The sequence below is a fragment of the Campylobacter sp. CNRCH_2014_2452 genome, from assembly GCF_025772865.1.
GTDB lineage: Bacteria > Campylobacterota > Campylobacteria > Campylobacterales > Campylobacteraceae > Campylobacter_D > Campylobacter_D lari_D.
This window is the reverse complement of record NZ_JAKMSX010000008.1, coordinates 1-57,671: the sequence shown is the minus strand read 5'-3', so window position 1 is coordinate 57,671 and position 57,671 is coordinate 1. Positions and strand designations below refer to the sequence as shown.

The following is a 57,671-nucleotide window of genomic DNA, read 5'->3' as shown; positions in this document are numbered from 1 at the left end:
TTCAAATTTTTTTACAAAACGATCAAGCTTGCTTTTTTGATCTTTGCTTGCAAAAAACCGCCATATATAATGTGAGCTAGCAACGATAAAAATCAAAGCCGTCAAAACAATAAGACCGAACAAAGGATCGCGGTATTCTACAAAGAAAAAATCCATAATCTTGCAACTTAACTTTCAAATTTATAACAATTATAGCTAAATGCTTATATAATTTTCTTTAAGGTTTAAATATGATAGAACAAGCAAGTATAGAACAACTTTTACAAAAAACAGATATTGTTGATATTATAGCTCATTATGTTGAAGTAAAAAAACAAGGTTCAGGCTATGTATGCGTTTGTCCTTTCCATGATGATAAAAATCCTAGCATGCATATTAATTCTATTAAAGGATTTTATCATTGTTTTGCATGTAAAGCTGGGGGCAATGTTTTTAAATTTGTAATGGATTATGAGAAATTAAACTTTGTTGAAGCGGTAGAAAAGGTTGCTTCGTGGAGTAATTTTTCACTTACTTACACCTCACAAAAACAGGATAATAAAAAATCTATCACTCACATCTTACCTACTCTTAATGCTTTTTATAAGCAAAACTTAGCTAAAAACAAAGAAGCTTTAACTTATCTTTATAAAAGAGGTTTAAATGATGAGGATATTAGAACCTTTGAGCTAGGCTTTGCACCAAGTTCTAATGAAACACTAAGACTTTTACAAAATGAGCAAATCACTCAAGAAGAAGCCTTAGAGGTTGGCGCAATAAAACAAAATGAAAATGGTGCTTATGCAAGTTTTATCAACCGCATTACTTTTAGTATTTATGATCATAAAAATTTACTCATAGGCTTTGGTGGTAGAACTTTAGATGAAGCAAATATGGCAAAATATGTTAATTCACCTCAAAGCAAACTTTTTGATAAATCACGCGTTTTTTATGCACTCAATTTAGCAAAAGATACCATTTACAAACAAAAAGAAATGATAATTTGTGAAGGCTATATGGACGCCATAGCCTTTCATAAGGCAGGATTTAAAAATGCTGTAGCAGTTTTAGGAACAGCTTTAGGTGAAAATCACATACCTTTGATAAAAAGATTAGAGGCGAGAGTGATTTTGTGCTTTGATAATGATAATGCAGGACTTAATGCTGCCGTGCGTTCAGCACATTTACTAAGTTTAGCAAAAATTGATGGAAAAGTAGTTTTAATAGAAGGCGGGAAAGATCCGGCTGAACTAGTGGCCGCTCATCAAGAAAAATTGCTTTTTAATATTTTAGAAAAAGGTATAGAACTTGGAGAATTTTATATAAGAAATTTGATCACAAATTTTGATTTAAGCTCAGCACTTAGTAAGCAAAAGGCTTTAGAAGAGGTACAAAAATACACTTTTAACCTTGAACCTTTAATAGCAAATTCCTACACTACCTTAGTAGCAAATCTTTTGGGTGTAAATGTTAATGATATAAAACTTTCTAAAAATACTAGACAAAATATAAATTTTTTTACTCCTACAAAACAAAATAAAATCAACAACATAAGCGAGTTGGAGCTTTTGAAATTTTTATATGAAAATCAAAAAGCCATAGGACTTTTTAAACTTTTAAGTGCAAAAGAATATTTCTTACATCAAGATATTGCTAAGGCTATTTTAGAACAAAAAGACTTTAATGATCCTAGCATAAGAGAACTTTATGAGATCGAAAATATTAAAATTTTAAACAATTTAGAAGAATTTTTATATGCTATTTGCAAAATTAATTTTGCTCATTTTAACAAATTAAAAAACTTAAATTTAAAACAAGCCTTTAAAAAGCAAATTTATAATTTGCTCAATCAAAATTTAGAAAAAATCAAAAAAAACTATCAAAATGATGAAAATTTTTTTAATCATTTAATGGAAGTTTTAAAAAATGTCCAATTTTTAGATGATGAGGGAAGTTTAGAATTATTTTTAAGTAGATTACAAAAAAATATAAAAGATAAAAAAGCAATTCATTATAACTTTGAAGAAGAAGTTTTTTAAATAAAAACTTACATAAAAATTAAAAAATATTCACTACAATATGCCAAAAATTTCGAAAGGAAAAAATGAAAGCATTAGCACTTTTTAGTGGTGGTCTTGATTCTATGCTTGCTATAAAACTTATAAGCTCTCAAGGCATAGAGGTAAAAGCTTTAAATATCAATATAGGCTTTGGTAGCACAAGCGATAAAAGCGAACTCATGGCAAAACGCGCTGCTATGGCAGGGGCTAGTTTTGAAATGATAGATGTAAGAAATGCATATTTGCAAGAAGTTTTATTTAATCCTCAATATGGTTATGGAAAACATTTTAACCCTTGTATAGATTGTCATGCTTTTATGTTTAAAACCGCTCTTTCTATGTTAAAAGATGAAAACGCAAGTTTTATCATCACAGGAGAAGTAGTTGGTCAACGCCCTATGAGTCAAAGAAATGATGCTATGGCTAAGGTTAAAAAACTAGCACTTGATGAAGAAGATTTAATCTTGCGTCCAATGTGTGCTAAAAATTTACCTTTAACCAAACCTGAGCGTGAAGGTTGGGTTGATAGAGAAAAGTTAGAAAACATCAGCGGAAGAAGTAGAAAAAGACAACTTGAACTAGCTGCCAAATTTGGTTTTGAAGATTTTGAAAGTCCGGGTGGTGGATGTTTACTCACACTTGAGAGTTTTTCAAATAAAATCAAAGATTTTATTAAATTTGATAAAAATATGCAAGTTAATGATGCACAACTTTTAAAATATGGACGCCACTTAAGACTTCCAAATGGCTCTAAAATGATAGTAGGTAGAAATGAGCTAGAAAATCAATTTTTAAAAGAATTAAAAACTCAAAAATATGAAGAATTAAAACTCTTTGATTTAATCGGTGCTTATTCTTTGGTAGATGAAAATATCAATCCACAAGATCTTGAACTTGCTCTAAGCATAGCACTAACTTATGCTAAAACTCAAAATAATACAAAATACAAAATAGGTTTTAAAGATAAAATTTTCCAAAGTATGGCTTTTGAAGATAAAAATAAAATTCAAGAGTATTTTATAAATTAAACTACCCTTAAAAAGGGTAGTTTTTTTAGAATTTCTTTCTTCTAACTTCTGCTACAATATCAGCCGACATAGAATCAACTTCATTTGCTACAGAATTAGTTGCATGTGCAATTTGTGAGTTTTCTTTAGTTAAACCATCTATTACTGAAACAGATTGATTAATTTGTGAAATTCCTAAAGCTTGTTCTTTAATACTCTCACCCATTTCATTAATAGATTGAACTAAGATATTAGTATTAGCTTCAATCTCACCTAAAGACTTTTGAGTTCTTTCTGCTAAGTTTCTAACTTCATCAGCAACAACAGCAAAGCCACGACCATGTTCTCCTGCACGAGCTGCTTCAATAGCTGCATTTAATGCAAGTAGGTTAATTTGATCAGCAATATCTCTAATAACATCAGTTACATCTTTAATATCGCTACTTTGTTTAATAACCTCTTCAGTTCTTGCTGCTACTGCGTTCATAGAAGCACTCATTTCTTCAACAGCAGCTGCGCTTTCTTGTAAAGAATCAGCTTGTTTTTGTGCGCCATCATTAAGCTTTAAAACACTCTCTTTTAAAGCATCAGCTTTAGTTTGAAGCATTTCCCCTTGTTTTAATGAAGCTTGAAGCATTTTTCTTATTTCTTCTCCGACTGCATTAAGCGATTTTTCTATCTCACCATCAGCATACTCAAGCTTATCTGAAAAATCAAGATTTTTAAAACTTTTAAAAACTCTTTCTATTTCATTTAAATCTTTACCAATTTTCATTTGCATATCATCAAGCATTTTATTTAATACTTCTTTTAATTCCACAAGTTTTGGATTAACAGGATTTGCTTTTATTCTTTGAGTAAAATGTCCTTTTTCTATATCACAAGATACTTCTAAGATATTTTGCACAGTTATGTCATCTTTTTCTAAACAAGTATGTATATATTGAACATTATCATTAATCATTAATGCCATTTTTCCAAGTTCATCATTATATCTAGGAATTAAAACCTCAACGGTTGGAAGCTCATGATTTAAGTATCTAAAAAATTTCATTAAATGATCTTGAAGTCTTTGCACTCTTATAGAAACTATTCTTTTTACCGAAGTACCAATCACAACTACTATAACAATTATCGCTATAATAGAATTAATCAAAATAATATTTCTTAAATCCACAATAGAAGCATATACAGATTCATTTGGGACAATAGCCAACATAGCCCAATAAATTCCTGTATTTGGCCATATTTCAAATACTCTTATAGCACCATGATATTCACTACCATCATCTGCTTTATAATCAATAGCTCCTGCATGGATAGTTTTTTGTGCTTCTATTATATGAGCTGTATTTTTATTAACCTCTGTAATCTTTTTTGTAACAAATTCAGCATTTGGATGCGTAGCTATAACACCATTACTTGCTATTAAAATCCTTCTTGCTCCTTGATAAATAGATCTTGAAGAATCATTTAAAAAATCAGCCGTAGGTTTAAGATCAAAAAGCATACCAACAACACCTATAGCCTTTCCTTTTTTATCTGCAATAGGTGCGGCTACATGAACACCTAGAAATTTATTTCCATGTATGTTATACCATCTTGGTTCTCCAAAATATAACTTACCCCCCCCCATCAAATTTTTTATAGCATTAGTTTTAGCAATCTCTTCACTTGCTGCTAAAGTTTGCATACCGCCAGCATTGTTAATATCTACATCTCTCATTAACACCATAAATTCATTATTATTTGAAAAATATTTTACATCAACACCCAAATTTTTATATGCAGTTCCGTCTTTTAAATAATAATAACCATAAGCTATATCTCCATTTGCATCAATGGCTTCTCCGAGGATATTTTCTATCCTTTTTGGGTTTATAGCACCTTCTGAAATAAGATTGTTTAAAGTTCTTTGTGTACCAATAGTACTGACGAATAAAGACCTAATACTCGCTTCAGCTTGATTTCCATAACGATGCACAGAAGCTGTGAGTGTATTTTCTATTTGTGTATTTAAAATAGCTGTGGATCTGTTTATAATCAAAAAAGATAAAATACTTAAGATTAAAACAACCGTTATAATAGCTATTGCAACTATTTTAGCACCAAGACTCCAATTACGCATTTTTTCTCCTTTAGTTAATAAATTATAAATTTTTATAATTATAAAAACTTTTCATTAAATAAAAATTAAAATTTATTAAAATATTAAATATTTTATAAACAATAAAAATTATCAAGTTAAAGCTAAAGAATTGAGTAGTTTTTACAAAGAAAAGAAGTTGAAGATTTATTTAAATGGATGAATGAAAATACCAAATCACCTCGTTGGCTGAGCGTAAATGGAATAGATTATGATGAAGCTTATGTTAAAATTTTTCACACAAGCAAAAGCATAGATGAGTTTAAAGAAAAATACCTTGAGCTTCAAAATACATACTTTGTTGATTTTAGTAAAAAGATTAATGAACCTCAGGAAACTTTAGAAAAAGACAAAGAAAAATCTTTCAAACCTATACAAGGTGAAAGTAAAAATAAAGAAACCTACAAAGATGATAATACAAAAAATGAACTTATAAAAAACTTTTAAAAAATAAATTTAGCACAAGAGAAGAATTAGAAATTCTTTTTGGTATGAACTTTAATGATGATGTGGGAGAATTTAATCAATTTCTTTCTCAAAATATCACTCCAAAAATTATAGATATTAAAGTTTAAAAATATTTTTATAATATTAAAATATATTAAATTTTATAAAATCATTAGAGCCATTTTCACTAATAACATTAATAACATATTTACCTTTTTTTAAATCCAAAAATAAACTTTCTTCTTTTCCTTCAAAAATCAATTCTTGATTTAAATACCAAAAAAGTTTTTCTTTTTTAGGGTTTATAAGTTTAATTAACAATTTTTGCTTACTTTTTAAATCTTTTGGCAAAATGATATTAAGATTATTTAGCGGATATATGATTTTTAAATTTTGATTAGAGCTTTGTAAATTTTGCTTTTCTTTTGCAAAAAATGCTTGTGCATTGGAAGGTAAATTTAATATAATCTTTTTCTTTGCATGGATGAAATTTTCATCTAAAGAATCAACTTCTTTATTTTTATACATAAAAACTTCTTTTAAAAATGGTGAAGTTCTTAAGACATTTGCACTTTGCGGGTAAAGCACTTCTTTAAAGTCAAATTTATAATCATATCTATATCCTGTTTGATTTTCAATTTTGATAGAAACTAAATCATTAGGCTTTTCAAATTCTAAATTAACTCTCTCAAGTAAGGCTAAAAGTTCAAAAAACAATTCCCCTGCTATGCTTACACCATATAAATTTGCATTTGCCTCGCCATTAAAATTTCCAACCCACACTCCTAAAGTGTATTTTGGAGAAGTTCCTATAGCCCAGGCATCTTTTCTACCATAACTTGTGCCTGTTTTCCAAGAAATAATAGTATTAAAATCATATTGTCTTAAACCTGCTCTATCTAAATCCTTTAAGGTTTGTAAGGTTAAAAAGCTTGCTCCATCACTAATAAGCTTTTTATTTTCTTTAGTAAATGCATTTTCTTCATATAAAAGCTCTTTAAAATTTCCATAATTTCCAAGTCCTAGATAGATTTTTACCATATCTTCTAAACTAAATTCTTTTGTGCCCAAAATCAAAGAAAGTCCGTATTTTTTAAAATTTTCATCTTCAAAATCTAAAATATCTTTGAGCTTATAAAAAAACTTCTCATACCCATATTCTGCAAGTAAGCTTACAAAAGGAACATTAAGTGATTTTTGCAAAGATTCTTTTGCGCTAATAAAACCATGGTATTTTTTATTTGCATTTTGTGGAGCAAAGTTAGAAAAAAATGTAGGTACATCAAGCATTAAAGATTCAGGCACTATAAGTCCCTCATCTATGGCAAAAGCAAAAAGCAAAGGTTTTAAGGTTGAGCCCACACTACGCTTTGCTATCACCCCATCAACTTGACCAAAACTTGCAAAATCATAAAAATCATTAGAGCCTACATAAGCTAAAACTTTATTTGTTTTGGTATCTGCTAACAATATAGCTAGATTTTTTATGCCTTTTTGTTGTAGTTTATAAGAATATTCTTTAGCTTTTTCTTCAAATTTAATTTGAATTTTTTTATCTATACTAGAAACGATTTTTTCTTTATCCGCTAAAAGCCTACGCGCTAAATGTGGAGCTAAGTTTTTCCTTGTTTTAAAGCTAGGAAGTTTTTCAGCCTTTGCAAGAGTTAAAATATCTTTAGAAAAATATCCCTTTTCAAAAAGCCTATCAAGCAAAGCATTGCGTTTTTTTAAAAGTCTATCTTTGTTTTTTTCAAGATTAATTAAACCTGGATTATTAGGAAGCACAGCAAGCAAGGCTGCTTCACTCCAAGTAAGATCTTTTAAATCTTTTTCAAAATAAAATAAACCCGCACTTGCAACACCTACTAAATTTCCTCCATAAGGAGCATTATTTAAATAAAGTCTTAAAATTTCTTCCTTATCATAAGCGCTTTCTAAAGCAAAAGCTTTGATGATTTCATTAAATTTATTAAAATATGTGCGTTTGTTTTGCTCTAGAAGTTTGATTGTTTGCATAGAAATTGTACTTGCGCCACTTCTTTTACTTGAAAAAATATTATTTTTAAAAGCCCTTATAATCGCTAAAAAATCTACTCCATAATGAGAATAAAAATTTTTGTCTTCATATAAAAGAACTGCGCTTTTTAATTTTTGCGGTATAAACTCACTCTCTAAATGCCATTGTTCGTTAGAATCTAAAAATACACTAAGAATTTCTTTATTTTTATCAAACAAAACCTTACTATAAGTGCATTTAAATAAATCCTTACTATCAAAGCTAAAATAAATTAAGCCTATGTAAAGACATAGACTTAAAAAGCATATTGCAAGGCTTATTTTGATTTTCACTGCACTACTTTAACTCTTTTACTCTCACTTAAAGCTCTATAAGCATTATCATACATTGCTTCAGCATAAGCTCCACTCAAAGTATAAACACCTGGAGTAACAGCACTTAATTTCACAAAAAATTCTCTTGACTCATCAGAGTATAAAGGAAAGAAATACATGATTTTATCATCTCTTATATCTACAAAATCATAATAAGAATTTTTCACAAAATCAGGAGTTTCATCATCTAAAAGATCATGTACTATCTCCCATCCACTTGGTAAAATTTGAGTTAAAGCTATATTAGAAGTGCCCGGATAATTTTTATTTGATATTTTTAATTTCATATAAAAAATTTGAGAGCTTTTTATAGCACTTTCATCTATTTCATTTCCATTTTCATCATAAAAACTTCTTTCTATATACATACGCTGCGCAAAAGGTTCGACAATACCTTTTTTAATTCCCTCTACTCCAAAATGCACATAAGTATCTTCTTTAGCTTCTATCAAAGCGCTGCCTTGATTAAACTCAAATTTAGAAAAACTTGTATTGAGCTTTTTACTCTCACCATTAATTTTTACACTTGCATTGATAGTTTTAGGATTTTCATTACTAAAGCTATTTGCCAAAGCATATAAAGCATAGCCTGTGCTTTGAGTGCTAAGCCAAGCTTGGCTTTCTAAAGTTTTTTTAATATCATCTAATAATTCATCATTATTTTTACCATAAATTATTTTATACGCATTTGCAATAATAGCTTCATCTCTTAGAAAAGATCCATAAGTATGAGTATAATTAGCTTTTTCATCAGGCTTTGTGCTTAAATTTTTAGCTATATTTAAAGCTACCTCATCAAAACCTGCTAATTTATAAGCTGCACTAAGTTGCCAAAGACTTACATTGTTTAAGCTTTGCAAATAAGTACTATCTTCATAAATAGCATTCATTATGCTTAAATTTGGCTCTTTGGCTAAAGCTAAAAGATATAAAGAATTTATTCTAATTTCTTTATTTGTTTGAGCTTTTAAAACATAGCGTTTTTGATAATCAAGCCATGCTTTAAACATTCCCTCGCTCACATAATAACCTCTTTCTTTGGCTAAAATCATAAACATACCCGCATAATTACTTCCCCAAGCATCAGAATCTTTAAGTCCTTGCCAATAAGCAAAGCCACCATTGGAAGTTTGAAAATTTGCGTATTTACTTAACAATGCATTGATATTGTTAATATTTTTTTGTTCATTTGCTCCTTGATCAAGTTTTTGTAAAAAGAGTTGCGGTAAAACTGCTGAAGTACTTTGCTCTATACATCCATAAGGATAATTTTGCAAGTATTTTAATCTATGATTTATATTTAAAATAGGCTTAGAACTCACACTTAAAAACGCCACTGGGTTGATATAATCTTGTGTGATTTTAAACTCCATAGAAGTATTTGCAGGAATTTTAAAAGATTTTCCCTCATAAGTAATCGTATTTAGTGCTTTTATGTCAATTTGAGTATTTTGAGTATAGGTGTAATCTTTTGCATTTAAACTTAACTCTATTTCTTCCACCCCAAGCTTGCTTGAATTTACTCTTGTGTTAATATAAATATCTTTTGTTTTTTCATTACCAAAATCAATTAAAATTTCATCTTTTTCAAAATTTATGAGTGAATTTTTTGTTTTTAGTTTAAGTTTTGCATTTTTTACATCATCATCTACTTTAAATACCTGCACCAAAAGCTTAAACTCATCATCAAGTCTTAAAACCCTTGGCAAAGTTTCAAGCATTACAGCAGGTGCGCTAACTTGGATATCTTTAGAAGCACTGCCAAAACCCGCTAAGTTGTTCGCCACTACCATAACTCTAACCGAACCTAGATACGAAGGCATATTAAATTTTAATTTTGCATAACCATTTTCATCACTTTGCACTGGCTCTTGAAACAACACAACAGGTTTAAATCGTCTTGCTTTTTCATCGTTTTTACTTTTATTTGCCCTACTTTCTAAGAAAACATCACCGCCTGTAGTTAATACCTTGGAAGCATTAGAAATATTTTTAGCAATGATTTTATCATAGGTATCATATATGCTCATATTAAAGCGAATTTTTTGATAAAAATATCCCCAAATATCTGGAGTTTTAAAAGCATTTACATCAAGCAAACCCTCATCTACAATAGCTATGGTATAAGTATAACTTTGCTTGTTTTTACTTTGAATTTCTACTTCAAAATCTTGTTTTGGCATGATTTTATCCGGTACTTTTAAATCAAGCTCGATTTTACTTTGTTCATCTACTACATTCAAAGGCACTACACCAAAAAGTCTTAAGGCTCTATCGTTAGTGTATTGATTATAATCTTGAAGCAAAATCACACTCACATACACATTTGGCTTATATTCTTTAAGAATAGGAATTTCAACCTTTGTAATATCTTCATGCGTATCTATCACAAAGCGTTTTAAAACCTTTACATTATCATTTAAAGTAACGATGGCTTTTGCACCCTTAACACTTTCAAATTCAATAAAAGCTGTTTCGTTTGGTTTGTATTCTTTTTTATCGCTTTTTATTTTTAAAGAACTCACTATATCAGCATTACTTGGCGCACCAAAACTACTAATATAAAAAAACTCTCCTGCGCTTGTTTTACTTTGTGTATCTTCAAGCTCTATAAACATTTCACCATGGTATTCTTTGGGATCAAATTCTATTTTAACCGGTTTACCCTTACTTAAAATAGTTCCTTGGGTAATGATTTGTGTGTTTTTATCTTTTTTGAGTGATTTTAAAAAATCATCATAATTATCATAATCCCACCACCAAGAATAATCATTTGCATAAATAGTATATTTAATCTCCCTATTTGCTATCAAATTCTCATCTAAATCACTCACAATAGCTTCAAAATTAATTGTAGAACCCGAGCTTAAATAGTGATTTTTTAAACGCTTAATACCCACAAAATACTCATGTAATATCACTTGTGAATTCACAAGCGCTTCAACCGATCTTGAACCTTTTTCAAAAACCCTAGCCCTTATGTTAGCTTCAAGATTATATGGAGTATTTTTAAAAAAATCTTTTAAAGCAAATTCTTGCTTTACAAAGCCACTTTCATCTAAAATACCTTTTAAATTATCTTGATATTTTTGCACTAAAACACTAGGATTTGAAAAAATATATTCTGGATATTTTGAATTTTTATATTCTTTTTTACTTACAAATAAATCAGCTTGATATTGTAAATTACTTGCTGGTGTTCCAAAAAGATATTTTGAGCTAATATTAAAATCTAATTTTTCATTTTCTTTTATACTTTTTGGAGCTTGTATAGATACTTTTATACGATTTGGCACTATATTTTGCACTAAAATTTCTTTATCAAAAATAGCATTTGCAAATTCTACTCTAGCTAAATACACTCCACTTAAAGCTTGTTGATCAAGTGAAATTTTTTTATAAAAAGTTCCATTACTCAAAGGATCAAGTTTAATTTTATCTAAAAACTTTTTATTGCGTGGATCAAAAAAACTCAAAAATATAGGGTGATTAACAGCTCCTTTATCATTTCTTGCAACCATAGTTAAATGTATATCATCACCTGGTCTATAAACCCCTCTTTCTGTGTAAATAAACACTTTGTTTTGAGAATTTTGCTCTAAACCATCTACATCAAAACCATCATATAATAAAGGCGAACTTAAGCGTAAAATAGAAGCTTGCTTATCTTTTGAAGCAATGATAAATAAAGCTCTTGACTCATCAATATCATCAAAAACAGCCAAACCATTATCATCGCTTGTCTTAGAAGCTAAAATTTGATTGCTTTTGCTAATTATATCAACCCTAACCCCACCTAAAGCCTTTTGTGTGGTAAAATCTCTTACATCAACAAAAAGTTTTTTATTTAAATTTTGAGCAATTAAAGCTATATCTGAAAAAATCAAATTTTTACTAATCTTTGCTTTTTGATCGAAAAATCTTTGCTTTTTCCAACTCTCCATACCCTCATCAAAAACATAATCAATATCTTCTTCTTTAAAATAAAGCTTAACTATAAACACACCACTTAAATCTTTTAAACCATCTAAAGCTATCTCATTTTCTTGCCATTGATTTTTAACATTTTTAATATCAAAGTCTTTTTTTAATACTACTTCACTAGTATAATCACTCTCTGAAAAAATATCGCTATCATAATCACTTAAATTTTTAGCACCTTGAAGATTTTTATATCTTAAATATTCACTTAAATTATTTGAAAATACCTGATGAACTTCTAAATGGATCTTTTTAATATTTAAACTTTTAAAAGCTATTTTTTTACTCGCTTTGCTAGATAAAAATACCCCTTGATTTGTAAAACTTATAGCAGGCTCATAGTCTTTTAAGCTCACTTGAGTTTTATAGCTTTCTTTTGTACTAATTCCATCAGCGCTTTTAATCCCTTGAGCAAGTTGAATTTCATAAGTTTTATTTGGAGTAAAATTTCCTGTGAGCTTGATTTTATTCCCAAATACCAATGCTTTAAAATCTACTTTGGGTGTAATAAAAATCAACTCTTTTAAATTTTGATCTTGCGAAATACTTTGAGAAAAAAGTAATTCTATGTTTTTATTGATTATATTTGCATTTTGAAATACAAATTCGTTCTTTGCAAGTAAAATATATTCTAAATCTATATTTTTCTCTAAACCTAAAATTTCTTTATCAAAAACTACTTTTATATTAGTGTTTGTATTTTTAATTTTTAATGGCTTAGAATACACACTTGCTATATCATCTTGGATGATAATTTTATCTATTTGAATTTCTTTTTCTTGTGCATTAATTTTTACAGCTTTTAACAACTCATCTTTATCAAAAGCATAAAAACTTTGAACATTTAAAATCAACACACTCTCATCATTTGATATATTTTGAAAATATCCTTTGACATCTAGTTTTTCAAAAGGAGTTTTTACTTTTAATTGTATTTTTTCATCAGCTACAATATCACTTAAGTCTATAAAAATATCATAATTTTGATTTGCTTTTAAAGAAGTGTATATGTTTAATCTTGTGGAAGTTTCAAGTTCATACTTTGCTTTTATTTTTTGATTATTAATAACAATTTCTCTTTCTTTTACAACACCTATGTTTTCTGTAATGATATTGGTATTAAATTCTATAAAAATACTATGCGTATTTTCATTAAAACCATAAGATCTTATAATAGAACTCTTATCTTCATTTTTAGAACATGCAAACAACAAACTTGCAAGCAAAACAATAAAAAAATAATGTAAAAATCCTTTCATGGGTTATCCTCTTTTTGGTAAATTTTTCAAATTATATCTAAATTCACTCTTGCTTCACTCAAAAAATTATATAATTCTTACATAAAAATAAAGGAGAAAAAATGAAAAAGAAAATCGCTGCATTATTAACAACTTTAAGTCTTTCAAGTCTTGCTTATGCAGATGGAATTTATGGTGTGATAGTAGATGTAAATGATGGTGCAAAGACTATTTTAATCGATACTACCTATGGAGAAAAAATGAATATAAAAATTCTACCAAATACAGAAATTGACATGGATGATTGTGGTATTTTTGGTATGGATAAATATGGCACTTTTAGAGATTTAAAAGTAGGAACTTTTATAGAAGCTGAAGTTTTTCATGGCTATACTCAAACAACACCAAACCCACAAACACCAAATCAAATTCAAAATATAACCGCTAAAGAAATTAAAATAGAATGCAAAAAAAGAGCTTATTAAGTAAAATAACTCCTAAAAAGGAGTTATTTTAATGCGTTTTTTTCTTATATTAATTTGCATTAGCACTTTTGTATTTGCTTATAAAATTCAAGGTATTTTAAAAAACACTACTACACATACAATAAGTATTCAAACAAGTTTTGATAATAACTTAATTATTACCATTTTACCCCAAACACATATAGATATTTATAACTGCGGAATTTTTGGTAGCAATAAAAAACAAGCCAATGTACAAGATCTAAAAAAAGGAAGTCTTGTTAAAGTTAAAGGCAGTAAAAATGGAAGCATTATCATTGCTGAAAAAATTATAGTAGAGTGTGATGATCAAAGAAGAGCTTATTAAGATAATAACTCTTCTTTATCGTCTTTATTGATTTTTTCTATATAAAGACTTTGTGAAGGAAATGCAAAACTTAGTTTATTTCTTTCGACAATCTTCATTAATTCAAGTAAAATACTTTGTCGTGCTTCTCTAAAACCTGCAGCATCAACTGCTTTAGTATAAAAATATACTTCTATATCAATAGAACTTGCGCTAAAGCCACTCACAGCCACATAAGTATTATTTTTATATCCTTCTAAATCATTCACTGAAACTAAATTTTGTCTATATCTAGCGCGGGTTCCACCATGATTTAGCGCACTATCATCAACTTGGGCTATTAAAGGACTAGTAGCTAATAAATATCTTATATCTTCTACACATTGCTCAAGTTGTTCAGGTCTTGCATCATAAGTTACACCTATAAATAATTTTACATGGCGTCCTATTTTTCTTTTACTCCAATTTTTTATATTAGTTCCCATAATAGTTGAATTTGGTAAAAATACCAAAGAATTATCAAAAGTTCTAATAGTAGTTTTTCTAAGCCCAATTTCTACTATAGTTCCTTCTATACCTGAAATTTCAACCCAATCGCCTTGATTAAAGCTGTTATCAAAAAGCAAAAGCACAGAAGCAAAGAAATTTGCAATAATATCCTTAGCTGCCAATGCCACAGCCAAACCACCAATACCTAAAGATGCAATCAATGCTGAAATATTAAATCCTAAATGTGATAAAACAAATAAAACAGCTATTACTATAATAATAAAATATAAAATTTTAATAATTAAATTAACCACTTCGCGTTTGCCACTTTTTTCAGCAAGCTTTGCCACAATTACCATACCATAACTATCAAAAATATTTATCACAAGCCAAGCAGTTAAAATAACATAAACAATTGATAAAATATTACTAATTCTTATATCTACAGGTGCAGGATAGTAAAAAATAGTAAAACAAATTCCAATAGCATAAGCAAACAAAAACCAACCCACTGGTCCTTGGAGCTTTTCTAAAAAGTGAGTTTTTATTTCTACATTTTCTGAATTTTTTCCAAATAAATGTATCAATACAAAATACAAAATTTTTGCAAGATAAAATTTCAAAGAATAAAACAAAACAATGACAATAATAGAAATAACTATTTTTCCAACATTTACACTACTAATAGAGGTTTGTTTATTAATATAATTAATGGCATTTTGCAAGCCCAAGCCCGTAAATAAAAAATTAGTTTCAAGCAAATTTGCATTATTTCTTAGATATACCAAAATTTCATTATATGACTTGATGGTATTTCTTAAATTATTTTCACTAAGCTCTAAAGTTCTAAGTTGAGTAATATCATTAATTTTCTCTTTATCTAAAGCAAAATTAAAAACTATATCTTCTTTTAATGAGTCAATGCTTTCATCAATAATTTTTTTTATTTTTTGACTTTGAGCGCCTTCTATAAAAACTTTTTCTAATTCAAATATACAAAGATAAAAATGTTCTGCAGAGGTTAAATTTAAAAGTTTGATTTTATTATCCACATAATCATAATATCTTTTTTTAGCTTGAGCATTTTCAACACTTTTTTGTAAAGCATTCTTAGTTTTTAAAAAATCTTTTGCTTCTTTATCATCAATCTTTTGAGATACCATTTTTAAAGGTAAAGTAGTCAAAAGAGCTGTTTTTTGTTTTTCTATTTCTTTGATATTATCTTGAAATTCGGTGCTATTTGTATCACCGGTTTTAAAACTTTCCAAAAGTAAATTAAGCTCTATATAATCTTGTACCAAAGCAAAAATACTATTCTTATCCTCTAAAGCATTTTTTTCCTGTGCATTCAAAGTGCTGATAAATAAAAATAATAAAATAATATTAACAATCTTTTTCATACTTTTTTCACCCTCTCTTGTATTAAAACAAAATTTTCAAAATTAAAATCATACTCATAAATTTCACCCGTTTCTATGATGTAATACCAAGCATGAAGTTCTATTTCTTTTTTATTTAAAGCTTCTTCTATACCTGGATAGGTTAATAAATTTTGCAAAGAATTAACCAAGTTCATTTTTTCAGTCATCCAAGATCGCATGGCTAAATCACTGCCTGCAACTTTTAAAACCTTATTTTTAATAGGCTCGAGCAAGGTAAGCCATTTTCTCACATTCGGCATACTCTTTAGCTCATTTTCATTTGCATATAAAGCCGCACAGCCACCACAATTACTATGTCCACAAACTATGATATTTTTTATATGTAAAGAACTAAAAGCATACTCAATAGCTGAAGTAGTTGCCAAAAAATCATCTCCTACTCTATAAGGTGGAACTATATTGCCTATATTTCTTACAACAAAAAGCTCTCCTGGGCCTGTATTAGTAATTAAATTTGGTATAACTCTTGAATCAGCACATCCTATAAAAAGCGTGTGGGGATTTTGTTTATTTTTTAAACTTTCAAAAAGTTCTGCATGCTCTTTAAAATCTTCTTGCATAAATTTTAAAGCACCCTCGATCAAGTCTTTCAAAAAAAGTCCTTTTTTGCATTTTAATAAAGCATTATACTAAATTATTTTTACTTAAAATAAATCTATAAATTTATTTTTTGTTATATTTTTATACAATTTTAATCTTTTATTTATCTTTTTTTTGTAAATTTTAATTTTTAAAAATTATTGGAGGATTTTAATGAGTCTTTATGATAGAGATTATTCTAACTCTAAAACTCAAGAATTTGAAGGTTATGCTAGAAGTGATTTGAGCATTTTTATAAAACAAACTTATCAGCTTTTTGCTGCTTCATTATTAGCTGCAACAGCAGGTGCTTACATAGGAATTTTTGCCTTAGCACATTTATTTGCACAATCTCAAGCAACTTTTTGGATTTTATTTATCGTAGAAATTGGCTTGTTATTTGCATTACAATGGAAAAAAAGAGAAGCTCCGCTTAATTTAGTTTTACTTTTTGCCTTTACTTTTGTTTCAGGACTTACTTTAACACCGCTTTTATATTCTGTTTTAGCACTTCCTGCAGGAGCTAGCATTATTGCTCAAGCTTTTGCTTTAACAACAGTGGCTTTTGGTGCTTTAAGCGTTTTTGCTATGAATACAAAAAGAGATTTTACTATGATGGGAAAAATGCTTTTTATAGCTTTAATTGTTATCGTAGTAGCTTCTTTAATTAATATCTTTTTTCAAAGTTCACTTTTAAGCTTAGCAATTTCTGGTATTGGTGCAATTTTATTTTCTTTTTACATTCTTTATGATACTCAAAACATCATTAGAGGAAATTATGAAACACCAATCGAAGGTGCAGTTGCGCTTTATCTTGATTTTATCAATCTTTTCATCTCTCTTCTTAATATTTTAAGAAGCTTTAATAGCAGATAAAAATTTGCGAGAAAAATTCTCGCAAATTTTCTTTACCTCTTTCAAGTTTTTATCAAACTTTTTAAGTTAAAATACTCATTTTATTTTCAATAAGGAAAATTCATGACTACTCTTTTAATTATTTTGCAATTTGCAATTGTTGTGATTATTTGTATTGCTGTTTTATTACAAAAAAGCTCAAGCATAGGACTTGGAGCATATAGCGGAAGTAATGAAAGCTTGTTTGGAGCAAAGGGTCCTGCAGGGTTTTTAGCTAAATTTACTTTTGTGATGGGTGTTTTACTTATCGCTAATACAATTGCTCTAAGTTATATGTATAATAATGCTAATTCTAACTCACTTGCTGAAAAAGCAGAACAAATTTTACCAAAGGCACCTGAAACAAACACAACTAGCATTCCAGTTGCACCAAGTGCTCCAATTAGCGAAAGTAATACTAGCAAATAAAAAAAGGAAATACCATGCTAAATGAAATTTATACCAAGCAAAAACAACAATCAGACAAAAGCTTAGAGGCCTTAAAAAAAGATTTTACTACCATAAGAACTGGCAAAGTAAATATAAATATACTTGATCATATTCATGTAGATTATTATGGTAGTGCAACTCCATTAAATCAAGTAGCAACAGTTTTAGCAACTGATGCTTCAACTATTAGCATTACTCCTTGGGAAAAATCAATGCTAAAATCTATAGAAAGTGCTATAGCTGCGGCAAACATTGGAGTAAATCCGAACAATGATGGCGAAAGTGTTAAATTATTTTTTCCTCCTATGACAAGAGAACAAAGAGAAGAAAATACTAAAAATGCTAAAGCTATGGGTGAAAAGGCTAAAGTTGCTATTAGAAATATTAGAAAAGATGCAAATGATGCGGTAAAAAAACTAGAAAAAGATAAAGCAATCTCAGAAGATGAAGCTAAAAAAGCTTATGATGAAGTACAAAAACAAACCGATAATTATACAGCAAAAGTAGATGAGTTAGTTAAAAACAAAGAAGCGGAACTTTTAAAGGTTTAAAAATGAACTTAGAACAAATTTATAAAGATTGTGGAGCATACCTACAAGGACATTTTTTACTTAGCTCAGGGAAACACTCTGAGTTTTACCTTCAAAGTGCTAAAGTTTTAGAAAATCCAAAACTAGCAGGTGAGCTTTGTGATGAGCTTGCAAAAGTTATTGCTAGTTTTAATATTGAATTTGATAGTATTTGCTCGCCTGCCTTGGGTGGAATTTTAGCAGGTTATGAACTTGCTAGAGCTTGCAACAAACGCTTTATTTTTACTGAACGCGTAGAAGGAGTGATGAGTCTTAGACGCGGTTTTGAAGTAAAAAAAGGTGAAAAATTTATCGTTTGTGAAGATATTATTACAACAGGTGGCTCAGCACTTGAGAGTGCAAAAATCATCGAGAATTTAGGTGGAGAAGTAGTAGGTTTTGCAGCTTTAGCAAATCGTGGTTTTTGTGCTGTAAAAAATTTAAACAATCCAAGAAAAGAAAATGCAAAATTACCACAAAATTTACCACTTTTTGCACTAGGAAATTTTGAATTTGATATTTATGATGCAAATACTTGCCCACTTTGTGAAAAAGGCACTAAAGCTATCAAACCTGGTAGTCGTGGTAACTAATGAAAACTAAAGCAAAAATAGCCACTCGCTTTTTAAGATTTAAAGCCTTTTTGATTGATCTATTTTTGCTTTATGTGCCCATTTTGTATTTGTTTTATTTTACTCTTGGCTCTAAAGAAGCTTTTTTAAACAATCAACTTATAATTTTTTTGTGCCCATTGCTTTTTGGATTTTTACAAGCATTATTTTTAGTAAAAAAAGCTCAAAGTCCTGGACTTAAAGCTTATGATTTATACTTGATTGATATTAAAAATGGACACAAACTTAATTTTTTTAGAATAATCCTACGCTATGTAATTTTCATTATAAGCTTTGGCTTGTTGATTGGCTTTTTGGTAAGCTTTTTAAGAAAGGATACCTTAGCCTTGCATGATATTTTAAGCCAAAGCGCTATTGTAACAAAGGTGGAAAAATGAATAGAAAAAGAATTTATAATCCAAAATCAAATGAAACTTTAAATGATAGAAAAGTATTTAACGGCAACCCACATGGTATTTTAAATTTTACTAAAGCAAAATACACATGGGCTTTAAAACTTTGGGATTTAATGGAAGCAAATACTTGGTTTCCAAAAGAAGTAGATACAACAAAAGATGCACTAGATTATCGTTGCAATCTAACCGTAGCAGAAAAAAGAATGTATGATCTAGTTTGGTCTCAACTTATCTCAATGGATAGTTTTCAAACAAACAATCTTGCTGATAATATCAACCCTTATATCACAGCACCTGAAATCAATGCGGTTTTAGCAAGACAAGCTTATGAAGAAGCAAATCACTCAAAATCTTATGCAGTGATGGTTGAAGCAATCTGTGAAAATACAGACTTAATTTATGAAATGGAAAAACATGATGAGACTTTAAGAGAAAAAAATGATTTCATTTCAAGTATTTATGAAGAATTAGCTGGCGAAGTAGATGATAATAAACTTTTACTTGCAATGGTAGCAAATCAAATTCTAGAAGGAGTGTATTTTTATAGTGGTTTTACTGCTATTTATGCTTTAGCGCGTGCAGGAAAAATGCTAGGTTCAGCACAAATGATACGCTTTATACAAAGAGATGAAATTACTCATTTATTATTATTTCAAAATATGATTAATTCTGTGCGTAAAGAAAGACCTGATTTGTTTAATGATATCAATATAAACAAAATTTATGATATGTTTAAAAAAGCAGGTGAACTTGAGATCAAATGGGGTAAATACATCACTCAAAATCAAATCATGGGTTTTACAGACGATATTATAGAAGAGTACATTCACTATCTTGTTGATCAAAGACTAATAGCTATTAATCTTGATAAAATTTATAATGCAAAACATCCTATTAAATGGGTGGATGATTTTTCTAAATTTAATGATCAAAAAAGCAATTTCTTTGAAAGCAAGGTTACAAACTATTCTAAAGGGAGTTTGAGTTTTGATGACTTTTAAGTCACAAAACTACCCATATTTTACATTTTTTTAAACTAAAATTCTCTTTTTATTTAATATTTTATTTTTATTTATTTCATTATTGTAAAATCCGCCATTTTATTTTATTAGTAAAGGGGTAATTATGGAGTTTTTAGAACTTTTGCTAGTCTTTATTGCCATAGTTCTCATGATAATTAAGCCTGAAAAAGAAAAACTAGCTTTTTCTATACTTGTAATTTCATGGGCTATTATGGTATTTGACTATTTAGGTCGCAAATCAGGCGCAATCTTAGGCCTAATGAATCTATAAGGTGGCAAATATGTGTGATATTAACAAAACTAAATTTTTTTATTTTTTAATGTGCTTGGCAGGTTTTTTAATCATTTTAATGCCTGTTGGAATTGCAAATTTGATTTTTGGTTATATGCTAGGTGATAGCCCTTGTACTTCTTGTTGGGGCCAAAGAGAATCAATGATTTTCATTGGTGTTGCAGCTTTATTTATTGTGCGTTATGGTATGAAAGGTAAGTTCTTAGCTTTTCTTTTAATTGCAACTGCATTTGGTTTATGGCAATCATTTAATCATATAAGCGGACATGCACATCGTGATCTTGATCAAGGTTTTGGTTTGCCTATTTTTGGTTTGCATACTTATTTTTGGGCTGAAGTAGTATTTTGGGCTGTAGTTTTATTACTTGGTGTAATTTTTGCTTTTGCTCCAAAATTTGGCTCCTTTGAAAAAGAAATGGAAGGAGTTAGTTTTAGAAAATTAACTAAATTTAACCTAGCTGCTATGGTTATTGTTGCTTTTATCGTAGCTTCAAATGTCTTCCAAGCTTTCGTAAGCACTGGTCCTATCCCATATAGCGGACAAGGTGATCCAGTTCGTTTTAGTTTAAATCCAAAATATATTATTTGGGATGATTCAGGCTGGAATAAAAGTTGGAAAAGCATTTCTTTCTTAGGAAAACGCGATGTTAAAGAACCTGATTTTGCTTTTGCTCCTGCTAATGAAAAACTAGGTATTGAATTTGATAATAATATCAGTAATGCTCCATTTGCAAATATCGATGATAATCTAAAAATCGTAAATGAAACAAAAATTGATTTTCCTAAAGCTATCAATACACTTGATTATATCAATGGAGAGTATGTCGCAAGTTCAAAATGGGAAGTATTTTTCCTAGATGATAATTTTAGCACTAAAACAGATTTTCTATTAGACCCATATTTTTCAGCCACAATTAATCCTATCATAGGAATTATTCCTTATTTGGACAACAAATACATCTTAATGGGCTCTAATAAAACTTTCTTAAGATTTGCTCAAAATCCTAATGCAGATGAAGCTTTACAATATGCTGATTTTATTAGAGGGGCAAATAATTTTGAAGGACAAGGTGAAAACCTTGGTCGTGGTAGAATTGACACAGTTAGAGCTAAATTCCATCATATTTTAAGCACAACTACTGATGGAAAATACATGTATCTTGCTACCGTTCCAAACAATAAGGATGCTAAAACTTTTGTAATTTCTAAAATTTCTTTAGCAGATAGAGTTCTTTCAGCTGAATTTACTCCTAAAGCTGAGTTAAAAGAAGGAAAAACTTTGGGCGATCTTTATATAACTTCAATGGCTTTTAAAAATGGTAAAATTTATGCATTAAGTAAAAAGCATAATGTTATTGCTGTAATTGATCTAGACAAAGAAGAAGTTGTAAAAACTATTTCGTATCCAGAAAATATAACTAACGCAAGAAGCTTATTCTTCAAAGATGGTAAAATGCACATCTTATCTTATCAAGATGGATCAAACATCCTTTATACACTTGATTAATCTTAAGGCGTTTTTACGCCTTAAGGATTTTAAAGCTAGATAAATAAAATTTAAGATAAAATAACACTTTTTATCAAGGAGTGCTTATTGATTCATATATTTGAACAAAAACAATGTCAAACTATGGCAGAAGAAATTCGCAAAAACACTTTCATTAATGAAGAATTATTTGAAGCTTTTTGTTCTACTCCAAGAGAAATTTTTTCACCTTTAAAAATGCATGCTTATAGACTTGATGCACTTCCTTTAATGGGTAATCAATGGATAAGCTCACCTTTAACTGTGGCCAAAATGACTATGGCACTTGATTTTAAAGAAGCTGATAGTGTTTTAGAAATAGGTTGTGGTAGTGGATATCAAGCTGCGATTTTAAGTAAGCTTATTAGAAGAGTTTTTACCATAGAACGCATCGAAAAACTTGCAATTAGTGCTATAGAAAAATTTAAAAAACTAAACTATGCTAATATTCATGTAAAATTTGATGATGGGCAAAATGGTTGGAAAAATTATGCACCTTATGATAGAATTTTACTCTCAGCTTATATAGAACACATTCCAAATGTATTATTTGATCAACTTGAAAACAATGGAATTTTAGTAGCTCCTTTACTCATAGGAAATCAACAATTTATCACTAAATTTACCAAAAAAGATGGTGAGATTAGCAAAGAAGTTTTAGATGAATGCCTTTTTGTGCCTATTAAAGACGGTAAAGAATAATCTTGCTAATTTTTAAGATAAATATTTAATTTTAATATAATTATTTTTAAACATAAGCTTCTTGTAGGATTTATTTTTTTATAATTATATTAAAAAAGGAATATTATGAGTTTTAAAAGAATACTTTTTGGTTTATTTACTACTAGCATGCTTTTTGCCTATGAGCAAATGCCTCAAAATGCCTCACATGGAAATTTCATAGACAAAGACAAATGGAAAAATTTAGATACAAACTGGATTTATTGTGAAAGTGGTTTAAATCAAGATTTTATCAATATAAATAGTAAAAAGGCTACAAACAAAAATCATTCTTTAGAATTTAACTACTCAAATGATTCTTTTGGTTTAATAAATGATGGTTATACCATAAAAATGTATTTTGCAAGCAATGGAAGCCATATCATGCTAGATAATACAGCTTATAATTTATCGCATTTTCACTTTCATAGCCCATCAAAGATTTCTATTGATAAAAAGCCTTATCCTTTAGAAATTCATTTTAGCCATGTAAGTCAAAAAGGCGATATAGTAGTGGTTGTGCTGTTTTTACAAGAAGGCGCGGAAAATCCTTTTATTAAAAAAATCATCCGTGCTTTTCCTAAAAAAGAAGGCGATAAGCTTTATGTTCAAAGCTTAAGCGCTAATGAGTTATTACCAAATAATCTTCAATCTTTTTACATCTTTAAAAACAAACTCAACAAGCCTTGTAGTCAAAAAATCACTTGGATAGTTTTAAAAGATATGAGCTATGCCTCTAAAGAGCAAATTCAAATCATACAAAATTTAATGGGAAAAAATGAGAATTTGAAAATACAAGAAATTAATAATTTAGAACAAAATGATTAAGTAAGCTAAACTTAATCATGTATAAAAGTTTGAATTTTTTCTAAATTAGCTCTAAAAAGTTTAAAATTTAACTCGCTTGAAATTTTTAAATCAGCAAAAAAAGGATTTTTCAAACTAGCTATGAGCAAATAATCATCTTTTTTCAAAACTCTTTGTGTAGAAAATTCTTTATCCTTTAATTTTTCAAAAATACTTTCACTTGAGCTAATATCTTCTTTTAATTTCTTACTATAAAGCAAAATTCCACAAAAGAAATTCCCAAATTCATCTTTAAATTTCACATCATAAAGAATAAAATCATCAAAAATAAAAGAATTTTGAGAATGATAAGTTTTTAAAGAAAAGTTAAAAGCAATTTTTTCAAAATCTTTCTGATAAAAGCCTTGTTTGTCAAATTTAGCATTGTTTTGCTTTAAAAATTCTTCACACATTTTAAATACAAGCTCATTGCGTCCCCACATAAGCTTTCTTCCTAAAATTCTAAAAAACAAAACTCCTGCTAAAACAGCAAAAAACAAAGCTATAATCACATCCTTGCTAAATTGAAAAGCAAGAAAAAATATAACCAAAGCTTCAGCAAATGCTAAAATTTGTAAAGCTTTGAGTCTTTTATTTAAAGCTTGTCTTATGGCTTCAAAATCCATTAAGACTTAGCCTTTTCCATTCTTTTTCTTTGAGTAGGATCAAGATATCTTTTTCTAACTCTAATATTTTGTGGAGTAACCTCTACAAGTTCATCTTCTTCTATCCACTCTAACGCTCTTTCAAGGCTTAATTTTCTAGGTGGTACAAGCTTAATCGCATCATCACTACCACTTGCTCTAACATTAGTTAAATTTTTACCTTTAATAGGATTAACATCTAAATCATTTGGGCGTGAATGCTCACCTATAATCATACCTGTATATACTTTTGTTTGAGGATCAATGAATAATACCCCTCTATCTTGTAAGTTAAATAAAGAATATCCTAGTGCAACACCATTTTCCATAGAAATTAACGCGCCATTATTTCTTTTTTCAACTGCTCCACTAAATGGACGAAACTCTAAAAAGCTATGGTTCATAACACCTTCGCCTTTAGTATCTGTTAAAAATTGTGATCTAAATCCTATAAGCCCACGCGCAGGAATTTCAAACTCAAGTCTTGTTTGACCATCTCCAGTTGGTGTCATAGTTTTCATTTCAGCTTTTCTTTTACCTAGTTTTTCAATCACTACTCCGGTAAAATCATCAGGCACATCAATCACTAAATGCTCAAACGGCTCTGTTTTAACACCATCTTCTACCTTAACGATAACTTCAGGTCTACCCATACAAAACTCAAAACCTTCTCTACGCATATTTTCGGCTAAAATAGTTATTTGAAGTTCACCTCTTCCACTTACTTTAAATTTACCTTCGCCTGTGCTTTCATATTTCATAGCAATATTAGTTTTCATTTCAGCTTCTAAGCGTTCTGCGATTTTATTTGAAGTTACATGTTTACCTTCAGTACCCGCTAAAGGACCATCATTTACTGAAAATACTATACTTAAAGTTGGCTCTTCTATGTGTAAAGGATCAAGCGGCATAGGGTTATTTGGATCTACCACACTATCTCCTACATCTAAAGCTTCAAAACCTGCAATCGCTACAATATCGCCTGTCCCTGCTTCTTCAATGTCCATTTTTTCTAGACCCATAAAACCAATAAGTTTTGAAATTCTTCCATTGATTTTAGAGCCATCTGCTTTAGCAAGCATAACATTTTGATTTTTCTTTACTTTACCATTAAAAATTCTTGCAATCCCTATCTTACCAACGAAATTATCATAACCTAGAGTAAAAACTTGAAGCTGTAAAGGATTTTCATCACTACCACTTGGAGCAGGCACACGCTCAAGTATAGTCTTAAACAATGGTTCCATGTTAGTGCTTTCATCTTCAAGTGCAAGTTTTGCATAACCATTTTTAGCAGCCGCATATACTACTGCAAAATCAAGTTGTTCATCATTTGCCTCTAAAGCCACAAAAAGATCAAAAATTTCATTGATCACTCTTTCAGGATCAGCAGCTGGCTTGTCGATTTTATTAATAACAACAATAGGTTTAAGCCCTAAAGATAAAGCCTTTTTTACCACAAATTTAGTTTGAGGCATAACCCCTTCTTGTGCATCAACTAAAAGCAAAACCCCATCAACCATTTTTAACACACGCTCAACTTCACCACCAAAATCAGCATGGCCTGGAGTGTCTATGATATTTATTTTTGTGCCTTTATAATTAATAGCAGTATTTTTAGAAAGTATAGTGATACCTCTTTCTTTTTCTATATCATTACTATCCATTACACGCTCAGCTATTTGTTCACGCTCATTAAAAGTTCCTGATTGTTTTAAAAGCTCATCTACCATTGTTGTTTTACCATGATCAACATGAGCTATAACAGCTATATTTCTAATATTATCCAAGTTTTTCTCCAAAGTCTTAAATTTAAAATCTAATATTATATAAAAAAAATGCTTAAAAATTAAGATTTAAAAATTGGAACACTTGTTGCTTTTGTCTTGAGTAAGAATTATTTTTAAGGAGAAAAATATGTCAAACCTAAATACTCAAATCTTTAACGCTAACTTAGAAAAACAAGGAACTTCAGTTTTAAATAGTAAGCATTTTATGGAACTTTTAAATTATTTAGAAGTTATAAATTCAAATGAAGAAAAAGAATTAAATTATGCAAAACTTTCAAGTAAAGTAAGTGAAATTTTAGATGATGCTAAAAATGAAAATGCGGTTTTAAATGCTAAAAACATAGAAGAATTATTAGTGATATTTAAAAATTTTAATCTTACTCATGAAAATTTAAAACTTGATTGTGCAGCACAATTACAAAATTTATTTCCAAATTTAGCAAAAAATAATTTTTTAGTAGGTTAATTAATGTCTAATATCCAAGCTAGTGATGCTTTAAACTTACTAAGCATCACTCCACAAAATGAAAACCCAAGTAAAGAAAACACTAGCTCGCAAAGTGATGGCGAGGAATTTTTAAATTCCTTATTGCAAGCAATAAATGAAAAAGATGGAAGTTTACCAAAAGATTTCAAGACTCCGCAAAAAGATGATAAAGTTAATGATAAAATTTTAAAAGATGATGTCAAAGACAAAATACCGCTGGATGAAAAAGATGCTTTGAAGCTTTTTGAGGGTGCAAATTTTATGCAAATTCTTTCTTTATTAGAGGTTTTACAAAGCGATAGCAAGGATATAAAACTAAACAAACTTGTCCAATATAATACTGCTATTTTAGCTCTTGAAAAAAATCTACACAAGCTAAAAAATATAAAAAATATTAATGAGCTTTTTAATGTGGCAAAAGAGCTTGGATTAAACATCAAAAATATAAAATTTGAACAAATTAAAGATTTAAAAGAAGCCTTTCCAAATCTTGATAAAAAAGGTTTTTTTGAAATACCAAAACAAAATAATAATACTAATGTTTTTCAAGATTTAATCAATCAAAAAATTACCAAGCTTTTAAAAGAAGAACCAAATACAAGCAAAAATATAAAAAGCAAAGAAAACGAAGGTGTGTCTTTGCTTTCTTCTGCTTTAAAAAATATAGAACTTCCAAAAAAAGATATAAAAACACAAGCAAAAGAAAACATTCAAAACATAGATTTTAAAGAAAAATTAGTAGAAAAAATTCAAATTCAGGATGAAAAAGAAATAAAAAACGCAAAAAATATCCAAAATACAACAACAAAATTCAATGAAAAACTAAGTGATATTGAGTTAATTAATCTTACTCAAAACACAAACCTAAAAAAAGATATTAAAGAAAAAGAAAAGCTAGATTTTAAAGAAATATTAAAGAATGAAAAACTAACTATTAGCGAAGATAGCTTTAGTAAAAAAATAAGTTCTGTTTTAGAAAATTCAAAAGATTTAAAAGCTGAATTAACAAATATAAAAAATACTCAAAATATACAAAATCAAAATCAAGATTTAAAAATTAACTTAGAAAATCAATTGGCCCCTCAAGATAAACATTTAAAAATAGATAAAAGTAATCAAAATATAGATAATTTTAGTGATATTTTTAAACACACAAAAGAGTTTTCAAAAGATGAAAATGATCATAGTGAAGAAAATTTAAATTCTTATGTAAGGGAAATGAATAGGGTTTCTAATAATTTTATAAAAAATCAAAATATTCCTATGAAAGAAACTTTCAATGATTTTGCCCAAGAATTTAAAGAAAAACTAGAAAGCTACAAAGCACCTATAACTCGCTTTAGTATAACTCTTAATCCACATAATCTTGGAGAAGTAGAAGTAACTTTAGTCCAAAGGGGTTCAAATTTAAATATTAGCTTTAACTCTAATCAGAATACCTTAAATCTTTTCATACAACATCAAGCTGAATTTAAAAATGCTCTTGTAAATATGGGATTTACAAATTTAGAAATGAATTTTAGTAATCAAGAAAGAAAAGAACAAAGCAATCCGCAAAGACAAAAAAACAACAATAGTAAAGAAGATAAGGTGAATTTTGAAAAAGAAATTCAAGAAAAACCGAGCTTAGAAATGGTTTTAGCAAAATATTTTTAAATGGAATATTTTTTGCTTTGAGCTTTAAAAATATATAAAAAAGGATTTTTATGTCAAATATAAACACACAAACCCTTCAAGGTCCTTTAGCAACGCTTAATACTAAAGATATGCCAAATGCTAAAGGAAGCACTAGAGCCGGTGAAGGTGATAGCGGGTTGATTTACAACCCTGGGGCAGAACTTGACAAGGATGCGTTTTTAAAGCTTCTTTTAATAGAACTCCAACATCAAGATCCAACAGATCCTATGGATACTGAAAAAATGCTTACCCAAACGGCACAACTTTCAGCACTTGAAATGCAAGATAATACTAATAAAACCATGACTCAACTTGTAACTGCGATGACAAAACTACAAAATTCTATTGCAGCAAGCACAGGTATGAGCGCACTAGCTGCAGTTGGAAAGCTTGCAACAGTTAAAGATAATTACCTTGTAGTGGCAGATGATGATATACAATTTCAAATTAATATGTATTTACCACAAGAACCACAAAAAGGTAAAAAGACTGATATTGATATTGAAGGTTTTGAACTTAAGAAAAATGGCGAAGATAAACTAGATATAACAGGTAAAGTTGATAAAGAAATAGCTGAACCTGGAGAAACTATACATATAAAATTAAAAGATGACAAAGGTCAAGAAGAAACGGTTCAAGCAGTAGTTGGAGAAGATCAAACATTTAAAATAGTAGGACATACCCCAAGTGTTGATATCAAAACAGCAAAAATTGATTCAGCTTATAAATCAGACAGCACACCTGTAACATTTACTATTTATAATGAAGCAGGAGATCCTGTAAGAACAATGAGTGTTAAAGATATGAGTGCTGGTATGAAACAAATCGTTTGGGATAGAACAGATGATAGTGGAAATCCTGTACCATCTGGAAAATACTATGTAAGAGCAAGCTATATAGGTGAAGATGGCACAACCGTTAATTCAACTTATGGTGCTTATCCTATCACTGGAGTTAAATTTGAAGAAGGTGAAGCTCTAGTTGGTATGGGCGGTAGCTGGGTTAAATGGGAAGATATTAAAGAGATTACAGGATAAAATCATGTTTACAGCATTTTACAATGGAGTAAATGGAGTAAAATCCCAAAGTTATGGTATAGACAATACCGCTCATAATATAAGCAATGTCAATACAGTCGGTTTTAAATACTCTGATGTGGCATTTAAAGATGTATTTTATAGCACCATAACAACACAATCATATAACAAAGGTCAAACTGGTTATGGTAGTGTAGCAGGAGCTACTAATGATATTTTTGAACAAGGTCCGTTAGTTTCTACTGATAATGAATTTGATGTAGCAATTGCTGGAAAAGGCTTTTTTGGTGTAAGTAATGCCAATGGGGTTTATTATACTAGAAATGGTGCTTTTAAACCTGATGCAAATGGATTTTTAGTAGATTCAAATGGAAATTATGTACTTGGAACTATGAATCCATCATTACAAGAAATTCAACTAAGTGATAGAGTTTCTAATATGTTTGGTCAGATTATGGGACAAAAAGTCACTACAGCTTGGAGTGGAACACCTGGACAGAATTTACAAATGGGCGGAGTTAATACTCAAGGACCTATTTCTGTACCTAAAAATCTTTACTTACCACCTCAACCAACTCAAAATATAACTTGGAGTGGAAATTTAGACACAAGCACCAAAACAGAAGCAGTAAATGTAGATGTAGATGCTTCTAAATTTGAATTTAGTAAAAATGAAGATGGTAGTGTAAAAATTTCAGGTAGTGTAAAAGATGAACAAATTTATGGTATAAAACCTGGCGATACTATATATTTTAAAATCACTGATGAAAAGGGTGCTAGTCAAACATTACAAGCTACTTTAGATGAAAATTTAGCTTTTAGTATCGACAATCAAAAACTAGATAAAGTCGATTTAGAAACAGTCAAATTAGAATCATCTCACTTAAGCGTTGAAAAAGAAGTAGCTGATAGCACAGAACTTTCTGCAAAATTAATAAATCCTGATGGATCTATTAGTTGGGTAAAAGTTAAATTAGATAGAGTTTTACCGCAAAATGGTACAGATTTAGAATACAAAGCCGTTGCACAAGTGTATGATAATGATGGCAATAAAATAGGTGGAACAACTGAAGGTTTAATCACTTTTAACGAATCTGGAGCTTTAGTATCTAACACCTTAAATTCGGTAGATAATAATGGCACAAGGGTTAATATAAATCTTGGTTCTTATTATGATCCAAATATACCAAATTCAGGCTATGATGGGCTTCATGCTTTACAAAACAAACAACCTTCAGTGCATACACAAACAGATGGTAAGGGCGAGGGGTTTTTAAATAATTATTCTATTAACACAGATGGCACTATCATCGCCACTTTTACCAATGGAGATCAAATAGCTATGGCAAAACTTGCTTTGTTTAATTTTACAAACGAACAAGGCTTGGAAAAGCTAGGGGAAAATCTTTATGGGCAAACAGGAAATAGCGGTAATCCAACTTTTTTACTTGATGCTAATGGAAATTTCAGCACAGCAACTTTTAAAGGTTCTTATTTAGAGCAATCTAATGTAGATTTATCGGTAGCTTTTACTAACTTAATCACTCTACAAAAAGCTTATGATTCAAGTAGTAAAAGTATCACAACAGCCGATCAAATGATACAAAAAGCAATCAACATGAAACGCTAATTTTAGCTTTTCATGTTTTATTTATATTTTTTTGCTCTAAGATATATTTTACCTCTTGCTCAAAAAATTCATACACCCTAAGCTGAACCAAAGATTCTTCTTCATTTTTATCTATTAAACGCTCAAGTTTATCAAATTTTATCTTTTGTATATATCTTGGATTTTTTTTCAAAAGCAAAGCAATATTTTTAAGTAAAGTATCCAAACTAAGCTCACTTTTTAAAACTCTATCTACATATTCTTTAGAAGTTTGCACCAAAATTGCTTGCCTGCTTTTATCTTTTGGATAAATTTCACTAGCAATATCAGCTAAAACTTGCCAAATTTCTGCTTTTATATTTTTATTTGCCACAATAATAGCCGCAAAAGATTTTGCTCTAAATTCTAAAGACAGATGACTAGGAACAAAAAATTCTCTGAATTTAGATAAAAAATTTGCAAATATACTCAACATACTTCACCTCAATGTTTTTTAAGATATTTTAAGATATTATTTCAACTGCCTTCTCTTAGACCTGTGCAATGCTATTTTTAAGCACCGCTTCAGGGTGGGAACACAGCAGAGCACTTAGACTTAGTGTGTGCCGCAGTCATCTGGGAGAGGGTTTTAAAGTTTAAAATACCCTTTAATATCCTCACAAATTCTAAAGAAATTTACCCCATTAATAGTCGGATTTGTTTTAAAATACTCATACATTCCCACAAAACCGCTTTCAAGCTCTTTAGACTTTACTCCATAGCTAATCGATAAAGCCGCTTCTATAAAAGCTGCTAGCTTATCACAATACTTCAAAGCCTTTCCATCAATAGCCTTAAAACGATCCTCATTGACCGCATCCAAACTACCGCTATAAACACTTGGCTTGTTATTAAAAATACGATTTTCAAATTCATTTTTTACAAAGGCACTTTCTTCATTTTGTCCTTCTCTAATACCAAGTATATAACTAAATTCTTCCCTGAAAGATAGTGGTATAAAAGGTAAAATTTTCTCATTAATAAGTTTCATTTCATACTCATTGATGATTTCATTTAAACCATCTATGCCATATTTTACCGGAGAGATAATATCTCTAGTTAAACTTTCGGGTAAATCATGAAACAAAGCACAATAAAAATTGCTTTCTATCCTACCATCGCATGCTTTTACTTCTAAAGAATAAAAATAAGACAAAATAGCTACCACAAGCATATGTCCTAAAACCGCAGTTTCTGGAATCCTTGGAGTTTGTGCCCATCTTTTTTGAAAACGCAAGCGTCCGCTTAGATCGATTATTTTAGAAATTTTTTGATTAAGAGCTATTTTTCTTGCGCCAATTAACTCATAATAATCTTCTAATTCCTCTTCAACCTTAGCCTTAATCTCATCAATATCACTTAAAAATGAACTAGTTTGATAAACTATATTAAACTCCCACCTTGTCGCAAAATACGAAGCAGCTTTTAAAATAAGCCTTTCTTTTGCACAATCTTTACCTTGCAAAAAAAGCTCATAGCGTTTTAAAAACTCACCATTTTCTATATCTTGAATCATTGGTGCGATTTTACTTAACACCCAAGCACTTACTTGCTCATTTTTTGCACGCGTTATCTCATGATACACATCAGGGCGTATATCAGTCACTACCACCCTACTTAAAAACTCAAAAATTCCTGCTTCTATGATAAAACGCATATTGACATCTTTTTCCATTTTAGCAATGAAATAAGCAATGATAAATTTATGTGCTTGTTTATCAAGCTCGACTAAATTTGTCATTCTAGGATAATCATTCCACCTTGATATAGAAGCAGCTTTAAAAATATGCTCTATCAATTCTACACTAATCATTTATTTCCTTTTTTTGCTGTGATTTTACTTTATTTTATAATCTTTAGCAAATTTTAGATATGTTTGAAAATGAATTAGAGTGATTAAAAGCTTTCTATATCACTTAACTTAAGATAAACCTCATCATTTTTACTAAGCTCTTTGTGATGATAAATACTAAAAATATGTCCTTCCAAACTCACGCTTAACTCATAAAAATCCCCATAAAACACGCATTCTAAAACGCTAGCCTTTAAAGGAGTTTGTGAGGTTGAAATTTGTATATCATTAGGGCGTAAAATGCCATTTTTACTTTGTAAATATGCTTTAAAATTCTCATCTAAAATTGTATTTGGATCTATAAAAAATGCTTCGCCCAAAAAACAAGCACTATCTATATTTTTAGGCTTATAAAAAAGCTCTTTAGCGCTTCCATAGTCTAAAATTTTCCCATCCTTAATCAAAGCGATATTATCTGATAAATAAAAAGCATCGTCTTTATCATGTGTGACAAAAATAGCACTAAGCTTATGTTCTTTCAAGATATTTTTGATTTCTTTGCGCATTTTAACGCTTAAAGTGTGATTTAAATTTGAAAAAGGTTCATCAAAAAGTATGATTTTTGGCCTTGCAATTATGGTTCTTGCTAGTGCTACTCTTTGGGCTTGCCCACCACTTAGCTCATTTGGATAGCGTTTTAAAAGTGTATTTAAATTTAAAATTTCCAAAACCTCATCAAGCCTTTGTTTTTGCTCGTTTTTACCTAAAGAGCTTATACCAAAGCATATATTTTCTTCTACATTTAAGTGCGGAAACAAAGCATAATCTTGAAACAAAACCCCCACATCACGCTCTTGCGGGGCTAAATACACACTCTTAGAAGCAACTAGTTTATCCCCTATATAAATACTACCATCATTGATTTCAAAAAAACCAGCTATACAACCAAGCAAAGAACTCTTACCACAGCCACTTTCTCCCAAAATACTGACAATCTCGCCTTCTTTTAAGCTCAAAGAAATTCCCTTTAAGACCTCTATTTTTCCAAAAGATTTGTAAAGATTGTCAATTTTTAAGATTTCCATTATTGTCCTTTTTGGTTGTTTTTATTTTGCAAATAATGCATTAAAAATGTAGAGATAATCCCAAATAACACTATAATCAAAGATGGCAAAGAAACATTATAAATTAACTCATTTTCACTATAAGCAAACACAAGCGATGAAAGCGTTTGAAAACCTGAAGGTGAAAGTATAGTTGAAATAGGTAATTCTTTTAAAATATCCACACAAATAATCACCACAGCTAAAGCTAAATAATGTTTCATCAAAGGAAAATGAATTTGAGTGAAAATTTTAAGTGGTTTTGATTTTAAGGTTAAATTTGCATAGTCTATATTTTTAGAAATTCTCTCATAGCCTGATTGAGTTGCAAAAATTCCAGAAGCTAAAAATCTCACAAAGTATCCAAAAAACAGCACTAAAAATCCACCACCTATGGCATATTCAAAAGACAAAAGATCAAAAATATAATTTAACACACCCAAAATCACTAAAATTCCCACAGCTACCACAGCTCCAGGTAAAGAATACCCCAAAGTCGTAAGCCAAAGGATGATTTTAGAAGCTTTTGTATCGTTTAAACGCACTATAAAACATAAATAAAATGCCACTCCCACAATAGCAAAAGAACTCACTAAAGACACACTAAGACTATAAAATGCAGGTGTTAAGACATTGCTTAAATTTTGCATAAAATCAAACCCGGCCCAATAAACAAGCCACATAATAGGCACGACAAAAGCTAAAAATGCCACTAAAAAGCACCATAAAAAGGCTAAAAATGCCTTTAAGCCTTTTAACTCATCTTTTGGGGTAGGTAAAAATACATTTTGATTAAAACCTTTTTTACCTCTTTGAATTTTTTCTAAAAGCATTAAAAGCGCGATAAATACAAGTAAAGCCACGCTTAAAGCCACAGCACTGACTTCATCGCCACCACTTCCCCATGTTCTAAAAATTCCTGCACTAAAAGTATCTACGCCAAAATACGCCACCAAGCCATAATCACTCAAAACCTCCATAGCCACCAACAGCAAAGCACCCACTATACCCACACGACAAAATGGTAAAATCACTTTAAAAAATGTTTTTAAATTAGAAGCCTTAAGTGTTTTAGCACTTAAAATGATATTTCCAAGTCCATAAGCAAAGGTATTTTTAGCAAAAAAATACACATAAGGATAAAGAGCAAAAGATAAAATCACAATCACGCCATATGCATTCATGATATCTATACGCTTATCAACACCTAAAAGCGTGGGAATTAAGCCTTGAAATTCAAACAAATCAATCCAAACAAAACCCATTACATAAGAAGGTATAGCCAAAGGTAAAATCAAAAACCATTCAAAAAATTTCGAGCCAAAAAATTTATAAAAAGCTATCAAATAAGCACTAATTAATCCTATAATCAAACACAACACTAAAGTCCCAAACAATATAAAAGCACTACCAAAAATATACCTTGGTAAGACATTTTTACTCAAATGTTTTAAGGTATTAATATCTATAAAAGGAAGGTGTAAGATAATAGCAAGTATAGGCAGTATGATTAAACTACAGAAAAAAAAGGTGGCAAAAGACCACCTTAGACTTAAAAATTTCAAATTTTATTTTTCCTTAAAATTATTTCCATTGAACTTCATCAAAAATCATTAAAGATTCTTTAGCATTACCCCAATAAGCTTCGAAATTTGGCTTTTCTACTTTAAACTCGCCCCAAGATTGTAAAATTTTAGCAGGTTTTACTTCTTTATTTACTGGATACTCATAATTTTGGTTTGTTAAAATTTCTTGTGCTTCTTTTGAAAGCATAAACTCGATAAATTTAACCGCAGCTTCTTTATTTTTAGAAGTTTTTAAAACACCTATACCGCTTACATTGATATGTGTTCCTCTATCATCTTGGTTTGGAAAAATCACTTTTACTGAATTTGCAGCTTCAACATCTTTAGGATTTTTTGAATTTGCTAAATGTCCTAGATAATAACTATTTGATATAGCCACATCGCCTTCTTTTGCATAGATTGCACGAATTTGATCACGGTCCCCACCTTTTGGAGTGCGTGCAAGATTATTTGCTATGCCTTGAGCCCATTCTTTTGCTTTTTCTTTACCCAAAGTGTCAATCATAGCACTTAGTAAAGAGATATTATAAACATTATTTGAACTTCTTACTAAAACTTTACCTTTAAATTTAGGATCAGTTAAATCCTCATAAGTTTTAATCTCTCCATCTTTAATTCTATCTTTAGAAGCGATGATGATTCTTGCTCTTGTTGTAAAAGCATACCATTCGTTATTTTTGCCTCTTAGCTCTTTTGGAGAAAGTTTTTCTAGCTCAGGCGAGCTAACTGAAACAAAAAGATTATTTGTGCGAACTTGTTCTAAATTTCCCGCATCAGCAGTCATAAATAAATCTGCTTTTGAATTTTTACCTTCAACTTCTAATCTTTTAGCAAGCTCATTAGCCTTAGCTTGCACCACATTTACACTAATACCTGTTTTTTCTTGAAATAATTTGAAAATTCCTTTATCAGAATCATAATGACGATGAGAATAAATCGTAAGCTCTTGAGCACTTAAGCTCATAGCAGCTAGTAAAGATAGTAAAACTACTTTTGCTTTCATTTTATAAATTTCCTTAATTTTAAATTTTGAAATTGATAAGGATTATTATATTAATAATTCACTTTATATTTACTTAAATTGATATACATAATCAATTTAAAATAAAATAATACAAAATTAACATAAATCAAGATATTTTTTCTCTTATTTTTATATAATCATCAAAAATACAATATACAAAGGAGATAAAATGACACAAGAGCAAATTCAAATCATCAAAGATTGTGTACCAATTTTACAAAAAAATGGTGAAGTTTTGACAAAAGAATTTTATAAAATCATGTTTGAAGAATATCCTGAAGTAAAACCTATGTTTAATATGGAAAAACAAGCTTCAGGCGAGCAACCAAAAGCTTTAGCAATGGCTATTTTAATGGCAGCAAAAAATGTAGAAAATTTAGAAAATATGAGAAGCTTTGTTGATAAAGTAGCTATCACTCATACAAAATTAAATGTCAAAGAGGAGCATTACCCTATAGTAGGTGCTTGTCTTTTAAAGGCTATTAAAGTAGTGTTAAATGCAGATGAAACTACACTAAAAGCTTGGGAAGAAGCTTACAAAGCTATCGCACAATTTTACATAAACATTGAAAAAGAAATTTATGCAAAAGCTAAGTGATAATAGGCTTTGATTTTTCAAAGCCTATTTTAAAAACGCTATCCCCGCTTTTGCTATTTTTACATCCTCATCTAAGTGTGCTCCACCCACACCTATACCACCAACAACAACTCCATCTATAAAAATCGGTATCCCACCAGGCATAATAGAAAACTTATCATCTAAATAACGAATATCTTCAGGTATTTTACCCTCTTTTACACCTTTAAAAATAACTGCTGTTTCTCTTTTTTGCGAAGTGGCTGTGTAGGCTTTTTTATAACTAGCATTAATCGTATGCACACCTGCTTTATCATCTCTTAAAACTGCTAAAATTTGACCAGATTTATCTACTATGGTAATACTTACATGAAAGCCATTTTTTCTTGCTTCTTTCTTTACAAGATCCAAAATCCCTTCAACCATTTGCGAAGTTAGAACAGGCTCTTTTACAAGCTCAAAAGATTTTGCCATCAAACTTACTCCTAAAAATAAACATAAAATAAATAATTTTTTCATTTTTATCCTTTAAAATTTTTCTACTGCATTTTTTGCTAGTTCTTTAATATCGCCTTTTAATTCACAAATTTGACCATTTTGTGCGAGTAAAATTCTATCAGCCATGTCAAAATATACTTCATCATGTGTTATAGCAAATATTGTAATGCCTTTTTGCTTTAAAAGTGGCAAAAGCTTAGTATAAAAAAACTTTCTAAACATAGGATCTTGATCAGCTGCCCACTCATCTAAGATTAAAATATCTCTTTTTTCAAGTAAAGCATTAAGCATAGCAAGGCGCTTTTTTTGTCCAGCCGAGAGCTTTATAGTGCTAAAAGTATTTTCCACAAGCTCTACTTTTTCATTTAGTTCTAAAATTTCAAGCCAATATACCAAGTCTTCTTTGCTAAATTTCTCATCTTCTAAAACATGCTCAAATAAATGAAAATCACTAAAAATCGCACTAATTAAACTTCTATATTCATAAATATTTTCTGAAGTTACTTTTTCATCATCTAAAAAAATATCCCCTTTAAAGTCTATAAAAAGTCCTGCTAAAATCATAGAAAAAGTAGATTTACCACTACCATTTTTACCTATTAAAAATACGCATTCGCCCTTTTTAAGCTCAAAATTTACAGGTTTTAGTGCAAAATTTTCATTATAAGAAAAAGATACATCTTTAAAACAAAGTTTTTGCCAAGTTTTTTTATTTTGACTGAATTTAAACTCATGAGAATAATTTTCTAAATTTAAATTTGAAATTTTATCTAAAGCGATTTTTGCCATCATAAGCGTAGGAAAACTTCCTATCATAGCTCCAAGTGGCGATCTTAAAAAAAGCACGCTTAAAGCAATAGTAGTAGCACTTTGCAAACTAGCAAGTTCATAGCTTAAAGCTATATAAAACTCCACTCCTACTAAAGCTAGCATGGCGCTATTGCTCCAATTATTAGATAAGATATGTAAAATATTTCCTATAGTGGAGCTTTTTTTCTTTTTTAGAGCATTTTTTTCAAACTCGTTTTCATAATAATACTTTGCCCTTAAAGGATTTAAGGTTAATTCTTTATGCCCTTGTAAAATATTTTGATAGTTTTTTTGCAAAGCATCATCATTTTCCCTAGCATTTTTAAAATAAAAATATACCTTACTCATTAAAAAATTATCCACCAAAAAAACGCACACTATCCACACAAAACATAAAAAGAAAATTTCTAAAGAAAGATAAGCTATATAAGCACTTACACAAATAATCAAAACACTTGATTGTATGAATTCAGGAAGTCTTAAAAGTCCAAAAGAAATACTACGCACATCATTATTTAAAGAAGCCAAAATCTTTGCTTTAGTAGTATTTAAAATACTCAAAACACTTGTATCTAAAATTTGCTTTACAACCCTTCTTTGCATTTTAAAAATAAAACTTTGTCCAAACGAGCTTAAAGCAATTTCTACAAAAGAAGAACTCGCAAAAAAGACAAGCAACAAAAGCACAAAATACACGATAATATTTGAGTTTTCAAGATTAGCTTTTAATAAAAATTCATTGATAAAAACTAAAGTCAATACACCTAATATACTCGTAAAAATACTAAAAAGCAAAAAAAGAATGATTTTTAATTTGCTTTCTTTAAATAAAAAAACTAAAAATTTCATTTAATCTAAACCTTAACTCTAAAAGCAAATTATATAACAAAAATATGCATAATAAATTATTTATATTGTTTATGTTTATTTGTTTTTATTTAACTATAAATAAATTTTGTTATAATATATTTAAAAATTACATATTGATATTAATAATTATTTAAGGATAGCTGATGTCTAGTTTTTTTAACCATATTCTTTTGTCTGGTATTGTTATTTCTATCTTATTTAATCAAAGTCTAGCGCTACCTAGTGGTGGTAAATTTACACATGGAACTAGTGGTTCTATTAGCATAAATGATAATCATATGAATATCCACGGAAATGGGCAAAATTCTGTAATACAATGGGGGGGGGGATTTAGCATAGGCAAAAATGAAAGTGTAAATTTTAATGGCTCTAACAAAAACTACCTAAACATTGCTCATGGGACAAGTAAATCTACCATAGAAGGTTTATTAAATGCAAGTGGCAATAATGTCTTTTTAATCAATCCTAATGGAGTAATCATTACTAAAACAGGAACTATCAATGCTAATCGCTTTGTAGCTTCAACCTCATCAATAAGTTCTGATGAAATACAAAAATTTGCAAATGGAAAAACAAACACCATACAATCACCCATTATAAAATTAGATAAAAACAATGGCAATGTAGTTAATATGGGAAATATTAACGCTGAAGAAGTTGTCTTTATAGGAAATAAAATTTTATTAAATTCAAATATTAAAAATTCAAATGATTTATTAACTAAAATCAACTCAAAAAACATCAAACTTATAGGAAACGAAATAGACATTGATACATCAAATATAAACGCAAATTCTTTATCAAAATTAGAAGTAAGTGCTAAAGAAAGAGGTTCTATATATTTAAATGCTAGTGGATATTACTACGATCCTAATTCTTTTGCAGTTTTTGATAAACTTAAACAAGCTGATTTTCAAAATATAAAACATAATAATAACTCTTTTAACATATATGATTTTGTAGGAATATCTTCAGATGTTGATTGGTGGCATTTTGCCAAAGGTTGGAATGAAAATAAAAAAGATTTTAGAAATACAGCTACTGAATACAGACTAACAAATGATATAGATTTTAAAGGAAAAAACTATGCAAATTACTGTATAGAAGGATATGGTTGCACCAATATGATAGTAGGATATAAAGATCCTATTTACAATGATAATTGGGAAATTATAGAAGATAATAGCTTTTATAATAAAATTTTTGACGGACAAAATTTTGCTTTAAAAAATATATTCATAGATACAAATGTATTATCAGATTCTTTAAGATATGTTGGTATATTTGGAAATGCTAATGGTTCTGAATTTAAAAATATAATAATTGATTATAACGATAACTCTATTCTATCAAACTCAATGTATACTGGAGGTTTTGTAGGACATGCAAGTGGTGGTAGCAAATTTGAAAATATAGAGTTAAAAAATATCTCTAAAATCTCTACACAAAATAAAAACAATCTCTACGCAGGAGGTTTTATGGGATATGTTAATGGTGCTAACTTTAACAAGATTGATATAAAATCAATAGGAGAAATCAGCGGTATTAGCCTTGAAAATAGATCACATATTGGAGGTTTTGTAGGTGGAATTAACAATGGAAAATTTGAAAATATAAACATATCACAAATAAATAAAATTATTAATGATAAAACAACAAAAGCAACATATACGGGTGGTTTTGCCGGAGAAGTATGGGGAGGAAAATTTAGCAATATCGATATAAGACAAATTGATGAAATTAATGGAGGTTTTGTTACAGGTGGTTTTTCAGGTAATATAGGCTATGCTGATCTTGAAAATATAAATTTAGATATAAACAACATAACCTCCACTTTTACTACTTTACGCCATACTTATGCTGGCGGGTTTGTAGGAAGTATTGATTCTGGTGATACTTATTTTAAAAACATCAATGTGCGTGTTAAAAATGTAAAAAGCATTAGTCAAGATAACAAAGATGGCTCATTGGAAGAAGATTTTTTTGATACAGGAAATGCTTATGCTGGCGGGTTTGTAGGTTTTGCTAATGGAGGTGTTTTTGATAATATTAGCATAGAAGCTGAAAAAATAGAAAGCATTAATAACAACTCCATGGAAGGCACTCGTGCTGCAAGTGGTGGCTTTGCAGGAAAAATAGAAGGATATAGAAGTGATAATTTATCTCTTTCAAATATCACAATAAAAAATATTGACACTATTTCAGGCAAGATTGAAAAAGACAAAAGCGGAATGGTAAATGTTGGAGGTTTTGCAGGATGGATTCAAAAAGAAGGTAAGGGAAGTTTTTCTAACATAAGCATATATGATATAAAAAATATACAAGCTTATGGACAAAAAGACTTTGCCAATGCTGCTGGGTTTATCGGATATATTGAAGGGCGTTCAATGTTTCAAAAATTTAATTTAGATTTTAAAAATATATATTTATTTTTTGAAAATGACTCCCAAATACAATCTTTTGCAAGTGATGGTAAAAATTTAAGTGGAAAATTTATTAGTGCCTATAACGATAAAAATGTAAATTTAGCTTTTAAGAATATACATATTTATCATCATGAAAATGATTTTAATGATGTTTTTAGCGACTTAAAATTATGGAAAGATATGAAAATTAATATTCATACCTATAATGATGATAATAAAAATTTAAAATTTGAAGATTTTTTAAGTAAAGATAATACAATAGCAAGACCTATTATAGAACTACCAAAAAAACCAGATTTTTCAAATAAAATAGAAATTAATTACCCAAATATAGACAATATCATACAAGAAGAAGCCATCCTTGGTAAAGATGATTTATATGAAGATGTCATCAAAAATGAAATTCTAGCAGATCTTATCAATCAGCATTATAAAATATATATTGATGTTTTATTGGATATGTTAGCAGAAAAAGATTATAATCTAATGACAGAAGATGAAAAAGTAGATTTTGTGGCAAAATACTTCATCAAAGATACAGCAAATAATAAATCACAAGCCTTGAAGATAGTTCAAAGTTTAGATTTTATAATGGCTTATCAAAACAACGGATTAAATAATGCAAATAATGATAAATTTGAAGAAGGTGTAAAAGATTTTTATCAAAACAATATAAAATCAAATATAGACAAAACAATTGAGAAAAAAATAAGTATATTAGAAATTCTAAAAGGAGAATTAAAAGATATAGTTTTAAATTCACAACAACTTCTAAAAGAATTGGAAAATATAAAATTACAACTTCAAATAGCAGAAAAATCTTATAATGACTATATAAAAAACAATTCTTCACTAGATCCTAATAAGCTAGCTCAATTACTTAAAAATATCAATATGTTAGAAAAACAACAAGAAACAATAGCTTCCAAATTAGGATTAGCAGAAATTAAAAATAAAATAGAATATCAACACAATAAAGGTAGTTTTTTAATAATGGGAGATTATCAATATGACTTATATAAACCTATTTTAGAAAACATTGATCTAACACCTAGCATTCCTGTTGAACCTGATTTACCTTGGACTGATCTAACACCTAGTATTCCTAGCATTCCTACACTAGAAAACAATCAAGCAAAATCAAGTCTAAACAATAATCAAAACTATCCTGCAATGATTAATGACAATATTGCTAATTTATTTTTATTTAATTCTTTAGGAGATGATTTAGTTAAAGATGAAATAATAATCAAAGAAATTGGGGAACTTGATATAGAAGCTCGTAAAAAAACTTGTATTGTAAGTGATGGGTTTAAAGCTATGAACCCTTGTGCTAATTAAAGAAAGTTAAATGCATAAGATTATTGTTTGCACCTTAATCTTAGCATGTGCTTTACGAGCTACAAATGACAATATAAAAATAATAGAATTATCCCCTGATAGAAATATACCACAAAACAAAGCTTTAAAAGAAAATTTAAAAACCGAACAAAATTATGAAAAATTTCAAGATGCTAGAGAAATCATAAATACACACCAAGAACATTATGAAAAAGAAATACTTACTCACTATAATTTTCACATCACAAACAAAGGAATTGATTTTGAAAATTTAGGAATTGAAGAAGAGGAATTACATAATCTCATATTAAATTATGAACAGAAAAAATTTAATATCCAAGATTTACAAGATGTATCAAATATTGTTGCTTATTATTTCCAAGTTAATGGCTATCCTGCTGCAACAGTGTTTATTCCAAAACAAAATTTTGAAGATGGCAATATAGAACTAAACATTGCTTTAGGAGTATTTGGAAAACACATAATAGAAAACAAAACCTCGATCAAAGATCATTTCATAAAAGATAAATTAGATAAAAAACTTAAAGGTAGAATTATCTCCACTAAATTAATAGAAGATAGCGCATATAAAGTCAATGAAATGTATGGAGTACAAACCCTAGCAGGCTTACAAGCAGGAGAGAATGTAGGTGAAACTGATATAGTTATAGAAGTAGTTCCTGATACTAAGGCTAATGTATTATTATATGCTGATAATTATGGTATTAAAAGTTCTGGTAAATATAGAATAGGCATCAGCATGGGATTTAATTCTATATTTAATATGGGAGATTATTATAATTTTTACTTACAATCAAGCAATGAAAAACAAATTAACTATGGGGCTAGTTATACTTTCTTTTTAGGAAATTTAAAAATTACTCCAAGTGTATCAAAAGGAAATTATTCCTTGGGAGAAGATTATGAAAATGCCGGATTTTATGGTACTTCTAGAAATTTCGGTATAGACTTTTCTTATCCTGTGTGGATTAATACCAATTCATCATTTTACTTTACTTCAAGTATTTATCATAAAATACTTAGTGATACAAGTGCTGGATTTTTAACTTTTAATAAGCATTCTAATGTAGGTAGTATGGGTTTAGAAGGTTTATTTAGAAATTTTCATAACACTTTTATTTATAGTACCAAAATCAACCTAGGCAAGGTCTATGACGATGGGGTTAATTTTTTAGGCACTAATTATAAAAATAATAGTAATGGCATGGGTTGGTTTAGAAAACTCAATGCTAGTTTGAATAATTATTATAGTATTAATGAGTATATTACTCATACTTTAAATATAAACTATCAAAAGGTATTAGGGAATTTTGAATTAGATTCTTCTGAAAGTTCATCTTTAGGTGGAGCTTATGGAGTAAGAGCTTATGATAATGGAGAAGGTGATGGAGATAATACCATAGTAGCTAACTTTGGTATAAGAATAAATATACCAAATACTAATTTTTATTTTACTCCTTTTTATGATATAGGTTATGCTTGGTATGAAAAAGCTTCAGGGGATAGATTAACAGATGAGCATTTTTTAGATGCTGTAGGCTTACAAATACTTTATAATAAAGCTAATGAGTATTATATAAAGCTTGATGCAGCAAGAGCAGTTCATCAGTATAAATATGATGATGAGCATAGAATGAAATTGTATTTAAGTGGTGGGGTGTATTTTTAACTACCACTTAGAAAATACACTCTAGTAGCTAAATCTTTAAAAGCTTTAGAGTGGATTAGACCTTGACAAGCTTTAGATTTTGAAGTGCTTGCAAATTCACTTTGACTAAAAGCATTTAAAGCCTCATCTAATTGAGTTTTTATGCTTTGATTTTTAGGATCTTTCAAAGCTTGATTTTTTAAATCTGCTATATTTTGGGCTTTGCTTTTTTGAGCATTATCTACCATAAGTGCTAAAAGCAAAACACTTTCTTTATCTACAAAAAGCACTTTAAAACATTGCTCATCATTTCCTACACTAAAATCAAGTTCTTTGGTGGAATTTTGCAAAGTTGATAAATCTTCATTTTTTATATTTGCTACATTGCTCATTAAAGCTATATTTGAAAGACTTTCATTTTTTAATATATAAGCACTTATATCATTAATAAAAATTTTTAAATTTCCCAAAGCTTGAACTACACTTGCCTCATCTTTACTTGTGCTAAATTTTGGCAGAGCAACCGCAGCTAAAACTCCAAGTATAATTACTACAAACACAAGCTCTATAATAGTAAAAGCTTTTTTCATAATATGCCTTGTAAGTTTTTTACCTTAGGCTTTATAAGATCATCTTCTATATTTACAAATTCTTTACGCTCATAAGCCTCACAAGCTGCCCTTGCTATCATCAAAGCATTATCCGAACAATACTCAAGCGGAGCTAGCAAAAGCTCACATTGATAACTTTGGCATAAATGCTCTATTTGACTTCTTAAGCTTAAATTTGCACTAGCTCCGCCTACTATACCAAAGCGTTTAAATTTATACTCTTTAAAAATTTTTTCTAACTTGTTTAAAATATGAGCTATGGCTGCTTTTTGAAATGCAAAGGCAATTTTACTTTTACGCTCCAAACTTAATTCTTCTTTTAAAATTTCCAAACGCACTTGGTTTTTAAGTCCTGAAAAACTATAAGCTAAATCTTTAGAATGAAGCAAGGGTATGCTAAATTCTAAATCATTTTCTTTTACATTTTTAGCTAAATTTTCTATGATAGCTCCGCCAGGATAGCCAAGATCCATCATTTTTGCTACTTTATCAAAGCTTTCTCCAAAGCTATCGTCGGTTGTTCTTGCTAATTCTGTGATTTTACCTTGCTCATTAATAAAAAGCACCATAGTATGCCCACCACTTACAAGCAATACACCCATATCAAAATTAGCTTTTTTATCTAAAAACATAGAATAAATATGCCCTTTTAGATGATTAATCGCAATGAGCGGTAAATTTAAACTAATAGCAAGCATTTTAGCCATAGCTACCCCACCTATCAAACTCACACTAAGGCCAGGTTCATTTGTAACTGCTATGGCGCAAAGTTTATCAAAGTATTTTTGGCATCTTTTTAAAATCTTAGGTAAAGCTTCACTATGTAATCTTGCGGCAAGCTCGGGCACCACCCCTCCATAAGCACTATGGGCATTTTCTTGAGAAATTTTTGTATGAAAGATACACTCAAAGCTATTTTTATTAATGATAGCAATAGAACTATCATCACAAGAACTTTCTATGGCAAGAATCAAATCTCTCATTGAAATTCCACTAAAATCATACCGATAAATTTGTCTTTTTGTTCTGCTTTTTCTATGGCTTTTGCAGGTATATTTGCTTTTTTAATTTCTTTAAAATTAGTCTTTCTTTCTAAAACTTGATCGGCTAAATTTGCATTCTTTAGCTCATAAAATTCTACTCTGTAAATTTTTCTTTTTTTATCCAAAGAATAACGGCTTTGCATTTGGTTTTTGCTTATAACAATATCACTTTCATCAACACCTCTATCAAAACCTATAACATTAACTCTTACACCTGCTATAGAAGGTATTTTAAAATTATCTTTTACCATAATTTTTTGAGCAAAATTTGTTTGTATATTTTTTCCATCTACTATCACTTCAACACTATCTAGAGCATTTGAAAATTCAAAATATTCAGGATACAATCTTGTTTGCAAGCGATTGCCATAATTGATTGAATATGAGTTAGCATTGGAAATTACTGCAGTAATCTCATTACTTGCTTCATAATTTAAAGCTTGATTAATAGGAAAAGGTAAAAAATTTATAGCACTAGCAGGTTTATCAAGATAAAGTAAAATTTTATCATTAAAAAGTTTTACCTCTAAAGGCTTTTCAATAGCTCTATAAACTCCATTTGGAGTTAAATCGAAAGTTCTTTGAAATTCTATATTTGCCTTTTTTAGATAATACTCCACCGCCAAAAGATGATAATATACTCTTAAATGCGTTGGTAAATTTTTGCTCGCTTCATTAGCAAAAGCTGCTTTGTGATTTGACACCACAAAATAAGTTAAAGCCTTTAGCATATCTTTATCATTGCTTTCTTGGGTTTTGGTGTTTTTTAAATGATATTGATGTTCTTCTTTAACCAAAGCTTTATTGATATTTTCCACTGCTTCTTTAGCAATATTTTCCAAATCTGCATATTTAGTAGAATTTACCTCACTTTGATCAATAATACTAGTATTGCCCCAGCGATTTGGATTTTTATCTTTGCTTTCATATTGAGGTCTGTAAAATCCACTTCCATCGTGCAAATTTATAACCATATTTACCTCAGGTTCCAAAATAAGCTTTTTTATGCGCTCTATAGTGTGAAAATCAGGATCGTTTTCATCTATATGGGCAAATTTTCTATTTAAATCTCCAAAATTTCCTCTATTTCTAGCAATAATACTTTCAAAAGCTAAATTTGGTGCGACAATAATTTTACCTTTAGTGATATTATAATCACTCAAAAGCAAACTAGCAGCATGAAACCCACCTGGCTCATCTCCTTGTATACCTCCAAGGATTAAAACCGTATTATTATCATCTAAACTTTTTCCATTTTCTTTAACGCTAAACTCTAAAGCAAAAACCACATTTATAAAAATCAAAATACTTAAAAAATATCTCACTTCATTTCCTTATCCAAATAAAGCCTAACTTGCTTATCATACTCAAAAACATCTTCAATTTGGTTAATCTTTGGCACACCAAAATAATCCAATGCTTTAAAAATACCCTTGGCTATGTCTAAAAACTGCGCTTTTTGGGCTAAAAATTGATACACCATATATTCATTTGCACTATTTATAATCACACCCAAGTCAGGCTTTTTCAAAAGCTCATCCTTAAGTGAAAATATAGGATATTTTTTTAAACTAATTTTTTCAAATTTTAAACTTGGCATAGCTAACAAATCCAAATTTTCTATAAAGCTTTGATCATGCTCATCTAAAATCGCTTGAGCTATAGACAAACGCATATTTGCATGAGAAAAATATGCACTCATACCACCATCTTTAAATTCACATAAAGCATGCACTAAAGACTTTCTTTCTATCAAAGCATCTATTTGTTTAATACCATAAAGATGATAAGCTTCGATAATTTCAAAAAGTTTATTACACATGCTAGCACTATCTATGGTGATCTTAGCTCCCATGCTCCAATTAGGATGCTTAAGAGCTTCTTTTACACTGACATTTTTTAAATCTTTGATTTTATAATTATAAAAGGCCCCGCCACTTGCCGTGATAAAAAGCTTTTTAATATCTTTTCTTTTATCTATCAAGCACTTTAGTGCTGCATGTTCGCTATCTATGGCTTTAATCTTAGAAGTGTCAAAAAATTTCCCTGCTACTACTAAGCTTTCTTTGTTTGCCAAGGCTAAAATTTTACCAAGCTTTTGCACCATAAGACTTGAACTTAAGCCTGCAAAACCTACTATAGCATTTACCACTAAAGAACTTTTGCACTCAGCTATCATCGCTTTTAAACCCTCTTGACCACAAAAAATCCTATCATGATCAACTAAGGTTTTATCTTTTTCATCTTGTATACATACAAATTTAGGCTTAAAAAGAGCTATTTGCTCATTTAAAAGCTTGATATTTTTACCACAAGATAAGGCTTCTATGTTTATGTTTTTTTCTTTAGCAATAAAAAGAGTATTAACTCCTATACTTCCCGTGCTTCCAAGTACGATCATACTAAAGTTGCCATTGCAAATGCTGCAATGATAACAGCATCAATTCTATCTAAAACTCCCCCATGCCCTGGGATTAAATTACCACTATCTTTAATACCTGCTTGTCTTTTAAAATAACTCTCAAGCAAATCCCCTATCACAGCAAAAATAGCTACGATTAAAGATATATAAATACTTTTTACCAAGCTAAATTCAAAAGAGCCTATGATAGTTCCTAAAATCCCCGCACAAACAATGCCACCTACAACACCTTCTAAGGTTTTATTTGGACTTGTTAGAGAAAAAGCTCTCTCGCCAATTAGTTTTCCTATAAAATACGCCCCACTATCGCAAGCAACGACAATCACTATAAGCCAAAATAATACAAACATACCCTCATAACTTAATACTTGATAAAGCATTAAAATAGGTAAAGTAGGATATATATAAGGCATAAGTTCATTTAAATTTTCACTTTTTTTATAAACTAAATATCCTAAAATCAAAATCAAAGCCAAAAGGCCTATAAAGAAAGGTTTATCTAAAAATGCTCCTATTGCAAAAACACACAAAGCTACAAAAACACTTGCATGTTTGCTTTTAAATATAGTTTTTGCTTCATTAAATGCCAAAAACAATAAAACACCAAAAATCACAAAATTAATCAAAAAATTATCCACCAAAGCAACAACAGCTATCACAGCTATCATCACAATAGCACTAAGAATTCTTGTCTTTGAAAACATTTTTATCCTTTCTATATACTTAAATCAAGCAAATGAGAACTTTTTTTAACTACTTCTTGCTCCTCTTGTTCATCTTCATCTTCTTGCTCTTGTTCTTGATGATGTTTAGAATGCTTTTTTTCTTCCTCTTGCCTTTCTTTTACCTCATCGCTTACTTCATGAGTTTGATTAACTTTTTCAAGTTTTTCAACCGCCTTTTCTTTTGCTTGAAATTCACTCATATTTACCAAAGTTGCAAAAGAATCTTTTGCCAATTCATTACTAGCTTGTGCTGAATGTACTGGTGCATTTTGGTTAGCAAAATGAATACCACCTATGGGACTTATAGGCATACTTACTCCTTTAAAATGCTTAAAGTCTTATAATTTGTATAATTTACAAAAGCCTTTTCTTTTATTTTTACAAAATTCTTACTAGTATAATCGACCAAATAAACTCCAGAACTTAGCTTGGAAAATTCCACACAAAGCTTTGCTGCAAATTCTAGCACTAATTGACTTATTTTTAATTTATTTGAAGTAATGATCACATGTGCACTAGGATAATCTTTTACATGCAGCCAAATATCATCTTTTTTAGCTATTTTTAATAAATACTCATTAGCTTTTTCATTGCGTCCTACGCTGATTTTAAACTCATCAAAATAAAAGCTACTAACCCCTGCATTTAGTTCCTCTTTTTTTGTTTTTTTTGTTTTTTTAGGCATTAAAACTTCTAATTCTCTCAAAGAGGTGCTTTTAGCAATTAAGTCTTTTAAATTTATTAGAAAATCAAGTTTTTCACTTAAAATTTCTCTTTCTATATTGATATTTTTAGCCTTTTGTTTTAGCTTTTTAGCCATTTTATAAAATTCATTCGCACTGTTTTTAGGAGTATCTTCGAGCTTAAAAGCAAGCTCATTTGCATTAAAATCTTGTAAAATAAATTCTCTTTGATAATCTTTTAAAGAATTTAAATTAGCAAACAAAACATCTGCTTTTTGGCTTAATTCTTGAGCTTTTTTTAATAAATTACTTTCTTGTTCTAAATTTTCTATGCTCTCTTTAAGGGTAAAGATTTTTTTATCTATATTTAAAAGTTTATTTTCTTTAATATCTTTTATGCGCTCTTGCTGTAACTTTTTAGCACTTTCTTTAAAATACACATTAAAATCATCAATCTTTACAAATTCTTCTTTTATCTCATAAGCTTTTAAAGCTTGGAGTTTTTCGCCTATTTTTACAACGCGGTAGCTTTTGTCTATATGACGCAAAGCTTCTATGATGATATCATCAGTGTCTGTGATGATTACATTAGTGTTTTTTCCTGTAAATTCAAAATAAATCTTAGCCCCATAAGCTTTGTAAGATTTTTCTGATAAAACTTCAAAAGATAAAATTCTATTATTTTCTAATACTTCTAAATTTAAAATCTTTGCATTTGAAAAGTATTTTTTTAGCATAAAATCAAAAGGTGCATTATAGACTTTTGCTTGGAGTTTATCTTGGTAAATTCCACTTTTTCCACGCGTTAAGTCTAGTATAAAAGTTTGATGATCTAAGCTAAGCTCTAAGATATTATCATCAAGGCGTTTGAGATAATTTAGTCTTTGAAATTGTTTAAAATAATCTTTTATTTGTATTAAATCTGTATATTTCATAAATGTATTATAAAATATTTTGATGAATTTATGAGGTTTTTATGAGTGAAAAAATTCCCTATCCTTGTGTGATTTTATGTGGTGGAAAGTCTTCGCGTATGGGAGAAGATAAAAGCTTATTGCAAGTAGATGATAAAAACTTAACTCTTTATCAATATGAAAAAATGTCAAGAATTTTTAATCAAGTTTTTATTAGCACCAAAAAAGATAAATTTCATCAAAAAAACTTAGCACTTATTTTAGATGAGGATTTAAACAACTATTCTCCACTCATTGCCTTAAATTCCATACTTAAACATTTTAAAAATACCTATGTATTTATCCTTAGCGTGGATACTCCAAACATAAATAAAGAAAGTTTTTACAAGCTTTTTGATCATCTAAAATCACAAAATATACTCTTAGCAAGCACAAAAAAACACAAGCATTATTTGTGTGGATTTTACCATAGTAGGAATTTTGAAAAAACTTTGCAATTTTTACAAGAAAACAATCACAAATTAGCCTTTTTTTGTGATACAATGAAAGCAGAATTTATAGAATTTGAAGATGATAATGAGTTTATAAATTTAAATTATTTTAAAGAATATAAAAAGTGGCTTCATGAAAAAGACAATTCTACCCATAGTATGTGCTTTTAGTGCTTTAGCAAATGAGGATTTATTCAATCAAGCCTTAGAATATGAAAATCAAGGTAAGTACAAAAAAGCTATGCAAATTTATAAAAGCTTGGCTTTAAAAGAAAAACAAAAAGAAGCAAGTTTAGAAAAGTCTTTTAATTTTGAGCAAAATACATCCAAAGAGAAAAAATTAGATGATATTAATCCAAAAAATGAAGCTTTAGCAAACTACCTTGGCACAGAAAAATCATACAATCCTTTTGGTATTAGCACGCATAATCTTAGCTATTTTATGCCTGTTTCTTATAGTTTTAGCAAGAGAGATTATAAAAGCACTGAAACTAAATTTCAAGTAAGCCTTAAAAAAACTCTTTTTGAAAATCTTTTGGGTTTAAATGAAAGTTATAACATAGGCTATACGCAAATTTCATGGTGGCAACTTTATAAACATTCTGCTCCTTTTAGAGAAACAAACTATTTACCTGAATTTTTTATCAACTTTCCTATAAGCGGACATGGTGCTTTTGAGAATTTAAAAGATGTACGCATAGGCTTATTACATGAATCTAACGGGCAAAATGATCCAAAATCAAGATCATGGAATAGAATTTATCTAAGCAATGCATGGTTTTTTGGCGATTTTATGTTCATACCTAGAGTTTGGCTAAGAATTCCTGAAAAAAGTTCAGAAGATGATAATCCTGATATAGAAAAATATTTAGGTAATTTTGATATTAATCTTGCTTATACCCAAGATGATTATTTTATCAATATATTGTGGCGTAATAATTTAAATTTTGCTAATAACCGCGGTGCAGTAGAAATAAGTGGAGCTTATAAAATTTCTAACAATGGCTTATATATTTACACTCAGTATTTTAACGGATACGGTGAGAGTCTTATTGAGTATAATAAATCTTCAAGCAGACTTTCAAGTGGAATATTGTTAATGTATTAAAATGGAAAAATTTTGCTTTATTAAGTTTATCATTAATAATGAAAAGTCTTTTAAAAGATTGTGCGATTTGTTTAATTATATCAAAATCTTAAAAGATGAGAATTTACAAATAGAAGATTTATACACAGATAAAAGTATATATAATTTTTACAGCAAAAAAGAATTAGAATATTTCTCAAGCAAAGATTGTTGGGAGTTTGATGATATTTTTGACTGCATAGGAAATGGAGAATACTATTTTCACTCTATAGAGAAAATAGAGGAAAATATCGCCAAATTGTATTTTTACCCCATTTCTTTTCCTTATGGTGGAGTTGAACCTATAATCGAGTTTATAAAATCATTTCAAATGAAAATTCTTACAATTGATTGTGGTTATATGGAAGAATTTGAATATTAAAAGCCTTTTTAGACTTTTAATATTTTAAATTAAGAAAAATGCTATAACACTACCCAAGATAAGCAAAGAGCCATTAAAGCATAAAAAGGTTGGTATACAAGTATCTTTTATATGATCACCTTGCTTATCTGCATTAAGCCCTACACTCACTCCCAAAGTCGTTTCACTAGCAGGTGATCCTGCATCTCCCAAAGCTCCAGCAACACCGATGATAAAAATAATCGCAGCAGGTGAAAAACCAAGTTCTATACATATAGGACAAAATAAGGCAGCGATGATAGGAATAGTACCAAAAGAACTGCCTATACCTATAGTGATTAAAAGACCTATAGCTAGCATAATAAAAATAGCTAAAAAGTGACTTTGCTCCATAAAAGGCACGCTTGTTTTTACAAGCTCAGCTATACCTCCACTTTGTTTTAAAACCTCTCCATATCCTGAAGCAACAAGCATTACAAAAGCTATATAACCCATGATTTTAAGCCCATCATCAAAAACTAAATTAACTTTGTTATACTCTACTCCACCCAAAATCACCATCAAAACAAAACCTAAAAGCCCTGATAAAGGTAAATTGTGCGTTAAAATTTGTAAAATCAAAGTCAATCCAAGGCCAGCTAAAACACCCCATTCTTTTTTACTCATTTTTAGATTTTCAAAGTCCATTTTGCTAATTTGTTCTTCTTGATATTCTCTTGGTTTAGCATAAAATACAAACACAGCTAAAAACAGACCAACTAGCATACAAATAGCCGCAAAAGCCATAGTTTGAGAAACTTCTCCTAGGCTAATTTGCACCCCATTTGAATTTAAATTATCCACAAGCAAAGTTTGAAAAATAAGCCCAAAACCTAAAGGCACCACCATATAAGGTGTGGTAAGTCCAAAAGTTAATGCACAAGCTATGGCTCTACGATCTATTTTTAATTTATTAAAAAGTTTCAACAAAGGTGGAATTAACAAAGGTACAAAAGCTACATGGATAGGGATTAAATTTTGCGAAAAACAAGCAATAAGTGCCAAAGAAAGTATAAGTAAGTATTTTTTATGTGAAATATAATGCGAAACTATTTTAATCAAATATGCCGTTAGATTAGTTTTTGATATAGCAGCAGCCACCGCTCCAAGCAAAATATAACTTAGTGCTGTTTGCAAATTCCCTTGCATACCATCGATTAAAACCTTCATAGAATCCATCATCGCTTGTGGAAGTTGGGTAAAAAAATCCACTAAACTTAAATGCTCCATATGCATAAATTTAGACCAAATGCCTACAAAAAGCCCAGAAAGCAAAACACTAAGCAAAACATTAAACCTAAAAAAACACAAAAGCGTCATTAACAAAACACCTATAAATACCGGATTAATTAAAAGCATTATATTCCTTAAATCAAAATAATTGCACATTTTAAATAATTTTCTTTAAAATACTATTTAAGTTTAAAAAATTTAAGCAAAAATTGCAAAATAAAAGCATAAAATGATAGTTTTTACTTTAAAAAAGGATACAAATGAGAAGTGATGCAATCAAAAAAGGACACTTAAAAGCACCAAATCGCTCTTTACTTAGAGCATGTGGCTTAAATGATGAAGATTTTAATAAGCCTTTTATAGGTGTGGCAAATAGCTATATAGATATCATCCCAGGACATTTTTTCTTAAATGAATATGCAAAAATCATTAAAGATGAAATCCGAAAAAATGGCTGTATTCCTTTTGAATTTAACACCATAGGTGTTGATGATGGTATAGCTATGGGGCATGATGGTATGCTTTATTCTTTACCAAGTCGTGAAATCATCGCAAACTCTATTGAAACAGTGATGAATGCACACCAACTTGATGCACTAATTTGTATCCCAAATTGTGATAAAATCACTCCAGGTATGCTCATGGGAGCTTTAAGAGTTAATGTGCCGACTATTTTCGTTAGTGGTGGACCTATGAAAGCAGGAGTAAATAAACATGGAGAAAAAATCAGTCTAAGTTCTGTTTTTGAAGCAGTGGGAGCTTATGAGGCTAAAAAAATCAATGAAGAGGATTTAAAAGATATAGAATGCAAAGCTTGTCCTAGCGGCGGATCTTGCTCGGGTATGTTTACTGCAAATTCTATGAATACTTTATGCGAGGCTATGGGTATAGCACTAGAAGGAAATGGAACTATTTTAGCACTTAGCAAAGAAAGAGAAGAGCTTTTAAGAAAAGCTGCGCGTAGAATTTGTGAAATTGCACTAGATGAGCGTTTTAAAATTCGCAATATTATTACTAAAAAGTCCATTAACAATGCTTTAGTTGTTGATATGGCTATGGGTGGAAGTTCAAATACTATCTTACATATGCTTGCTATTGCTTATGAAGCAGGTGTAAATTTGGATATAAAAGAGCTCAATCACATCAGCGCTAATGTGGCTCATATAGCCAAAATCGCTCCATCTTTAAACACAATATATATGGAAGATATACACAAAGCAGGTGGAGTAAGTGCAGTAATAGCTGAAATAGCCAAAAAACCAGGCCATATTTTAGAACTTGACACTCTAGATATTAGTGGAAAAACTTTAAAAGAGCGCATTGAGAATGCTGATATTAAAGATGAAAACATTATAAAAAAAATAGACAATGCCTATTCAAATGTAGGTGGGCTTGCTATACTTTTTGGGAATTTAGCTGAGCAAGGCTGTGTGATAAAAACTGCAGGTATTATGGGCGAGCGTAAATTCAAAGGAAAAGCGGTTTGTTTTAACTCTCAAGAAGAAGCTATCAAAGGCATTATAAAAGGTAAAGTTAAAGAAGGCGATGTGTGCGTGATACGCTATGAAGGGCCAAAAGGTGGACCTGGCATGCAAGAAATGCTTAGTCCGACTTCATTACTCACAGGCATGGGGCTTGGTGCTAAAGTTGCACTTATAACAGATGGTCGTTTTAGCGGAGCTACAAGAGGACTTAGCATAGGCCATATTTCTCCTGAGGCTGCAGAAGGTGGACTTATAGCGCTTTTAAAAGATGGTGATGAGATAGAAATTGATGTAGATACTTACAGCATTAATGCAAATTTAGCCCAAGATGAAATTGCTAAACGCAAAGCAAATTTTAAAATGCCTTATAAGCAAATAAATTCAAGATGGCTTAAAATGTATCAAAAGCTTGTTAGTAATGCTAGCAAAGGCGGGGTTTTAGACTTAGAATAATTTTCTTAATTTCTTAAAGAAATTAAGAAATATCTTTTTAAATGTAAAACAAAATATGAAAAATTATGTTAAAGTGGCCGGGAGAAAGGGATTCGAACCCCTGGAGGTGTGACCCTCAACGGTTTTCAAGACCGCCGCTTTCGACCACTCAGCCATCTCCCGTAAAAGAATAGAAATATCAAGTATTAACATCGCATTGGAGGCGACATCCGGATTCGAACCGGAGATCAAGGCTTTGCAGGCCCATGCCTTACCGCTTGGCTATGTCGCCTTGAGTTACCAAAAAGTGGTGCCCGAGGCCGGACTTGAACCGGCACGGAAGAAAAATTCCGAGGGATTTTAAGTCCCTTGTGTCTACCAATTCCACCACCCGGGCGGGTAATAATGGAGCGGGAAACGAGATTCGAACTCGCGACCCCAACCTTGGCAAGGTTGTGCTCTACCCCTGAGCTATTCCCGCATTAAAGTTGAAATTATACTTATTAAAACTTAAATGCACATAAAAAATATAAAAACTACATATGTTTTCAAAAAGATAAAAAATTTTTATTTTTTTCTAATTATTTTATAAGTAAAATACCCGGCCAAAAAATAACTAAAAAGGAACAAGTATGTTTAAATTTAACAGTTTATCTAATAAATTGACAACAATAGCCTGTTTTTTAATAGCTATTATACTAATAGTTGTTAATATGATTAGCTATTATCAATCTAAAGAAAGCACTAGTTATTATCTAGAAGAAATTCAGAAAAAAACTATGTTTGATGTTAATTCAGCATACAATATATATTCTGGAGCAAAAAGAGATGCCATTGCTTCTATTGTTAAATTTGTAGAAAAAAATCCAAGGGTTAATTCTGGCGAACTATTTGATATATTAGAAACAGTAAAAGAAGCAGCTGGCTTTAATGTAGTATATATTGGATTTAATGACGATGGAAAATTATATCAATCTAACAGAATTATTAGAAGTCCTGAAGAAACCGGATTTGACGCAAGAACAAGGTCATGGTATCAAGAGGCCAAAAGCGTGGGAAAACTTGTAGTATCAGATCCTTATAAAAGCATAGAAGATGATTCAATAACAGTTTCTTATACTGCTCCAATATATTCCAATGGAAAACTTTTGGCAGTAGTTGGAGGTGATTACAACCTGCATACTTTTGCAAAAGATGTGTTAATAATGGGTCGC

At 29.6% G+C, this 57,671-nt stretch carries 48 protein-coding genes, 4 tRNA genes, 1 other RNA gene and 3 pseudogenes (1 of these 56 running past the window's edge); 28 read left to right on the top strand and 28 right to left on the bottom strand.

Going from position 1 to position 57,671, the window contains the following annotated elements; genetic code table 11:
* A protein-coding gene (locus tag L8X38_RS06640; RefSeq protein ID WP_133319007.1) for a hypothetical protein crosses the window boundary here: on the bottom strand, positions 1-156 show its beginning. 807 nt of this gene lie to the left of the window's left edge; the window shows 156 of its 963 coding nt (coding positions 1-156); it begins with the start codon at positions 154-156; its stop codon lies beyond the left edge, outside the window.
* 74 nt (positions 157-230) lie between these two features.
* Here L8X38_RS06640 and dnaG point away from each other — a divergent pair, with 74 nt between their 5' ends.
* Complete coding sequence (gene dnaG, locus L8X38_RS06635; RefSeq protein ID WP_263661618.1) at positions 231-2,018, top strand: DNA primase; 1,788 nt, start codon at positions 231-233, stop codon at positions 2,016-2,018.
* 65 nt (positions 2,019-2,083) lie between these two features.
* Entirely contained in the window at positions 2,084-3,067 is a 984-nt protein-coding gene (locus L8X38_RS06630; RefSeq protein WP_133319009.1) for an MnmA/TRMU family protein, read from the top strand.
* A gap of 25 nt (positions 3,068-3,092) precedes the next feature.
* On the opposite strand, the pseudogene L8X38_RS08545 reads toward L8X38_RS06630, so the two are convergent.
* Positions 3,093-3,473, bottom strand: a pseudogene (locus L8X38_RS08545) (methyl-accepting chemotaxis protein); the annotation flags it as partial.
* A 1,077-nt stretch (positions 3,474-4,550) separates the two neighbouring features.
* Positions 4,551-5,174, bottom strand: a pseudogene (locus L8X38_RS08540) (hypothetical protein); the annotation flags it as partial.
* A 372-nt stretch (positions 5,175-5,546) separates the two neighbouring features.
* Between L8X38_RS08540 and L8X38_RS08535 the strand changes: the two are divergent.
* Positions 5,547-5,767 (top strand): annotated as a pseudogene (locus L8X38_RS08535) (hypothetical protein); the annotation flags it as partial.
* A 16-nt stretch (positions 5,768-5,783) separates the two neighbouring features.
* Here the strand turns inward: L8X38_RS08535 and pbpC are convergent.
* Both pbpC and L8X38_RS06610 read right to left on the bottom strand, forming a co-directional pair.
* Positions 5,784-7,988, bottom strand: coding sequence for a penicillin-binding protein 1C (gene pbpC, locus L8X38_RS06615; RefSeq protein WP_263661617.1), 2,205 nt, complete (start codon positions 7,986-7,988; stop codon positions 5,784-5,786).
* Positions 7,985-13,270 carry an Ig-like domain-containing alpha-2-macroglobulin family protein gene (locus L8X38_RS06610; protein WP_263661616.1) on the bottom strand — a complete coding sequence of 1,762 codons (5,286 nt, stop codon included), beginning with the start codon at positions 13,268-13,270 and terminating at the stop codon, positions 7,985-7,987. The genes pbpC and L8X38_RS06610 overlap by 4 nt, the downstream gene beginning before the upstream one ends.
* Positions 13,271-13,371: 101 nt before the next feature.
* Between L8X38_RS06610 and L8X38_RS06605 the strand changes: the two genes are divergently transcribed.
* Positions 13,372-13,734: a hypothetical protein gene (locus L8X38_RS06605; protein WP_263661615.1), complete on the top strand. Its 363-nt coding sequence runs from the start codon at positions 13,372-13,374 to the stop codon at positions 13,732-13,734.
* Positions 13,735-13,765: 31 nt separating this feature from the next.
* On the top strand, positions 13,766-14,080 hold the full coding sequence (locus L8X38_RS06600) for a hypothetical protein (RefSeq protein ID WP_263659567.1): 315 nt from the start codon (positions 13,766-13,768) through the stop codon (positions 14,078-14,080).
* Here the strand turns inward: L8X38_RS06600 and L8X38_RS06595 are convergent.
* Positions 14,077-15,948 carry a mechanosensitive ion channel family protein gene (locus L8X38_RS06595; protein ID WP_133319016.1) on the bottom strand — a complete coding sequence of 624 codons (1,872 nt, stop codon included), beginning with the start codon at positions 15,946-15,948 and terminating at the stop codon, positions 14,077-14,079. The genes L8X38_RS06600 and L8X38_RS06595 overlap by 4 nt on opposite strands.
* On the bottom strand, positions 15,945-16,583 hold the full coding sequence (locus L8X38_RS06590) for a carbonic anhydrase (RefSeq protein ID WP_133319017.1): 639 nt from the start codon (positions 16,581-16,583) through the stop codon (positions 15,945-15,947). The genes L8X38_RS06595 and L8X38_RS06590 overlap by 4 nt, the downstream gene beginning before the upstream one ends.
* Before the next feature lie 160 nt (positions 16,584-16,743).
* Here L8X38_RS06590 and L8X38_RS06585 point away from each other — a divergent pair, with 160 nt between their 5' ends.
* The 10 genes from L8X38_RS06585 to L8X38_RS06540 all read left to right on the top strand — a co-directional run bounded on the left by L8X38_RS06585 (position 16,744) and on the right by L8X38_RS06540 (position 23,896).
* On the top strand, positions 16,744-17,445 hold the full coding sequence (locus L8X38_RS06585) for a Bax inhibitor-1/YccA family protein (protein ID WP_039629164.1): 702 nt from the start codon (positions 16,744-16,746) through the stop codon (positions 17,443-17,445).
* Positions 17,446-17,547: 102 nt separating this feature from the next.
* Positions 17,548-17,892 carry a preprotein translocase subunit SecG gene (gene secG, locus L8X38_RS06580; RefSeq protein WP_133319019.1) on the top strand — a complete coding sequence of 115 codons (345 nt, stop codon included), beginning with the start codon at positions 17,548-17,550 and terminating at the stop codon, positions 17,890-17,892.
* Positions 17,893-17,906: 14 nt separating this feature from the next.
* The gene (frr, locus tag L8X38_RS06575) at positions 17,907-18,464 is read left to right on the top strand and encodes a ribosome recycling factor (protein ID WP_263661614.1); all 558 of its coding nucleotides are present in this window, start codon (positions 17,907-17,909) and stop codon (positions 18,462-18,464) included.
* Between the two features lie 2 nt (positions 18,465-18,466).
* Positions 18,467-19,075, top strand: coding sequence for an orotate phosphoribosyltransferase (gene pyrE / locus L8X38_RS06570; RefSeq protein WP_133319020.1), 609 nt, complete (start codon positions 18,467-18,469; stop codon positions 19,073-19,075).
* Positions 19,075-19,491 (top strand): RDD family protein, encoded by a 417-nt coding sequence (locus L8X38_RS06565; RefSeq protein ID WP_133319021.1) that lies wholly within the window; start codon positions 19,075-19,077, stop codon positions 19,489-19,491. The genes pyrE and L8X38_RS06565 overlap by 1 nt, the downstream gene beginning before the upstream one ends.
* Complete coding sequence (locus tag L8X38_RS06560; RefSeq protein WP_133319022.1) at positions 19,488-20,510, top strand: ribonucleotide-diphosphate reductase subunit beta; 1,023 nt, start codon at positions 19,488-19,490, stop codon at positions 20,508-20,510. The genes L8X38_RS06565 and L8X38_RS06560 overlap by 4 nt, the downstream gene beginning before the upstream one ends.
* 124 nt (positions 20,511-20,634) lie before the next feature.
* Entirely contained in the window at positions 20,635-20,802 is a 168-nt protein-coding gene (locus L8X38_RS06555; protein ID WP_133319023.1) for a dihydroneopterin aldolase, read from the top strand.
* A 10-nt stretch (positions 20,803-20,812) separates the two neighbouring features.
* The gene (locus tag L8X38_RS06550; RefSeq protein WP_263661613.1) at positions 20,813-22,330 is read left to right on the top strand and encodes a disulfide bond formation protein B; all 1,518 of its coding nucleotides are present in this window, start codon (positions 20,813-20,815) and stop codon (positions 22,328-22,330) included.
* Between the two features lie 90 nt (positions 22,331-22,420).
* On the top strand, positions 22,421-23,050 hold the full coding sequence (locus tag L8X38_RS06545; RefSeq protein ID WP_133319188.1) for a protein-L-isoaspartate(D-aspartate) O-methyltransferase: 630 nt from the start codon (positions 22,421-22,423) through the stop codon (positions 23,048-23,050).
* A 105-nt stretch (positions 23,051-23,155) separates the two neighbouring features.
* A complete protein-coding gene (locus L8X38_RS06540; protein WP_263661612.1) occupies positions 23,156-23,896 on the top strand; it encodes a carbonic anhydrase family protein in 741 nt (246 codons plus the stop codon).
* Positions 23,897-23,907: 11 nt separating this feature from the next.
* Here the strand turns inward: L8X38_RS06540 and L8X38_RS06535 are convergent, their stop codons facing one another.
* Together L8X38_RS06535 and typA are read right to left on the bottom strand one after the other, a co-directional pair.
* The gene (locus tag L8X38_RS06535) at positions 23,908-24,540 is read right to left on the bottom strand and encodes a poly(A) polymerase (protein WP_263661611.1); all 633 of its coding nucleotides are present in this window, start codon (positions 24,538-24,540) and stop codon (positions 23,908-23,910) included.
* Positions 24,540-26,348, bottom strand: coding sequence for a translational GTPase TypA (gene typA / locus L8X38_RS06530; protein ID WP_220567072.1), 1,809 nt, complete (start codon positions 26,346-26,348; stop codon positions 24,540-24,542). Before typA ends, L8X38_RS06535 begins: the two co-directional genes overlap by 1 nt.
* Positions 26,349-26,475: 127 nt before the next feature.
* Here typA and L8X38_RS06525 point away from each other — a divergent pair, with 127 nt between their 5' ends.
* The 4 genes from L8X38_RS06525 to L8X38_RS06510 are packed head-to-tail and all read left to right on the top strand — an operon-like array spanning position 26,476 to position 31,179.
* Entirely contained in the window at positions 26,476-26,814 is a 339-nt protein-coding gene (locus tag L8X38_RS06525) for a hypothetical protein (protein ID WP_263661610.1), read from the top strand.
* Positions 26,815-26,817: 3 nt separating this feature from the next.
* A complete protein-coding gene (locus L8X38_RS06520) occupies positions 26,818-28,491 on the top strand; it encodes a flagellar hook-length control protein FliK (protein WP_263661609.1) in 1,674 nt (557 codons plus the stop codon).
* Between the two features lie 50 nt (positions 28,492-28,541).
* The gene (locus L8X38_RS08530; protein ID WP_263661608.1) at positions 28,542-29,549 is read left to right on the top strand and encodes a flagellar hook capping FlgD N-terminal domain-containing protein; all 1,008 of its coding nucleotides are present in this window, start codon (positions 28,542-28,544) and stop codon (positions 29,547-29,549) included.
* A 4-nt stretch (positions 29,550-29,553) separates the two neighbouring features.
* Positions 29,554-31,179 (top strand): flagellar hook protein FlgE, encoded by a 1,626-nt coding sequence (locus L8X38_RS06510; RefSeq protein WP_263661607.1) that lies wholly within the window; start codon positions 29,554-29,556, stop codon positions 31,177-31,179.
* Between the two features lie 10 nt (positions 31,180-31,189).
* Here L8X38_RS06510 and L8X38_RS06505 read toward each other — a convergent pair whose 3' ends face one another.
* The gene (locus L8X38_RS06505; protein WP_133319033.1) at positions 31,190-31,633 is read right to left on the bottom strand and encodes a hypothetical protein; all 444 of its coding nucleotides are present in this window, start codon (positions 31,631-31,633) and stop codon (positions 31,190-31,192) included.
* Positions 31,634-31,685: 52 nt separating this feature from the next.
* Here L8X38_RS06505 and ffs point away from each other — a divergent pair.
* Positions 31,686-31,783: signal recognition particle sRNA small type (ffs, locus tag L8X38_RS06500), an RNA gene on the top strand.
* Between the two features lie 3 nt (positions 31,784-31,786).
* Here ffs and L8X38_RS06495 read toward each other — a convergent pair.
* From L8X38_RS06495 to L8X38_RS06480, 4 genes are all read right to left on the bottom strand, one after another.
* A complete protein-coding gene (locus L8X38_RS06495) occupies positions 31,787-33,010 on the bottom strand; it encodes an HD domain-containing protein (RefSeq protein ID WP_263660640.1) in 1,224 nt (407 codons plus the stop codon).
* An 83-nt stretch (positions 33,011-33,093) separates the two neighbouring features.
* The gene (locus L8X38_RS06490) at positions 33,094-34,074 is read right to left on the bottom strand and encodes an ABC transporter ATP-binding protein (RefSeq protein ID WP_263661606.1); all 981 of its coding nucleotides are present in this window, start codon (positions 34,072-34,074) and stop codon (positions 33,094-33,096) included.
* On the bottom strand, positions 34,074-35,657 hold the full coding sequence (locus L8X38_RS06485; protein ID WP_263661605.1) for an ABC transporter permease: 1,584 nt from the start codon (positions 35,655-35,657) through the stop codon (positions 34,074-34,076). The genes L8X38_RS06490 and L8X38_RS06485 overlap by 1 nt, the downstream gene beginning before the upstream one ends.
* A gap of 19 nt (positions 35,658-35,676) precedes the next feature.
* A complete protein-coding gene (locus L8X38_RS06480; protein ID WP_263661604.1) occupies positions 35,677-36,681 on the bottom strand; it encodes an extracellular solute-binding protein in 1,005 nt (334 codons plus the stop codon).
* A gap of 190 nt (positions 36,682-36,871) precedes the next feature.
* Here L8X38_RS06480 and cgb point away from each other — a divergent pair, with 190 nt between their 5' ends.
* A complete protein-coding gene (cgb, locus tag L8X38_RS06475; RefSeq protein WP_133319038.1) occupies positions 36,872-37,300 on the top strand; it encodes a single-domain globin Cgb in 429 nt (142 codons plus the stop codon).
* Positions 37,301-37,324: 24 nt separating this feature from the next.
* Here the strand turns inward: cgb and L8X38_RS06470 are convergent, their stop codons facing one another.
* Entirely contained in the window at positions 37,325-37,798 is a 474-nt protein-coding gene (locus L8X38_RS06470) for a GlcG/HbpS family heme-binding protein (protein ID WP_263661603.1), read from the bottom strand.
* Positions 37,799-37,807: 9 nt separating this feature from the next.
* Positions 37,808-39,436, bottom strand: a complete 1,629-nt coding sequence (locus L8X38_RS06465) for a multidrug ABC transporter permease/ATP-binding protein (protein ID WP_263661602.1) — start codon at positions 39,434-39,436, stop codon at positions 37,808-37,810.
* 164 nt (positions 39,437-39,600) lie between these two features.
* Between L8X38_RS06465 and L8X38_RS06460 the strand changes: the two genes are divergently transcribed.
* Together L8X38_RS06460 and L8X38_RS06455 are read left to right on the top strand one after the other, a co-directional pair.
* Positions 39,601-43,224 carry a filamentous hemagglutinin N-terminal domain-containing protein gene (locus tag L8X38_RS06460; RefSeq protein WP_263661601.1) on the top strand — a complete coding sequence of 1,208 codons (3,624 nt, stop codon included), beginning with the start codon at positions 39,601-39,603 and terminating at the stop codon, positions 43,222-43,224.
* A gap of 10 nt (positions 43,225-43,234) precedes the next feature.
* Entirely contained in the window at positions 43,235-44,914 is a 1,680-nt protein-coding gene (locus L8X38_RS06455) for a ShlB/FhaC/HecB family hemolysin secretion/activation protein (RefSeq protein ID WP_263661600.1), read from the top strand.
* On the opposite strand, the gene L8X38_RS06450 is transcribed toward L8X38_RS06455, so the two are convergent.
* The 7 genes from L8X38_RS06450 to L8X38_RS06420 are packed head-to-tail and all read right to left on the bottom strand — an operon-like array spanning position 44,911 to position 51,312.
* Positions 44,911-45,483: a type II secretion system protein gene (locus L8X38_RS06450; protein WP_133319043.1), complete on the bottom strand. Its 573-nt coding sequence runs from the start codon at positions 45,481-45,483 to the stop codon at positions 44,911-44,913. The two genes, L8X38_RS06455 and L8X38_RS06450, sit on opposite strands and share 4 nt — an antisense overlap.
* Entirely contained in the window at positions 45,480-46,487 is a 1,008-nt protein-coding gene (gene tsaD / locus L8X38_RS06445) for a tRNA (adenosine(37)-N6)-threonylcarbamoyltransferase complex transferase subunit TsaD (protein WP_263661599.1), read from the bottom strand. Before tsaD ends, L8X38_RS06450 begins: the two co-directional genes overlap by 4 nt.
* The gene (locus tag L8X38_RS06440; RefSeq protein ID WP_220566709.1) at positions 46,484-47,872 is read right to left on the bottom strand and encodes a M99 family carboxypeptidase catalytic domain-containing protein; all 1,389 of its coding nucleotides are present in this window, start codon (positions 47,870-47,872) and stop codon (positions 46,484-46,486) included. The genes tsaD and L8X38_RS06440 overlap by 4 nt, the downstream gene beginning before the upstream one ends.
* Positions 47,869-48,948 carry a 1-deoxy-D-xylulose-5-phosphate reductoisomerase gene (gene dxr / locus L8X38_RS06435; protein WP_263661598.1) on the bottom strand — a complete coding sequence of 360 codons (1,080 nt, stop codon included), beginning with the start codon at positions 48,946-48,948 and terminating at the stop codon, positions 47,869-47,871. Before dxr ends, L8X38_RS06440 begins: the two co-directional genes overlap by 4 nt.
* Positions 48,945-49,673 (bottom strand): phosphatidate cytidylyltransferase, encoded by a 729-nt coding sequence (locus tag L8X38_RS06430; RefSeq protein ID WP_263661597.1) that lies wholly within the window; start codon positions 49,671-49,673, stop codon positions 48,945-48,947. Before L8X38_RS06430 ends, dxr begins: the two co-directional genes overlap by 4 nt.
* 11 nt (positions 49,674-49,684) lie before the next feature.
* The gene (locus L8X38_RS06425; protein ID WP_263661596.1) at positions 49,685-50,005 is read right to left on the bottom strand and encodes a hypothetical protein; all 321 of its coding nucleotides are present in this window, start codon (positions 50,003-50,005) and stop codon (positions 49,685-49,687) included.
* A 2-nt stretch (positions 50,006-50,007) separates the two neighbouring features.
* Positions 50,008-51,312, bottom strand: a complete 1,305-nt coding sequence (locus L8X38_RS06420; RefSeq protein ID WP_263661595.1) for an NFACT RNA binding domain-containing protein — start codon at positions 51,310-51,312, stop codon at positions 50,008-50,010.
* Between the two features lie 41 nt (positions 51,313-51,353).
* Here L8X38_RS06420 and L8X38_RS06415 point away from each other — a divergent pair, with 41 nt between their 5' ends.
* The 3 genes from L8X38_RS06415 to L8X38_RS06405 are packed head-to-tail and all read left to right on the top strand — an operon-like array spanning position 51,354 to position 53,290.
* A complete protein-coding gene (locus L8X38_RS06415; RefSeq protein WP_263661594.1) occupies positions 51,354-51,953 on the top strand; it encodes a molybdenum cofactor guanylyltransferase in 600 nt (199 codons plus the stop codon).
* A complete protein-coding gene (locus tag L8X38_RS06410) occupies positions 51,916-52,890 on the top strand; it encodes a phospholipase A (RefSeq protein WP_263661593.1) in 975 nt (324 codons plus the stop codon). Before L8X38_RS06415 ends, L8X38_RS06410 begins: the two co-directional genes overlap by 38 nt.
* 1 nt (position 52,891) lies before the next feature.
* Positions 52,892-53,290 (top strand): hypothetical protein, encoded by a 399-nt coding sequence (locus tag L8X38_RS06405; RefSeq protein ID WP_039629213.1) that lies wholly within the window; start codon positions 52,892-52,894, stop codon positions 53,288-53,290.
* 24 nt (positions 53,291-53,314) lie between these two features.
* On the opposite strand, the gene L8X38_RS06400 is transcribed toward L8X38_RS06405, so the two are convergent.
* Positions 53,315-54,697 (bottom strand): Na+/H+ antiporter NhaC family protein, encoded by a 1,383-nt coding sequence (locus L8X38_RS06400; RefSeq protein WP_263661592.1) that lies wholly within the window; start codon positions 54,695-54,697, stop codon positions 53,315-53,317.
* Positions 54,698-54,801: 104 nt separating this feature from the next.
* On the opposite strand from L8X38_RS06400, the gene ilvD reads away from it, so the two are divergent.
* The gene (ilvD, locus tag L8X38_RS06395; RefSeq protein ID WP_263661591.1) at positions 54,802-56,478 is read left to right on the top strand and encodes a dihydroxy-acid dehydratase; all 1,677 of its coding nucleotides are present in this window, start codon (positions 54,802-54,804) and stop codon (positions 56,476-56,478) included.
* Between the two features lie 74 nt (positions 56,479-56,552).
* On the opposite strand, the gene L8X38_RS06390 is transcribed toward ilvD, so the two are convergent.
* The 4 genes from L8X38_RS06390 to L8X38_RS06375 all read right to left on the bottom strand — a co-directional run bounded on the left by L8X38_RS06390 (position 56,553) and on the right by L8X38_RS06375 (position 56,938).
* Positions 56,553-56,640, bottom strand: a tRNA-Ser gene (locus L8X38_RS06390).
* Positions 56,641-56,675: 35 nt separating this feature from the next.
* Positions 56,676-56,749: transfer RNA gene (locus L8X38_RS06385), tRNA-Cys, on the bottom strand.
* Positions 56,750-56,765: 16 nt separating this feature from the next.
* Positions 56,766-56,854 (bottom strand) — tRNA-Leu (locus tag L8X38_RS06380).
* A 9-nt stretch (positions 56,855-56,863) separates the two neighbouring features.
* Positions 56,864-56,938: transfer RNA gene (locus L8X38_RS06375), tRNA-Gly, on the bottom strand.
* Between the two features lie 151 nt (positions 56,939-57,089).
* On the opposite strand from L8X38_RS06375, the gene L8X38_RS06370 reads away from it, so the two are divergent.
* Positions 57,090-57,671 (top strand): cache domain-containing protein (locus tag L8X38_RS06370; RefSeq protein ID WP_263661590.1); only part of this gene is annotated, 582 nt, incomplete at its 3' end.

What these genes read in the sequence shown, in the direction of transcription:
- dnaG (WP_263661618.1), top strand. Translation starts at nt 231, where the DNA reads ATGATAGAACAAGCAAGTATAGAACAACTTTTACAAAAAACAGATATT.
- L8X38_RS06630 (WP_133319009.1), top strand. Translation starts at nt 2,084, where the DNA reads ATGAAAGCATTAGCACTTTTTAGTGGTGGTCTTGATTCTATGCTTGCT.
- L8X38_RS06610 (WP_263661616.1), bottom strand. Translation starts at nt 13,270, where the DNA reads ATGAAAGGATTTTTACATTATTTTTTTATTGTTTTGCTTGCAAGTTTG.
- L8X38_RS06605 (WP_263661615.1), top strand. Translation starts at nt 13,372, where the DNA reads ATGAAAAAGAAAATCGCTGCATTATTAACAACTTTAAGTCTTTCAAGT.
- L8X38_RS06600 (WP_263659567.1), top strand. Translation starts at nt 13,766, where the DNA reads ATGCGTTTTTTTCTTATATTAATTTGCATTAGCACTTTTGTATTTGCT.
- L8X38_RS06595 (WP_133319016.1), bottom strand. Translation starts at nt 15,948, where the DNA reads ATGAAAAAGATTGTTAATATTATTTTATTATTTTTATTTATCAGCACT.
- L8X38_RS06585 (WP_039629164.1), top strand. Translation starts at nt 16,744, where the DNA reads ATGAGTCTTTATGATAGAGATTATTCTAACTCTAAAACTCAAGAATTT.
- secG (WP_133319019.1), top strand. Translation starts at nt 17,548, where the DNA reads ATGACTACTCTTTTAATTATTTTGCAATTTGCAATTGTTGTGATTATT.
- frr (WP_263661614.1), top strand. Translation starts at nt 17,907, where the DNA reads ATGCTAAATGAAATTTATACCAAGCAAAAACAACAATCAGACAAAAGC.
- pyrE (WP_133319020.1), top strand. Translation starts at nt 18,467, where the DNA reads ATGAACTTAGAACAAATTTATAAAGATTGTGGAGCATACCTACAAGGA.
- L8X38_RS06565 (WP_133319021.1), top strand. Translation starts at nt 19,075, where the DNA reads ATGAAAACTAAAGCAAAAATAGCCACTCGCTTTTTAAGATTTAAAGCC.
- L8X38_RS06560 (WP_133319022.1), top strand. Translation starts at nt 19,488, where the DNA reads ATGAATAGAAAAAGAATTTATAATCCAAAATCAAATGAAACTTTAAAT.
- L8X38_RS06555 (WP_133319023.1), top strand. Translation starts at nt 20,635, where the DNA reads ATGGAGTTTTTAGAACTTTTGCTAGTCTTTATTGCCATAGTTCTCATG.
- L8X38_RS06550 (WP_263661613.1), top strand. Translation starts at nt 20,813, where the DNA reads ATGTGTGATATTAACAAAACTAAATTTTTTTATTTTTTAATGTGCTTG.
- L8X38_RS06540 (WP_263661612.1), top strand. Translation starts at nt 23,156, where the DNA reads ATGAGTTTTAAAAGAATACTTTTTGGTTTATTTACTACTAGCATGCTT.
- L8X38_RS06535 (WP_263661611.1), bottom strand. Translation starts at nt 24,540, where the DNA reads ATGGATTTTGAAGCCATAAGACAAGCTTTAAATAAAAGACTCAAAGCT.
- L8X38_RS06525 (WP_263661610.1), top strand. Translation starts at nt 26,476, where the DNA reads ATGTCAAACCTAAATACTCAAATCTTTAACGCTAACTTAGAAAAACAA.
- L8X38_RS06520 (WP_263661609.1), top strand. Translation starts at nt 26,818, where the DNA reads ATGTCTAATATCCAAGCTAGTGATGCTTTAAACTTACTAAGCATCACT.
- L8X38_RS08530 (WP_263661608.1), top strand. Translation starts at nt 28,542, where the DNA reads ATGTCAAATATAAACACACAAACCCTTCAAGGTCCTTTAGCAACGCTT.
- L8X38_RS06510 (WP_263661607.1), top strand. Translation starts at nt 29,554, where the DNA reads ATGTTTACAGCATTTTACAATGGAGTAAATGGAGTAAAATCCCAAAGT.
- L8X38_RS06505 (WP_133319033.1), bottom strand. Translation starts at nt 31,633, where the DNA reads ATGTTGAGTATATTTGCAAATTTTTTATCTAAATTCAGAGAATTTTTT.
- L8X38_RS06495 (WP_263660640.1), bottom strand. Translation starts at nt 33,010, where the DNA reads ATGATTAGTGTAGAATTGATAGAGCATATTTTTAAAGCTGCTTCTATA.
- L8X38_RS06490 (WP_263661606.1), bottom strand. Translation starts at nt 34,074, where the DNA reads ATGGAAATCTTAAAAATTGACAATCTTTACAAATCTTTTGGAAAAATA.
- L8X38_RS06480 (WP_263661604.1), bottom strand. Translation starts at nt 36,681, where the DNA reads ATGAAAGCAAAAGTAGTTTTACTATCTTTACTAGCTGCTATGAGCTTA.
- cgb (WP_133319038.1), top strand. Translation starts at nt 36,872, where the DNA reads ATGACACAAGAGCAAATTCAAATCATCAAAGATTGTGTACCAATTTTA.
- L8X38_RS06470 (WP_263661603.1), bottom strand. Translation starts at nt 37,798, where the DNA reads ATGAAAAAATTATTTATTTTATGTTTATTTTTAGGAGTAAGTTTGATG.
- L8X38_RS06465 (WP_263661602.1), bottom strand. Translation starts at nt 39,436, where the DNA reads ATGAAATTTTTAGTTTTTTTATTTAAAGAAAGCAAATTAAAAATCATT.
- L8X38_RS06460 (WP_263661601.1), top strand. Translation starts at nt 39,601, where the DNA reads ATGTCTAGTTTTTTTAACCATATTCTTTTGTCTGGTATTGTTATTTCT.
- L8X38_RS06455 (WP_263661600.1), top strand. Translation starts at nt 43,235, where the DNA reads ATGCATAAGATTATTGTTTGCACCTTAATCTTAGCATGTGCTTTACGA.
- L8X38_RS06450 (WP_133319043.1), bottom strand. Translation starts at nt 45,483, where the DNA reads ATGAAAAAAGCTTTTACTATTATAGAGCTTGTGTTTGTAGTAATTATA.
- tsaD (WP_263661599.1), bottom strand. Translation starts at nt 46,487, where the DNA reads ATGAGAGATTTGATTCTTGCCATAGAAAGTTCTTGTGATGATAGTTCT.
- dxr (WP_263661598.1), bottom strand. Translation starts at nt 48,948, where the DNA reads ATGATCGTACTTGGAAGCACGGGAAGTATAGGAGTTAATACTCTTTTT.
- L8X38_RS06430 (WP_263661597.1), bottom strand. Translation starts at nt 49,673, where the DNA reads ATGTTTTCAAAGACAAGAATTCTTAGTGCTATTGTGATGATAGCTGTG.
- L8X38_RS06425 (WP_263661596.1), bottom strand. Translation starts at nt 50,005, where the DNA reads ATGCCTATAAGTCCCATAGGTGGTATTCATTTTGCTAACCAAAATGCA.
- L8X38_RS06420 (WP_263661595.1), bottom strand. Translation starts at nt 51,312, where the DNA reads ATGAAATATACAGATTTAATACAAATAAAAGATTATTTTAAACAATTT.
- L8X38_RS06415 (WP_263661594.1), top strand. Translation starts at nt 51,354, where the DNA reads ATGAGTGAAAAAATTCCCTATCCTTGTGTGATTTTATGTGGTGGAAAG.
- L8X38_RS06410 (WP_263661593.1), top strand. Translation starts at nt 51,916, where the DNA reads ATGAAAAAGACAATTCTACCCATAGTATGTGCTTTTAGTGCTTTAGCA.
- L8X38_RS06405 (WP_039629213.1), top strand. Translation starts at nt 52,892, where the DNA reads ATGGAAAAATTTTGCTTTATTAAGTTTATCATTAATAATGAAAAGTCT.
- L8X38_RS06400 (WP_263661592.1), bottom strand. Translation starts at nt 54,697, where the DNA reads ATGTGCAATTATTTTGATTTAAGGAATATAATGCTTTTAATTAATCCG.
- ilvD (WP_263661591.1), top strand. Translation starts at nt 54,802, where the DNA reads ATGAGAAGTGATGCAATCAAAAAAGGACACTTAAAAGCACCAAATCGC.